This window comes from candidate division KSB1 bacterium (genome assembly GCA_034506335.1).
Lineage (GTDB): Bacteria > Zhuqueibacterota > Zhuqueibacteria > JANLFK01 > Oleimicrobiaceae > Oleimicrobium.
The window spans coordinates 1-44,316 of record JAPDPR010000027.1 but is presented as its reverse complement, the minus strand read 5'-3'; the positions used below and the strand labels follow the sequence as shown (position 1 = coordinate 44,316).

The window sequence follows — 44,316 nt, the reverse complement described above, 5'->3', positions numbered from 1 at the left end:
GGAGGCGGAGGCACAACGAGTGGCCTTTCAGCGGGAGCTGGAGCAGGCGCGACAGGCATCGCAGGAGGCGGCCACGCGCATTGCCCAGGAGACCGAAAAGATGCGCGAAAGCATTTTGGCCGAAGCGCGCCGAGAGGCAGAGGAGATCCGCCAGCAAGCACGGGAGCAGGTGGAACTGGAAAGGCAGCGAGTGTTGGCCGAGCTGCACCGGCAGGTGGTGGATTTGGCGGTGGAGCTGACACGCAAAACGCTGCGTCAGACGGTCGCGGTGGACGAAAAGGCCCAGCGCCGCCTCATCCGCGACTTTCTTCAGCAAAGCGGGGGACTTGCGTGAGGAGCAGGAGCGGAGCACGAGGCAAGGCGCTGGCGGCCAGCTATGCCGGCGCTGCACACGCTCACATCACCCAAGAGTGGGTGGCGCACCTGCGCAGCGTGTGGAACAGGCTTTCGGCGGACAGGGAATGCATGGCCGAGCTCAGCGATGTGGGTAAGGCATTTGAGGAGCGACGTCAGCAGTTGGACCAACTGCTCCCTGCGAGCATTTCTCGCGAGGCGCGTAACATGCTCTACGTGATGCTCCGCGAAGGACACCTGCCGCTTTTGGGTGAGGTGGTCGAACAACTTGCCCACTCCCTGGCCGGTGCAGGTCGGAATGACGTCGCCGAGGTAATCACCGCCGTGCCGCCGACGGCAGCGGAACGTCAAGCCCTCCAGGCAGAAGTGGCAAAGCGCTTTGGCGAGAACCTTGCCGTACACTTTCACGTGGACCCCGACATTCTCGGCGGCGTAGTCATCAAGGTGGGCGACAAAGTGCTCAACGGGAGCCTGGCTGGACGACTTGCGGCCTTGCACGACAAGCTAAGGGACAGCCGGTAGGTGGACGAGGGACTCACCATGCCGATACATGCCGAAGATATCACCGCGCGCATCCGTCGCGAAATCGAGGCCTTCGAAGCGCCGCTGCGCACCACCACCATCGGGCACGTCATCGAGGTGGGCGACGGTATTGCCCGCGTCAGCGGCCTCTCTGAGGTCATGGCCTCCGAGCTGGTGCAATTCCCCGGCGGCGTGATGGGGATTGTGCTGAACTTGGAGGCAGACAGCGTGGGGGTTATCATCATGGGCGACTATGCCCACATCGAGGAAGGCGACGAGGTGCGCGGCACAGGGCGGATCGCCTCGGTGCCAGTGGGCGAGGAGCTCATCGGGCGCGTGGTCAACGCCCTGGGCCAGCCCGTGGATGGCAAGGGACCGATCCGCACCGAACGGTTCCGCCCAGTGGAGCGCATCGCCCCGGGAGTGGTCTACCGACAGAACGTGGATACACCCGTACAGACGGGCATCAAGGCCATCGATTCGATGATCCCCATTGGCCGCGGGCAACGCGAACTCATCATCGGTGACCGGCAGACGGGCAAGACGGCCTTGGCCATCGACACCATCATCAATCAGAAGGACAAGGACCTCATCTGTGTGTACGTGGCCATCGGGCAGAAGCGCGCCCAGGTGGCGCAGGTGGTGGCAACTCTGGAGCGGTACGGCGCCATGGGGCATACCATTGTGGTGGTGGCCAGCGCCTCGGAGCCGGCTGCGCTCCAGTACCTTGCCCCTTACGCTGGGTGCGCTATGGGCGAAGAGTTCATGGAGCAAGGGCGCGACGCCTTGGTGGTGTACGATGATCTGACCAAACATGCCTGGGCCTATCGCCAGATTTCCTTGTTGCTGCGGCGGCCGCCTGGCCGCGAGGCCTACCCGGGCGACGTGTTCTATCTCCACTCGCGCCTTTTGGAACGGGCGGCGCGCATGCATAATGACTATGGCGGCGGCTCACTCACGGCACTCCCCATCATCGAGACGCAGGCGGGCGACGTGAGCGCCTACATCCCCACCAACGTGATCTCCATCACCGACGGGCAGATCTACTTGGAGAGTGATCTGTTCTATGCGGGCATCAGACCGGCGGTCAATGCCGGGCTTTCGGTCTCACGCGTGGGCGGCGATGCCCAGACCAAAGCAATGAAGAAAGTGGCGGGCAAACTTCGCCTGGAGCTCGCCTCCTATCGGGCATTGGCCGCGTTTGCCCAGTTTGGCTCGGAGTTGGATAAGGTCACTCGTGATCAATTGGAACGCGGACAGCGGTTGACGGAACTCCTCAAGCAGCCGCAATACGCTCCGGTGCCATTGGACGAGCAGGTGATGGCGATCTACGCAGTGACCAATGGCTATGCCGACGACGTACCGGTAGACAAGATCCGGGCCTTTGAGGAAGGGCTCTTGCAATTCATGCGCACTGTGCATCCGGACATTGGCGCGACCATTATGCGGGACAAAGACTTGAGTGACGAGACCCGCGCGAAGTTGGACCAGGCGATCAAGGAGTACAAAGAGACGGCCCGTTTCTGAGCCTTTGGCGGAAGGGAAGCGTGCATGGCAACGGTTCGCGAGCTTCGTCGGCGCATCAAGGGGATCGCCAGCATCGCGCAGGTGACGCGTGCTATGCAGATGGTGGCTGCCAGCAAGATGCGCCACGCCCAGGAAGAAGCCCTTGCCACGCGCCCTTATGCGGCGAAGGCGTGGGAGGTCATTAGCCACCTCGCAGCCCAACCCGGACACGAACAGCTGCATCCACTACTTGACGAAAGAGACCCGCCGCGCGTAGTGGGGATGGTACTCATTACCTCGGACAAGGGACTATGCGGAGGCTACAATGCGAACGTCTTGCGCCTCGCTCTCCAGTTTCTTCGCGAGGCCACGGCGCCCGTACGGGTCTGCGCGGTGGGCCGGAAAGGGCGAGATTTCATGATACGCTACGGCGCGCAGGTGGTGGCGGAGTTCTCGCTTGGCCCGCGTCACCCAGGCTTGTTGGAGATCACGCCCATCGCCCGCACCGTGATTGAGGACTATACCGCAGGGGTCTGTGATCAGGTGTGGCTCGTTTACACCGAATTCATCAACACGATGACGCAGCGCCCGGCGGTGCGTCCCCTCCTGCCCATCACGCCCGGCAGATTACGGGGTTCGGTGCTGGACAGGTTTTTGGTGGATTTGCCGCCGCGCGCGGCCATGGAGTACATTTACGAGCCAAGCCCTGGGCAGCTCCTCGGTGTGATACTCCCTCGCTTCGTTGAGCTGCAGATTTACCAGGCGATCCTGGAGGCGCAGGCGAGCGAGCACAGCGCGCGCATGGTGGCAATGCGCAATGCCACCGATAGCGCCAACGAGCTCGTGGATGCGCTGACCCTTCAGTACTACCGCGCGCGACAGGAGGCCATCACCAAGGAGATGCTCGACATTGCTGGCGGCGCCGAGGCGTTGCAGCACTGAGGTGACAAATCGGAGTGTGCATTAGGATGGCAGAAGGAACTGTGGGCCACATCGTGCAAGTGCTGGGGGCGGTGGTAGACGTCGCCTTCCCCACGGGGCAGCTCCCGGAAATCTACCACGCGCTTGAAGTGGCCCGTGACGGGCAAGAGCCGTTAGTGCTGGAGGTCCAACAGCACCTGGGGGACGACTGGGTGCGGTGCGTGGCCATGGACACCACCGATGGCCTGCGCCGCGGCATGAGGGTCAGGGATACGGGCGGCCCCATCAAGGTCCCAGTGGGTCCAAAGACCCTAGGACGGATTTTCAACGTGCTGGGCAAGCCTATTGACAATGCAGGACCAGTGGAGGCCGAGGACTATTACCCCATCCATCGTCCGGCTCCTGCCTTTGAAGAGCAGGTCACCCAGGCGGAACTGTTCGAAACCGGATTGAAAGTCATCGACCTCATTGCGCCCTTTACCAAGGGCGGCAAAACCGGGGTGTTCGGTGGTGCCGGCGTAGGCAAGACAGTGATCATCGCCGAGCTCATGTTCAGCTTGGCCAAAGAGCACGGTGGCTTTTCCGTGTTCGCGGGAGTCGGCGAGCGGACACGCGAGGGCACTCAGTTCTGGCACGAGATGAAGGAGATGGGGGTTCTCGACAAGACGGTGATGGTCTTTGGCCAGATGAACGAGCCGCCTGGGGTTCGTCTCCGCGTGGCCCTCACCGGGCTGACCATGGCCGAGTACTTTCGCGACCAGGGGCGCGATGTGCTGCTCTTCATAGACAACATCTACCGCTTCGTGATGAGCGGCTCGGAAGTGTCTGCTCTCCTCGGGCGCTTGCCCAGCGCAGTTGGGTATCAGCCCACGCTGGGCACGGAGATGGGCGAGCTTCAGGAACGCATCACTTCCACCAAACGGGGCTCCATCACCTCCATGCAAGCGGTGTACGTGCCGGCCGACGATTACACTGACCCGGCGCCGGTGACGACCTTCGCCCACCTCGATGCCACCATCTCCCTGGAGCGATCCATCGCCGAGCAAGGGCTCTACCCAGCCGTCGATCCCCTGGCCTCCACCAGTCGGATTCTGGACCCCCGCATTGTGGGCGAGGAGCACTATCGGGTTGCCCGAGGCGTCCAGCAGGTGCTGCAGCGCTACAAGGACTTGCAGGACATCATAGCCATCCTGGGCATCGACGAGCTGAGTGAAGAGGACAAGCTGGTCGTCTCCAGGGCGCGGAAGATGCAGCGCTTTTTCTCTCAGCCCATGTTCGTGGCCTCGCAATTCACTGGGCGTGAGGGGCGCTACGTGCCGGTCCGCGAGACGGTGCGCGGGTTCAAGATGATACTCGAAGGGGAGTTGGATTCCCTGCCCGAACAGGCCTTTTTCATGGTCGGCACCATCGACGAAGCCATTGAGGCGGGAAGGAAGATGAGGGCGTAGCGGGCAGTGCCGGTGCGTGTGAACATCATCACCCAGGAGCGCGTGGCCTACTCCGGGGATGTAGACATGGTGATCGCGCCGGGTGCGGACGGGGTACTGGGCATTCTCCCCCACCATGCGCCGCTCATGACAGCCTTGGTGCCGGGCGAATTGCGTCTCAAACGCGGCGCCGAAGAAGAGATCTTTGCCATTGGCGGGGGGTTCATGGAGGTGCTGCCGGACCGTGTGACGGTGTTGGCCGATAGTGCTGAACGGGCTGAGGAGATCGACATCGCGCGGGCAGAGGCAGCGAGGCGGCGGGCTGAGGCGCGCCTGCACGGCAGAACAGAGGAACAGGTGGACTTTGCGCGTGCCGAGGCTTCGCTGCGGCGGGCCATGGTGCGCCTGAAGGTCGCAGAGGCAGGCCGTCGCCGCCGGCGTGGAGCAGCCACAGAAGGCGGCCTTCCCCCAGATGAGGGCCTCTGACCCACTCGTGCCTTTTCCCTTCGCTCCGGCGCATTTTTCTCCGAAGATGCGTAGGCGCATTGCCCGCGTGCCAACTAACGGGTGCCCCATATGACCAGATCGCCGCAACAGCCCGCGCGCCTGCCGGCTCATTTTTGGCTAGGCCTGGGTCTGGTGGCTGTCGTATGGCCTGTCAATTGGGCCCTGCCCGGGATGCGAACGCACCTTCTTTTCTTTCCCTTGTGGCTCGGGTATTGCCTGGTCCTCGATGGTCTGGTGGCAGCGCTGCGCGGCACCTCGCCACTCACGCGAGGCAGGTGGGCCTACGTCTGGCTCTACGTGCTGTCGGTCCCTGGCTGGTGGTTGTTCGAGCTCATCGACCTCCGCACCCAAAACTGGTTCTACGTGGGTCGAGAGCACGTGTCGGACATCGTCTATGTCCTGCTGGCCTCGCTGAGTTTCTCCACGGTGATGCCGGCGGTGTTCACCAGCGCCGAGCTGGTGGGCTGCCTCCTGCCGTCCGGAGGACCCGCCAGGACAGACCGCAGGATCTCGCACCCTGCACTGCTTGGAGCGCTGGCCGCGGGAGTGGTTATGCTGATCCTTGTGATAGCGCTGCCTGGCGTCTTCTTCCCCTTGGTGTGGGTCTCGCTGTTCTTCATATTTGACCCGCTCAATGCCCTGCGTGAGAAGCCGTCCTTGCTCGTTGCAACCTCCCGCGGGCAATGGCGCACCGTCTGGGCTCTCTGGGGCGGCGTAATGCTGTGTGCCTTCTTCTGGGAGATGTGGAACTTTTACTCTTACCCAAAATGGATTTATCGCGTGCCGTTCGTCGGCCAGGTGCGCTTGTTTGAGATGCCCGTGCTCGGGTACCTGGGTTACCTGCCCTTCGCGCTGGAGCTGTACGCGCTGTTCCATCTATTGACCAGCGCCGGACCGGCTCGTGCTGCGTCGCGGGTCATCGACCTCTGAGGGCGCTGCAAAAAGAACAAGCACGGAGGTGCAGGGAACCTGGCGACGCCTGAACCATGAAAGTCCGCTCTGGCTGGACAGGTAGGGCGGAGTCGACGTACCAGCGTCGGGAGCCGGAGGCCTTGGTGGCTATGACACCAAGAGCGAAGTTCCGTGCGACGGGCGCTGGAGCGGAGACTTGCTCCAGGTGGCCGGCAGGCTAACCCGAAAGGTTCCTGACGCGTGAGTCTTTCCCAAGACCACGATTTTCGCTGATTCAGAGGTGCGCGCTCGTGGAGATCCCGAATCTGGACTATCAGTGCTATCGTGAGGCCGTAGCCGCGCAGGCCACTTACCAAGAGGAGTGGTTGCAGGTGGGCTACGCGCCAAAAGGTTTCTACCTGAAAGACCACTGCGTGATCAAGGCCGCGGGATTGTACCACCTCTTTCACATTGCAGGCACGCCGAATGTCAGTTGCTGCCTACCTGGCAACGAGCTCTGGATCGGCCACGCCACTACTGCTGATTTCGTCCTGTGGGAGACACACGAGCCTTGCTTCTACGTCCGCCCAGGAAGCTGGGACGGCGGCCACGTGATAGCCCCTTTTGTGCTGGAGCACGGCGGACGCTTCTGGATGTTCTATGCAGGATGCACGGTGGACAACACGCAGCGTATCGGGCTGGCGGTCTCTGATGATCTCTTCAACTGGGAACGCGTTGGGGACGGCCCCATCATCCGGCCTGAGGAGTACGGCTGGGCCTTCTGTCCTACCAGCGGCGGAGCTTCTTGCCGCGATCCCCATGTGTTGCGCCTGGGTGACCGGTTTCTTCTCTACTACACGGCCATTACCAACCAAGGGCGCGCGTGTGTAGCGTTGGCCGAATCCAGAGATTTGCTTGCATGGGAAGACCGTGGCCCGTGCTATGTGGCAGAGGACCTCACGCCATGTGAGTCAAGCAACGTGCAGGAAATGGACGGCCGTTACTACCTCTTTTTCGGCGGGCATGTGCAGCACTGGTCCTATGTCGTCTCGGACAACCCTTGGCACTGGCCAGCGCAACAGCCTCGCCCCGTGGGGAAAGGGTTGACAGGCATGGAGGTCGTGTGCCGTCGCGATCCGCACTGGTTGGTCTCCTTCTTCCGGCTAGGCAAAGGACACTGCTCGGCCGGCTTTCGCTTGTTCTTAGGCGTTCTTGATTGGTCTGCCCCCTTGCCCTGGATCGATCAGGTGGTCAGCCCGGAGCAGCTCCGCCGCTTTCTGAGTTGATGGAGAGATAGGCAGTTTTCGACCTTCACGCACTTCATTTCTGGAGGAGGCATGATCGACTTTAAGGAACACCTGTATGAGGACGACCCGGCGCAAGGTCATCCCGACGTGCGCACCAGGCTGCAGGACGGCTACTACTTTTTCCTGGGGAACGGACGGATACAGGCGGCAGTCCAGATTGCACCGGCCGGGGAGGGGACTCCTGTCGGCCTGCTGCTCATGGATCCGGAGCGGCTGGCCAAGAAGCGCGAGGTTCTCAGTTTCGACCCCCAGACCGGACTGGAGGCGACCATGCTGCGGGTGGAATGGGGGGAGCAGGTGTGGACTCCTCCAGGGAAGGAGGTGAAGGCGCATTGGTCCGAGCGCCAAGGGGTGCCGGCGGTGGAAGTGACCTGGCACGCGGGCGGGGCTGCGGTCACAGAGATTTTTTGTTGCCCACACCCGGATCGCGCCGTGCTCCTGCGTGAAGTCACCATTCGCACGCCGAGCAACAAGAAAGTTGGTTTGAGCACCGGCCTTGGCGATCAGTGGCTGAGCGTGCAGCTGACCCCATCCGCCCAAGGCGAAGTGACGCATGCGTTCTGGTACACGCTGGAAGATGGGCGTGCGCATTGTGGGCAAGGCGCCCCAGAGTCTCTGTCCCCGGAGTCAGGGGGCCGCAAAACGCCGCAGGGGACTCGCGTGCTTTTTCACCACGAGCCATTAGACCGGTACTTTGATGCTGCCCGAGTGCAGCTACCGGCGGCCATCTCTGCTTCTGGGCGAATGGATGGCAGCATTTGGCAGTACAACCGGGAGTGGGTGCGCGACCAAGCCATGGTGGTGCATGGCCTGCTGCTCACAGGACAGCATCAGCTGGCCCGCACCATGCTCGAGCGGCTCTTCACCGAGTTTGTCACTGAAGAGGGTGATACTGTTGACTCCAGCGTTCGGCGTGGCCCAGAGGAGGTTGAGTTGGACCAAGGCGGGGTTCTGCTCACCGCGCTCACTTCATACTGGCACTGGACAGGAGACTTGAGCTTAGCCCGTCGTCTATGGCCGCGCGTTGTGGCAGTGGCTGAGTTCCCGCTGCGGCCGGTGTTCCGAGACCCGAAGTCTGGTCTGCTGACGAATACCCGCGAGTACTGGGAGCGCCACCGTCTCTACGGCATTCAGCCCGGCATTGAACTCACTCACCAGCTCTACGCGTCGCTTGGGTTGCGCGCCGCGGCCGAGCTGGGCAAGGCGCTGGGCCGGGAATCGGAGGTGGCTCGATGGAACAGGGATGCGGAGGAGCTCTGGCACACGGCGCTCCATCATCCCACCCACAGCCTGGTGGAGGGAGGTAGGATCATCAAAAGGCGAGGGTTAGACGGCGAGGTCCAGGAGCACATCACGCCTATGGCGGAGGCCCAGCTCCACCCCTCCGTCCCTCTTGCCGGACCTGGGCCGCATCTCCTGAACCCGGACACTTCATGCGTACTGCCTGTGGTTGTGGGCAAGGTGAACCCCGGCTCGCCACTTGCCCGGGCCACACTGGCCAGCATGGAGGAGCTGTGGAATCAGAGGTGGGACATCGGCGGCTATGGTCGCTACCACGTCTCCTCCGAGCCCGATTCCCCGGGGCCGTGGCCCTTTGCCTCGCTTTTTGTGGCCCGCGCCTATGCCGAGGCAGGTGACGGGGAAAAGGTGTGGCGAGTCCTGCGCTGGCTGGACTCGGTGCCGGGTGGCAAGTCGGGTGCCTGGTTCGAGTTTTATGGACCAAGGCCTTCTCCGCCGTGTCCCCAGGTTGGGGTCATCCCGTGGACGTGGGCGGAGATGCTATTGCTGCTAGTCCACCACGTGGTAGGTTTCCGACCTGGTGCCGAGGGCATTACCCTCCGTCCTCACCTGCTTCCGGGAATAGACTACATCGAGGGCACATTTGTGGTGCGGGGCGCGCGTGTACACGTCGCGGTCCGCAGGGCAGAATCGCCGGCGCAGTGTGCATTCCGCACCGATGGTCGGCTGCTGCAGGCCGGTCCTGGGGAGGCGTCCGTCGCGTATGAAAACAGAGACCTGCATGTGGAGGCCATTGTCCTCTGAAGCGAGCCGATACCTGGCCATGGAGGTATACAGGATATGACCAGCAGGGAGCGAGTGCGAGCGGCACTGGCCCATCGCGAGCCCGACAAGGTGCCCATCGATTTTGGCGGCACTGGAGTCACCGGCATGCACGTGACCTGTGTAGCGGCCCTGCGCGACTACTATGGTCTGGAGCGCCGCCCGGTAAAGGTACACGAGCCTTACCAGATGCTGGGATGGATAGACCAAGACCTCCAGGATGTTTTGGGCATCGACGTGAACGGTCTATATGCCCGCACCACCATGTTTGGCTTCCCCAACGAGAACTGGCGGGAGTTCCGGCTCCCCTGGGGCCAGGTGGTCTTGGTCTCGGAGCATTTTCGCACAACCGTGGACGCGAACGGTGACCTGCTGATCTACCCTGAAGGTGACACCACGGCGCCACCCAGCGGGCGCATGCCTGTCGCGGGGTTTTTCTTTGACACCATCGTCCGCCAACCCCCCATTGAGGAGGAGCGCCTTGATCCGGCAGACAACACCGAAGAGTTCAAGCCGTTGAACGACCAGGACCTGGCCCACTATCGGGCAGAAGTGGAGCGTTTGGCCGATTCCCCACGGGCGATAGTGGCCAGCTTCGGAGGCACAGCCTTTGGGGATATCGCTTTGGTGCCGGCTCCCTTTCTCAAGTACCCGAAGGGCATCCGGGACATTGCCGAGTGGTACATCTCCACCGTGACCCGCCAGGAGTACCTACACCGGGTCTATGCCAAACAGACAGAGGTGGCCCTGGCCAACCTGGAGAAAATTCACTCCATCGTGGGCGACCTGGTGGATGTAGTGTTTGTCTGTGGCACCGACTTTGGCACCCAAACATCGACCTTTTGCTCCGTAGAAACATTCCGCTCACTCTACGCGCCCTACTACCGAAAGGTCAATGACTGGATTCACCGACACACGTGCTGGAAAACTTTCAAGCATTCGTGCGGAGCAGTGGAGCCATTTATGGGAGCATTCATCGAGGTGGGCTTTGACGTCATCAATCCGGTACAGTGTTCGGCCGCGGGCATGGACCCGCGGCGCTTGAAGGACACGTATGGCGATCAGCTGGTGTTCTGGGGGGGCGGGGTTGACACGCAGAAGACGCTGCCTTTTGGCACACCTGCCCAGGTGCGTGAAGAAGTGCTGCGGCGGTGCGAGATCTTTGCCCGGAACGGTGGCTTTGTGTTCAACGCGGTGCACAATGTTCAGGCTAACACCCCGGTGGAGAATCTTGTTGCCATGTTTGACGCGGTGAAAGAGTTCAACGGCGAGACCTAACGTTAGCCCCGTGCACAGTGCGGGCGTTGTCAAAGTGAACCGTGCAAGGAGGTGCGCAATGAGGAGTTGCAAAGCGCTGGCGGGAATCATCCTGTGCCTGCTACCAGCGGGCGTGCTGGGCCAGCAGCTGCCCATGCTCTACGGAAGCTATGACGACCTGCTCCCTGCCTCTCCTGGTGCGCTCGGCAACGGATTGCTGGGTTTTGTCAACCCTGCAGTCCTTCCACATGTGCATGGTCCCGACCTAAGAGCGGCATTTGTTAGCCAGCAGGAGGACCTGGTGCGTTGGGGCCTCTTTGCGGCTGTGCCGAACGTCGGGTTCGGAATGGTGGAAGAGCGCCTCCCGGGCGAGGCTGTGCGTCACTATCGCTTGGCCATGGCGGTCGGCGATGGCGGCCTATCAATCGGGGCGGGCTATGGCTGGTCGCGCGGTGGGCCGGCGGCAATCTGGTACGGAGGAGTGCTCGCGCGCCCGCTTCGGTTTGTCTCCGTAGGCGCGGCTGGTTGGCATGCCCCTCGCCTGAACCGGCAGGAGCTCATGGCCGAATTGGGGCTCAGGCCACTGGGGACTGATTTCCTGACACTCTTTGCCGACCTCAGCGTCCATGATCGTCAGCATCTTGCCGATGGCCGCTGGAGCGCAGGCGCAGCGGTCCAGGCGTTCCCTGGCCTGTACCTGGTGGGACGCTATTTTCGCGGCGAGGCGTTTTCCCTCGGGGTGAACATCAGCCTCGGCAGAATGGGGGCGGGTGTGCAGCGGCGAACGCCTGAGGGAGGTGGTCCAGCACTGACCACGTACAGCGTGCGCGTGGGCAAAGGCACCCCTAACGTGCTCGATTCTTACCTCTTGCGCCAGAAATGCTCGGTGCAGCTGGAGCTCAAAGGGCAAGTGCTCTACCAGCGCAACCGGTTCATTGACCTGCCGGGCCGCACGTTGAGCGAGCTGCTCTTCACGTTGAAGGACGCTGCTGAGGACCCGCGCGTCGCCGTTGTGGCACTAAACCTTTCCGGCCTGGCGGTGACGCCCCAGCTGGCTTGGGAGATCCGCACCCAGCTTGCCCAACTCCGTCGCGCAGGCAAGAAGGTGCTCGTCTACATCGATCGTGGCAGCATGACCGAGTACCACCTGGCAAGTGTCGCAGACCGCGTGGTGCTGGACCCCGAGGGGATGCTCACCCTGCAGGGCTATGTGGCCGGCCGCACGTTCTTGAAGGGCACCCTCGAAAAACTGGGCCTCGGGTGGGAGGAATGGCGTTACTTCAAGTACAAATCCGCGGCCGAGGTGTATTCGCGCGAGCAGATGTCAGAAGCCGATCGCGAACAGAGGCAGGCGTGGCTGAACGACCAGTACGAACTTGTGCGCAGCGAGGTGTGCGCCAGTCGCGGCATGTCCTCGGCTCAGTTCGACTCGCTCATCAATAACGTGGTGCTGTTCCTGCCTGAAGAGGCCGTGCATGCCCACCTGGTGGACACCCTGGCGCGCTGGAAGGACATTGGTCGGCTCTTGAAGGATTTCGCTGGTACAAAAAGGAAGCTCACCCCTGGGCAACTGGCCAAGCGTGAGTACCTCCCACGCGAATGGGGCCGCAGACCGCAGGTGGCTGTGGTCTATGCCATCGGTGAATGTGACCTGGACCGGGGGATCAGGGCGCGGGCGCTGGAAAGGGTTCTCTTGCGCGTGGCAGAAAAGAAGCGCATCAAGGCGGTGGTGCTGCGCGTGGATTCGCCCGGAGGGGATGCTCTTGCCTCAGACTTGGTTGCCGAAGCCGTGAGAAAGTGTCGAGAGAAAAAGCCGGTCATCGTCAGCCAAGGGAGCGTGGCCGGCTCCGGCGGCTACTGGCTTTCGATGTATGGCGATAGCATTGTTTCCACCCCTGCCACCATCACCGGTTCCATAGGCGTGATCGGCGGCTGGCTATGGAACAAAGGGCTGGGCGACCGGCTGGGAATGTCGAGCGACCATGTGCAGGTGGGCGAGCACGCCGACTTGGGCTTTGGCATCACGCTGCCCATTCTCGGGGTGCAGATTCCTGACCGAAACTTGACGCACGAAGAGAAGGCGCGGGTGGAAGCGGTGATTCGTCAGTTCTATCGCGTTTTTGTCCACAAGGTGGCGCAAGGGCGAGGCATGGCGCCGGAAGCGGTGGAAGAGATCGCCCAAGGGCGCATTTGGTCCGGTGTTGCGGCAAAAGCGCGGGGGCTGGTGGACGAAGTGGGTGGACTCTCACAAGCCGTTGACATGGCAAGGGCCCGTGCTGGCATCCGGCCCGGCGCAGAAGTGGAGGTGGTGGAACTGCCACGGCCGGGACTGATCAATGTGGAGGCTCTCATGCCAGGTGCACCATCGGTGCGGGGCGGTAGTCCTTTATCCGACGTGGAGCAAGGGTACCTGCGCCTTTTGGCCCGTTACCCTGCACAGCCGCTTCTTCTGATGCCGCTGGAGCTGCAGTTGGCGTGGAGAACCTCAGGAGCGATGTCCTGGTATGGGCCGCGCTGAAACGTTGTTGGTTATCCCGAAGGAGTAACAAACTGCCGCGACGCATATTTCTCTTGACATTAAGCCGCGAATTGCTATATTATGTCATGCCTGGACACCCCATCCCGAAGCCCCGAAAGGAGGTGATCGCAGTGGCGGACAAGGCGTTTTGCGTCAAGTGCAGGAAGATGGTGGACATCGCCGACGCCAAGCGCGTGACGATGAAGAACGGTCGACCCGCACTGAAGGGGAAGTGCCCAGCGTGCGGTACCGGAGTCTACAAGATTCTGCCAACCAAGTAGTTCGAACCTCCCAGGGGCGTGGGCCTTTGGGCAGCTGACAAACAAAGCGATAAGCAGGGCGGATCCCACGGTCCGCCCTTTTGCGTGGTGGGATGCCCGGCATTATCTCGATGTAGGTTAGCACACTTCACCAAGAGCGTTCGCCTCAGCTGCAGATGCGCCCTGAAAGACTCCCCTCTCGCCAAGAGTGATGGCGGTCTCAGTATGGAAATCTCCCCTGGCCTTTTGATCCTCAAGTGACATTCCCTTGACATAATGCACTCTATTCGCTATATTTCCCTAGAATCGCAGTCTAAGAATCTCCGCAGGGGAAGCACCTTCGAGTACGGCGCCACTGATAAGCCGAAACTGTCTGACCGGGCACGCCATTTTCTTCGCGATTGAGACTTTGGGTGGAGTTCTCTTTGCAGGCAGACCCGAGCACGATCATCATCTACACTCCTGGTTCAGGCAAGGCTAGGCCGAAGATGAGAACTCCGGGGAGGGCCTCTTGTCTTGCGTCGGGGTTGGGCCACATCTCGTTCAGTCTCATCTAGGAGAGCCATTTGGTGCGCACCCTGCAAGAATTTTCGTTTTTGAAAAGCGACGGCGCATTCACATTACGTCACCAGACATGTCCCAGAGTACTCCAAAAGGCGCCGGGTCATGCTATGCTTGCACAAGCGAAAGGGAGGGAACGCCATGCCAATCGCACTCCAGCGTGACAGCCGCATGGTCAAGATGGTGAAAGAACCGTTCAAGGACGAAGGTGAATTGAAGGCATGCCTTGAGCGTTGTCCGTACCTTGTCCTGAAGGAATCGGAACCGGCCGTCGCCACGGTTCAAACGGAAGTTGCCCTTCCAGCGGCGGGCAGCCTTGATCTTCTCCTTGTGGACAAAGAGGGCCTACCTGTGGCTGTCGAGGTCAAACTCGCCCGCAATGCGCAATCCCGGCGGGAGGTTGTGGCTCAGGCGTTCGACTATGTCGCCGACCTGTCGAATTTGACCTTTGATGAACTCGACGAGATTGTTGACGGTGCCTTAGGCGTAGCGCTCCTGGAACTTGTCGGCGCGGAGCAGAGCACCCTCATCCGAAGGCAGTGCGCTACCAACCTTCGCGCTGGGCGCATTCGTCTTGTCATTGCGGTGGATTCGGCGCCTGAAGACCTCATCCGCATTGTCCGGTTTATCACTGAGCACAGCGACATTGACGTTCGCCTTGTCTGCATTAGCAAGTTCGACGACGGCAGAATACTCGTGCCACGGATTCTGGTGTCGCGGGCCAGTGACGTTGCTTCTCGAACCCTCCAGAAAAGGGAAAAGACTGAGCTCGACCCAGCCTTCTCTGCGGTGACCGACGCATATGACCGGATCGCGGATGAGGAATGGCGAACTCGCGGCCACGCAAGAAATTATCGTCAGGTCCGCGCAGACGAGTGGCCCGGAGGTCTCCATTACGAGTTCGTCAATCGTGCAGACGAGATCGGGGTTGAGCTCCATCTTGAATCTGATGCGGTCGCTTTGCTCGCACCGCACCTCGCGGCTCTGGATGGGCAGGAGCTCACATCGGGGCTCTTGCTGGAATGGGACCCTCGTTGGTGTCGAGGTCGCGGACGCCTCATGGCCAAGATTGCCAAGACGGAGAAGCCAGAGGTGGCAGTCAAAGCCATGCAGGCGCTCATGGCACGGACGCAGGCCCTTGTCGAAGAGCATGTGAAGAGATAGGAGTGTGCTTTGGTGGACTCCCAGGGCCAGGAGGATTGGGCATGCGCCTCAAAGGCTGCGGCAGGCACCGAGGGGAGCAGGGACCAGTGTCACCGGTGTGGGATGGGCCCGCGGCATGTCTGGGCGGAACGATTGCCGTTGACTGACGCACAACTGCTGGTGTCGGTTTGGCGAGTTCTCGTGCTGGTAGGACCACCAGGGCACCGGAGTCGGAAGGAGCTTGTGAACTGTGAGATTTCTAATCACGCTTGGCAGCTTACTACTGGTCGCTGTCATCCCGAGTTGTGCACAGGAGTTTGAACAGAGAAGTTTCGTCGTCGAGGTCCAAGGTTCTGGCCCGCCCATGATTCTCGTGCCCGGGCTGACTTCGCCTGGACAGGTGTGGGCGCGTACGGTGGAGCACTACAAGGACCGCTATACCCTGCACGTAGTGACGCTCGCGGGCTTCGCAGGGATCCCGCCCATCCCGGAACCTTCGACCACGCGTGTGCGCGATGATTTGATCCACTACATCGACAGCCACAAGCTTAGACGCGTCATTGTTGTGGGACACAGTTTGGGCGGGTTTATCGCCTACCGAGTTGCTGCTGCGGCTCCGGATCGCGTTGCCGCAGTGGTCTCCGTGGAAGGAGCGACGTATCTTCCTGCCCTGTTCGACCCCGGCGCCACCCCGGACGTGTGGACGCCCCGCGCGGAGGCGATGCGGCGCTCCATCAGCGCTGCGACTCCGGAGAGTTTCCGGCAACAGAGTGACGCCCAGTTGCGTGTGCAGGTCTCCGACTCCCCTGGCGTGGTTGGCGCCGGTGGCGGCTCAATCAGACCCCCAGACAACGGCACAGTTCATGTACGAGCTCTACACCACGGACATTAGGCAGGAGGTGCAGAAAATCACTGCGCCTGTCCTCCTTGTGGTTGGAACAGCCGCCGTCCCACCCGTGTGGCGGGAGGCGTACCTGGCCGCAGCGCGGAAGCAAGTCGAGACCATCCCTAAGGTGGAGATGCAAGAAGTGCCAGGTGCCCGTCATTTCGTCCAGCTTGACGATCCCGCAACTCTACATAAGATCATGGACGACTTTCTGGCTCGGGCGATAACCGAGAGGAACCGCTGAAGAGACTCCAGCGTCCTCGCCATTGTGTCAAGGGAACAGAACGAAGGACGATCGATCAAGCTTGTCCTTCTTGCAGTGATGCTACCGGGGGGTGCGCGACAAGCAAATCAGCCGACTACTGTTGCAGGTTTTGGCGACCCCTACCTGCAGCCATCGTTGAAAAAAGCGGTGGAAGCCACTCCAGATCGGCACAGATTTGCAGTGCACGAAGGTGCTCGGGTCGCAGTGACATCCGACGGGATGAGTCCTCATCTGGTGTAGACTCGATTTTGCCAAGGCGCAACTTTGCCTGGTTGTCCTTACCCTTCACAGGCATGCGAGCTGGGCCTTCGACGAACTCTCTGGCAACCATGTGCCGAGCAGCGTGGCTATGGTGTCATTGCCCTGTAATGGTCGTGTAGCACTGGTGAAGTCATATGGCTACCATTTCCCATGCTGGAGGCCGGGCAAATGATCTTCCACCCAATGTTGACATCCTCAACGGACGGTGTGGGCAGCAACCGTGCAAAGAGGTGCACTGAGTGATGTAATGCGGCGAACAGCATTGCATGTGCTTGATAAACTGAACGGCGGGCAGGAAGACAGAGTGGGCCAACAGGGCGGCTCAAAGGGTGGTCGGCGAGCTCGCCGAACGTGGTCGCCACTCACAAAGATGGACACTCTTGCGTGCTTCTGATGAAAATCATCTTCAGCCGCAAAGGATTTGATTCCTCGGCGGGCGGCATACCGAGTCCCATCATGCCAGATGGGACGATGTTCTCCCTGCCCATCCCCAGGCCTTCTCGCACAGCATACCAGGACCTTGCCGTTGAGGGTCATTCCCTCGGTAAGGTGGTCGAAGACCTCAGCAAAGGGAGGATCCGGCGCAGCGACACCTGCCACCTTGATCCTGACCTGCGTGAAGACATGTTGCCAAGGATGCGCGGATGGAGGCCGGTATTCGGCCAGAGGGGCGCTCCGGCGAGACACCTGAGCCGGCACGGGATTTCCCCCGGTGACATCTTTCTTTTCTTCGGATGGTTCCGACGTGTGGAGGTTGAGTACGGCAGTTACCGCTACGTTCCTGGTGCGCCACATCTGCATGTCCTTTTCGGGTGGCTCCAGGTGGGCGAAGTGTATAGGCAACAGGATATGCCCCCACCATGGGCGAGATACCACCCGCATTTCCAAGAAACGAGCGGGGTTGACAATGTCGTCTTCATCTCCAGCCAAGTCCTGCACCTTGGCCGGCACAGTACCGGGCTCCCGGGAGCAGGTTTCTTCCGGCGATATGACCAGCGACTATGCCTCAGTGCACAGGGCTGTGCGCGTTCGTACTGGAGTCTTCCTGCGTGGTTGTATCCTGCACAGGGGAGGGAAGCTCTCTCTTTCCACGGGAATCGGTCCCGCTGGAGTTTGCAGGGGGACCGCGTGATTCTTCGCACAGCCGCCCGCGGCCAACAGTTCGTTCTGGACGCGGGTCAATACCCGGAAGTGCTGCCCTGGATTACCACGCTAATTAAAGCTGCCGGATAAGCAGTTCCCCGAATCTAGGCAAAAGGTCAAAGGGATCCCTCCACGGATCAGTCCGCAAAATGCGCCAAGGCAAGAACTCTGTCAGTCGAACTTTGACCTCCAAGCGCTCGCGGAGAGTTGGTCGGACACTGCTGGGCAGACGAAGGTGAGAGTCGGGTTTTGGTCGAAGCCACCGAGGCAGGGGGCTCAAAAGACCAAGCCGTCCTTTCTACGTCCTAGTGGAGGCAATAACGCGTACAAAAGTGGAGCTCTGAACTCATAGCGTGCCTACCGGCTTTTTGCGCTTGACAATGAGCATATTTTTCTGTATATTTGACCCCGGCGATGAAAAAGGACAAGGACACGAAGAAGCACACGGCGCAGGCACGACGCCAGGGAATTGCCCTGACGAAGACTAACTATGTCCTGGCCGCCATCGGGCTGGTGGTTATCGTGGTGGGCTATATCTGCTTGGCGCAGCCGCCGGTGAACGGTTTCTTGACCATGACCGTGGCGCCGATCTTGTTGGTAGCGGGTTATTGCGTTATCATGCCCCTTGCGATACTGTGGAGAGGCAAAAAGCCAGGGGATCAACGTACGGGAATGACTTCGTCGCCCTCTTGATACATGGGAGACGGGCGGTTAGCTCAGGTGGTTCAGAGCGCCTGCCTTACAAGCAGGAGGTCACTGGTTCGAGTCCAGTATCGCCCACGAAGGATAGGGGTCGTGGTGCAGCTGGTTAGCACACTGGCCTGTCAAGCCAGAGGTCGCGGGTTCGAGTCCCGTCGGCCCCGCCAAGAGACACAGCGGCGCGATTCAGTCCCCTTGTGGGCGTACGCTTTGTTGTATCCACCTCTCATCCACACAGTTGCAAGGTACACGGGGCGCTGATTCGCGCTTTTTTACCTCCTTTCTTTGCTCCCCTTCCGATCCACATGGCTCTCATTCGTGTCGCAGGCTCCCTTCACCTCTCGTGTCCATTTGTCACTCCACACGTGCTGAGTGCCCAGTGAAGGAGCCCCCACACGTCGTTCTGCCGCAGGGCAGCTCAATGCGCCTACTCAGGGGGTCTGCTCGATGCCGAGCCGTTTGCGCGTAAAGGGGATCAGACCGCCGGCCTGGAAGATGCCAATAACCTCTGGAGGCAGAGGAGGAAACCGGAATGAGGCCTTGCCGACGCGCAGCGTGCCTTGTTCCAGGTCAATTTCCACCGTTTGCCCGTGCTCGATGGCCTCGACCGCCTCCGGACACTGAATCACGGGGAGCCCGGCATTGATGCAGTTACGGAAGTAGAGGCGCGAGAAGGACTTTGCGACTACGGCGCCCACGCCGGCGTACTTCAGGCAGAAGGCGGCCTGCTCACGTGAGCTGCCGCACCCAAAGTTCTTTCCCCCGACCACCACATCGCCGGGCTGGACCTCTCGGGCAAACCGCGGGTCCAGGTCCTCCATAGCCACCTTTGCCATCTCCGCAGGGTCGGTCACTGTGTAGGTATACTTGCCGGGGAAAATGACGTCGGTATTGACATCGTCGCCATACTTCCACGCTTTTCCTTTGATGGTACTCATAGAACCATGCTCCCGAGGTTACATGAGCTCGCGAAAGTCGGTAATGACGCCGGTGAGGGCGGTGGCCGCTGCCGTGAGGGGACTAGCAAGGTAGATTTCGGCGTCTTTGCACCCGAAGCGCCCTTTGAAGTTGCGGTTGGAAGTGCTCAACGTCACTTCGCCTGGGGCGAGTATCCCCTCATGGTTGCCCATGCAGGGCCCGCACCCAGGGTTCACGAGCACTGCCCCAGCCTCCACCAGGTCTGCGATGTAGCCTGCCGCCAGGGCCTCTTTAAGCACTTGCTGCGAGGCGGGAATTACTACCATGCGCGTGGAGGGATGGATGCGCCTGCCACGCAACAGGCGCGCCACCTCGGCAAAGTCCTCGAGCCTGCCGTTTGTGCACGAGCCGAAAAAAACCTGGTCCACTTTCACCCCCTTCACTTCGCGCACGGGCTTGACGTTATCCACCGTATGCGGGCAGGCCACCATCGGCTCCAGGTTGCTCACATCGAAGACGTGCTCCTCCTCGATGTGCGCATCCGGGTCGGATGTTACCACTTGAAATGGATGCCGCGCGCGGCCTTCCAGCCAGGATAGGGTGGTGTCGTCTGGCTCCACGTAGCCGATCTTGGCGCCCATCTCTACGGCCATGTTGGCCAGCACCATCCTTCCGGCGATGCTCATCTGTCGCACCACTGGTCCCGCGAACTCCACCGCCTTGTAAAGCGCCCCGTCGGCAGTCAACGTGCCGATAATGTGCAAAATGACATCTTTCGCGGAGATTCCCTCCGGCAGGGTGCCGGTGATGACCACGCGCATCGTCTCGGGGACCCGGAGCCAGATTTTGCCCGTGGCAAAAATGACCGCCATCTCGCTCCGGCCAATGCCTGTGGCAAACGCACCAAAGGCGCCGTATGTGGTGGAGTGTGAGTCGCTGCCGACGATCAGCTCCCCGGGGAGGGCAAACCCCTCCTCCGGCAGCACCTGGTGGCAAATGCCCCGATGGATGTCGTAGAAGTGTTCTATGCCTTGTTTCGCCACGAACTCACGCACCTCTTTGTGATTCTGGGCGAACTTTTCATTGGCTGCAGGCACACAGTGGTCGAGGATGACCACATGCATGTCGGGATTGAAGACTTTGTCCACGCCGATACTGTAAAAGGTCTTGGCAATGGCTGCGGTGTTATCGTGGCTCATGGCGACATCGGGACTTACTTCCACGATCTCGCCGGCCTCTACCTCCTTGCCGGCCTTCTTGCTAAGAATCTTCTCTGCAAAGGTCTTACCCATGTACCTCCTCTCCTTCCTTCCTCAACTCGTCTCCTCTTGCCAGGCTTGGCGCAGCCGGGCGAGAAACACTGCTCGCCGGTCCGTGCTGCCGCGCAGCTCTTCCTTGAGCTTTTTCCACGCGCTCGGACAGCTCTTGTAGGGCACACCGACCAGCTTGTGCAACAGTTGGTCCACCTGACGTTTGTTCGCGGCGTCGACCTTGATTCCGGCCTCCGCCAGCTCATTGCTGAGGTGTCGCAGGTAACAGGACATCTGTTCCTCCGCTGCTTTAGTCTGACGCCGGGAATGCCTCCCAAGCGCCTTTTAGCTCAAGAGGTAGGCCGTGTTCCAAGGCCCTCCTGGTGAGCACGCGGTACGCCGGCTTGTGGGTGCGCCGGTACTGCTCTGAATGGTGAAGAGGAACAGGACCATGCTGTCGAATAAGCTCGTCCAAGACTTCAACGTCAGCCTCTGAAAAGGGCAGTTCCCCGGCGCGTACGGCGGCGCGGAACTCGGACCACAAGGAGTGCAAAAGCTCTGGGTTGTCAACCATGCTCCTTGCAGTTTCTACAATGGCTTCCCATAGAGGGTGGATGGAGGGGCACCGCGCCTTGTACGGACGGAGGTTCAAACGTACCACGGTCCAATCCGGTGCGAGAGGCTCAACCAAGGGTTCTCCGATGGCGGGGGATAACTGCTCAAATTCCCGCTGGAGGCTGCGTAACGCTCCTTCTGGGTCGGCCAGGAGGTGCTTGGGGCCAAAAGCCGCCTGGTAGAACATCTTGTAGACATCCTGGACGCCAAGAGCCGAGTAGTGCACAAGGTGCCAGCGTACCAACTGGTGTAGGGACAGCCCCGCCAGTTTAGCATCCGCAGGGATGTTTGTGGTCAATTTCTTTGTGGTGGTCATGGCAGCCCTTGGCATGTTGGGCACAGGATGGCGCGCCGTCGCCCGCAAAGGGCACGGGCCAGTGAGGTGCCGCACACAGGGCATGTGCGGCGGTGTTCACCCCACCCTACGGGCTCGAACGTGCCTTTTCGCCCCTCAAGGTCCAAAAACCCTGTGGCGGCTGAGCCACCTCGCTGCAGCACTTGGCGGAGCACGGTGCATATGGCCTCAAAGAGCCCGCGCGCTTGCTGCGGGGTGAGGCGTCCGGATGGCGTGCAGGGGTGCAGTCTGGCCCGAAGAAGGATCTCGTCGGCAAGCCAAGCGTCAAGCCCCGCGATCTTGCGTTGGTCGAGAAGCAGGGAACGGAGCGGGCGGCTCCGGGCTCGCGCCAGAGTAGCATTGAGAGCCTGTAGGCTAAACTCTGCGGACAGCACATCTGGGCCCAGCTTCTTGACGGCGGGCAGAACCGGGAACCGCTGCGCAGGCACCAAGGCAACAGCTTCGGTCATCGGCAGTGCGGCCAACAGGGTTCTGCCGTGTGCAAAATGCACCCGGAGGAGGTGTTCGTCTCCGCCGTCACTCGCCTCCTCACGCCAGGCCAGAGCGCCCCCTTGAGCCAAGGCGAGCACGAGCGAAAGGCCAGTATCCAGATCCAATGCGAGCCAGGTGGCGATGCGTCGGACGCCGGCTCCACGTGAACCTTGCAGCAGGGCTTCAGGTCGGGGTGGAAGATGCTTCAGAAATCGCTCCGGCACATGGATGGTGGCCACCGTCTTGCCCAAGATCCGGCGTTGCAGCTGGTCGCGCAGGATTTCCACCTCTGGCGCCGAAAGGCTCTGAGGGCGGGTGTTCAGGGCAACTACGGCCCGCTCACCTCCTCCCATCGTTTGTGATTTGTCTATGGCAATGAGCGCCCCAGTCTTCAACTTGTGCTCCTGGCACTTGCGATGCTCGACACGGAGTCAAGGTCCGTATTCGGCCCTCTCACCAAACCCCAACCCCGGAAAGGGCCTCTTGTACCTCAGCAAAATACTCCTCAGAAAGAAACCGCATCAGCCCGTGACGGCGGTAGATCGACACCACCTTGTGGGCGTAGTTCATCCTGTCCACCAGTACTTCATCCACCAGCCCTTGGAGCAGGCTTGCCAGCCGATGAGGGTTCATGGGCAACGCCGGCCCCACGAAGGCATAGGTGGTCAGGCCAGCCTTCTTGAGCCTGCTGAGAGCGTTAAGACGCGCAACAATGTTTGGAGCGCGCGGCTCGAACAGCCTGCGCACCTGCTCATGCTCGTCATCGGTCGTGATGGTGAGCCCCACCTCGCATTCTTCGATGGAGCGTAGCACGTCGATGTCGCGGGTGACCAAAGGGGACTTGGTGAGGATGGACACCTGAAAGGGCCACCGCGCAAGGATCTCGAGGCAGGCGCGAGTAAGGCGGTAGCGCGCCTCCAGGGGCTGGTATGGGTCGGTCACGGTGCTCAGAGATACCACCCCCGGCTTGGTACGTTCCAGCTCCTTGGCCAATTTCTGCGGAGCATTTACGCGCACGTCCACAAAGGTGCCCCAGGCCTCGCTGTGCCCGGTGAAGCGACGCATAAAATCCGCGTAGCAGTAGCGGCAGCCATGCGCGCATCCCACGTAGGGGTTCAGTGCATAATCGATGCCCGGGATGCGCGATGGGGTCAGCGCTGATTTGCAGCAGAGCTCCCGCACCGCGATGGGTGAAGGCGTCAGAATTCTGGGCCTCCCTCCGGCTGTCATGTTTCTTCCTCAGGTGGCTTGGGGTGCTTCTGCTTCCGGGAGTACTTCCGCCGATCTCTGTGCACCACCGTAGGCTTTGGCGTCGGTTTCCGGAGCGACTTGTATAGCTCGTCCAGGTCAATGCGGGTCGGAGTCGTCTTCTTGCTCTTGCCGCCGGCGAGGTTTATGGCGCAGTCCTGCCCGCCGGCGTTCTGCAAGACATTGGCGCCCGCGGTGCACGGTGCCGCTTGGTTGGCGATGAGTGCCTCCTTCGCTGCCCGGGAAAGGCGCTTGATTGCTTGCTCTCGTTTCCGTGCTTGTCGCAATGTGGCGTATTCCTCTAAAAAGACCAATACCACAGGCCTGCGCGTGCGCGTATAGCGTGCTCCTCCCGGCAATTCACCATTGTGGCGGCGCAGGCGCGCCTGGAGGTCCTTGGTACAGCCGGTGTAGAAGGAGCCATCGCTGCACCGCACAATGTACACATAGTGCCGGAGGGTGGGAGGATTTTGTCCTTGCCGGCTCAGCGCTCCATCTGCTCCAAAAAATGGTATTTTGTCACCTTTGCCACCACGCCGGACAGCAGAAGCAGGCCAATCAAATTAGGGAACGCCATAATCGCATTGGCCGTATCGCCCACGTACCAGACGATGTTCAAGTATTTGCCGGTCATGAGGGCCCCAAGGAAGAGGAGCACGATGTACACGAGCCTATAGGGGGTAGTAGACTTGAGGCCCCAGATGTACTCGATGCACTGCTCACCGTAGTAGGCCCAGCCGATGAGCGTGGTGTAGCCAAAGAGAAACGAGCCGAGGGCGACAATCCATCCACCGAAGGGGATGACCGAATTGAAGGCGGTAGTGGTGAGGGCGGTGCTGGACAGCCCGCCGTTGGCCAGATCGTAGCCGATGCGCCCGGCCAGCTCCCTGGCGGTGTGGGGCAGCGCAGCAACCAGGTCTGGCGTCAAACGCGTGCCCTCACGCAGGAGCTCCACCCCTGCAGCTGGCGTGAGCATCCACACGCCGGTGACCACGATCGTCAGGGTGGTCAGGGTGTTGACCAACAAGGTGTCGATGAACACGCCCGTCATGGCGACCAAGCCGTTGTAGGTTGGGTCAGGGGACTTGGCCGCAGCCTGGGCGATGGCCGCAGACCCCAAACCTGCCTCGTTGGACAGGACACCGCGCCGCACACCGAGGCTGATCGCTTTCTGCAGCGTGGTGCCGATCAATGCGCCCCCCGCTGCGCGGAGAGAGAAGGCCGAGCGGAATATGAGAGCGAAGGCATCATCGATGGCCGACGCTTTGGCAATCAGGATGATAGCCGCACCCGCCAGATAGAACAGAATCATCGTAGGCACCAGGCGTTCCGCCACTGCCCCGATGCGTTTGATGCCGCCCAGGATGACCAAGCCCACGAGAACGGTGATGACCACCGCGCTCACAAGTGTCGGCACATGGAACTGGGTCTTGAACGCCAGCGCCATCGAGTTGGACTGCATCATGTTGCCGGTGCCAAAGAGCGCCGTAAAGGCCCCGCAGACGGCGAACACCATGCCCAACACCTTCGCCAGTGGCTGCCACTTAATGCCATAGCGGCAGTAGTACATAGGCCCACCGGCCATGGAGCCATCTTCGGCGACCTTGCGGTACTTGACCCCCAGAAAGCCTTCTGCGTATTTCGTGGCCATCCCGAATAGAGCCGAGACCCACATCCAAAAGGGTGCACCGGGTCCGCCGGTGGCAATTGCCGTCGCCACGCCGGCGATGTTCCCATTACCAACCGTAGCTGCAAGGGCAGTCATCAGTGCCGCAAAAGGCGAGATGTCGCCCTGCTTGGCGTGGACGTCACTCTTTTTGGAGGCCCCACTCAGAGCGAACTTTAGCGATAAAAAGAACTTGCGTACCTGGATGCCGCGCGTCATCACCGTCAGCAGCACGCCGGTGCCCACCAAGAGCGCGATCATCCAGTTGCCCCACATAAAGTCCGCCAGGGTCTGCGAGCCGTGTAAGAGCCCTTCAAGAAAGGAGGTCATCCCGGAGTCCCTTTCGCAAGTGGATGCGCCGTTTTGTGACCTTTATGATAAGAAAAAATGCCGGCATTGTCAACACCTATTTGCGGTGCGCCGCTTTTCTCCTTGAATTTGATGAGGCGTTGTCGTAGACTTTATGGCAGGAGAGGTCAATCGAGGAGGAACCAAGGCGATGGATGCGGCCTGTCGCATCGAGCGCACGCTCCGAGAGGTGAGGTTGAGCGAAATTGACCTGGAGGACGGTTTCTACCGGGTGAGCTGGGGGCCTGCCCTTTCTGGACTCGCGATGTCGTTGGGCGAAATAGGGTTGGTGAATCCCCCGACGCTCCAACGTCGCGCAGATGGGATGTGGCGGATCGTATGCGGATTTCGTCGCTGCGAGCTGCTTGCGCGGCTGGGCTGCCAGCAGGTGCAGGCCTGGTGTGTCGACAAAAATGCTCCGCCCTTAGCGCTCTTTGTACAAGCGCTTTGCGACAACGTGGGCGGCCGTGTGCTGAATGCCGTGGAGTGTGCGACGGCTCTGGCGAAATTGCACGCGCAGTTCGGCGTGGGACAAGAGGAGATCGTCCAGCGTTACCTGCCCCTGCTCGGTCTTCCCCGCAGCACTGAGGTCTTTCAACGCTATGTAGCAATGGCCCGATTGGGCGAGCCGATGCGGCGGTGGTTGGCTGAAGATCGCCTCTCTCATGAGGTGGCCGTGCGGCTTGCGGCAAAGCCGGAAGGGGAGGCCAACGCTATTTTCCATGTGATATCGGAGTTGCGCCTGGGCAAGAACCAGCAACGCATCCTGCTGCGTCTGCTGGAGGACCTGGCCCGTCAGCGGTCGTGCACTATGGAGGCGATCGTGACTTCTCCGGAGTCGAAGGGGGTTCTCCAGTCCGCAGACTTGACCCCAACACAAAGGGCAGAGCGCTTGTTCGCGTGGCTGCGGGCGCAACGCTTCCCGCACCTGGCTGCAGCGGAGAGGAAGGCACAGGAGCTGGTGAGGCAAATGAATCTCCCTCCAAATGTGCGTATGACACCTCCCCCTCATTTTGAGGGTGAAGACTGGCAGTGCACCATGCACTTCAGTTCTGTGGAGGCTCTCCGTGAGGCTGCACGCAAATTGGCGCAAGTGGCCGAGTGCCCAGTCCTGCAGGAAGCGCTCGCTCTTCCGTGACGCTGCAGAGGAAGTGCGCACCGTGGAGCATCGACCGTTCATCCCACATACAATCCTCATAGAAGCAGCCGTCGAGCACGCTCCATTGACGCGGCGTGTGCTGGAACGGCTGCCGCAGGCCTCAAGGGTCGTGGTCCCGGAGGCCAGGCCTCTTTTGGAGCCTGAAGGTGGGCAACATGGGCAAGGTCTCCTTGTGCTGGCGGAGCAGCGCGGGCGTTTTCTTAAGCCGTGCCCCGGCACGAAAGATTACATCTGCTGCGGCTACCTTAACCTGAACGTGGCCACCGGGTGCACCATCGGCTGCGACTACTGCATTCTCCAGAGCTACTTAGGATGGCTCAACCTCACCGTCTTTGCAAACACCGAGCAACTCTGGCGTGAGCTCGATGAGTTCTTCACTGTGCAGAACCGCAAGGCGGTGCGCATTGGAACGGGGGAGCTGACAGATAGCCTGGTTTTCGAGCATCTGGTTGGATTGAATGAAGAGCTCATAAGGTATTTTGCCGACAAGAAGAACGCCCTATTGGAGCTCAAGACCAAGAGTGGTCAGGTGGAGGGTCTTCTTGCGCTCAACCACGGGCGGCGCACGGTGCTCTCCTGGTCGCTGAATAGTGAAGAGGTAGCATCTCTCCATGAACCCGGCAGTGCTCCCGTGGCCAGACGACTGGAAGCGGCGCGCCTGGCGCAAGAGGCCGGCTATCGCTTGGGTTTTCACTTCGACCCGCTCGTTTGGTACAAGGGGTGGCAAGAGGGCTACGCTGGAGTGGTCGATCAGGTCTTCTCAGTTATCCGGCCAAAGAACATCGCTTGGATAAGCCTGGGCGCATTGCGCTATCCGCCGGCTCTGGACGAACTGATCCGTGCCCGCCATCCACACTGCGATCTGCCTCTGGGTGAACTTCTCCCCGGCAGAGACGGGAAGTTCCGCTACTTCCGCCCACTGCGGGAAGAAATGTACCGTTTCGTGTACAACCGCATCAGGCGCTTGGCACCAGACGTGCTGGTTTACCTTTGCATGGAAAGCGACGTGGTCTGGCGCCGCGCTTTGGGCTGGTCACCTGGCAACAGTGCCGGGCTTGCGCGGCTGTTGGATGAACGTGTCTTCCTCCCCTAACTCCCCATTGGTCCAATAGCATAAGGATGCCTTTTCTTAAGATCTTCCTCATAGCCTATCCCCGGTGGACGAAAACATGGGAGCGGAGTGAGCGGGTCTTGAACTTATCGCGTTTTTGAAAGATCGGAAGTCGTTTTGGAAGAGGGCAGAGTCGGGGGACAAGGAGAAGAGTCTTTTGATCCCTGTCGCTTGCTTCGCATGGATGGCGACTAATTGCGGGCAGAAGAGAGTGGAGGGTAGCCGAGTCGACCGCGAGACCCGCACTGGCGGTGTGGGGGAAGAGTGGGAAGGTCTGCCGTTGTTCCACAGTGAGCGGTTGAGGCTCCTGGCTGCGGTGGCGAATGACTCCACTCACCTGGACGTTGTGTTCCGCTTCCACGATGGACAGCTGGCGCGGCACATTCATTTTGCCGGCCTAACCCTATGGGTCGATCCGAAGTGCAAAGAAGAGAAAGAGCGCATCCGTCTTAGCGGACGCTTGGGCCGAGGTCCTCTTGGCAAGATGTCGGAGCGGCAGCCACGGCGGGACGTGAGTCGTGAAGGAGGAGCCACTGCTCAAAGAAATGCCCCTCGCGAAGTACCTGCTCTCGGAGTGTGGTTAATCCCCGGCTACCAAGCAGAGAGAGGGGAAGAGCAACCCCTTCATGGGCCCGCCCGATGGGGTGCAGACTCCAGGGCGGACCCAAGCGGTGGTAGGCTCTGGCACCTCACCGTGGAAGGAGATCTGTTTGGCAAACCGCTATCAGAGTTGACGGAATAAGCAGAGCCTGACTCGGCAACCTATCCCGGGGTCAAGGGACGTGGCCCAGCCTCCTGATGGGCCGCCATTCCTCGCCTCCATGGTCGACAACGTTCACCTTAGGGAGAAAGCGTCAAGTTCCTGGTGGGTTTCTTTTCTGTCTTTATGCTCGTGGCTTCCCGTGTGTCCTTCGGGAGTCGCCAACCTGGAGTATGGTGCGCCCCCTGTAGTGCTCGGCGGATGGGTTCATTGCCTTACGCACCCTTCCTATTTTGCACTGGAGCGTTGTGCGTGGGATCTTGAGTAGGCGAGCCGCGCGGCTTATGTTGTTGTCGCTGAGCCGGAGGGCTTTGCTGATCAGTTGGTTCTCCTGCTCCCTTAAGAACTCTTTAAGGGATGGAAACTCCTGGGGCCCTTCCAGTTGGGAAATTGAGCTCTCCGCTGGGGGCTCCGCGGGTGTGGTATGAGCAAGCTCTAGGAAGTCTACCCCCACAGGCAGAGCCAACATCCGTTGTACCACGTTCTCCAATTCGCGCACATTGCCAGGCCAGTCGTGGGTCATCAACTGCTTAAGCTGGGCAGGGGCGAGGGTGAGTTCTCGTTTGCCCTGACCGTACTTCTTGGCAAAGTGATCGATGAGAAGAGGAATGTCCTCTCGATGATCGCGTAGTGGCGGCATGGTGACGGTGATGACGTTAAGGCGATAGAAGAGGTCCTCGCGGAAGGAGCCGGCTTCCACCAACCCCCTGAGATCGGTCTTGCTTGCGCACACCAGTCTAAAGTCCACAGGAACAGGATGATCTCCGCCGAGGCGTTGGACCTCTCGCTCCTGCAGCACGCGAAGAAGCTTTACCTGCAGGCGCAAGGGCAAGTCGTCTACGTCGTCAATGAAGAGCGTCCCACTGCGAGACCGCTCGATATAGCCAAGGTGGCGCCGTAGCGCGCCGGTAAAGGCGCCCTTTTCGTAACCAAACAGCTCGCTTTCCAGCAGACTCTCCGGTAGGGCTGCACAGTTGACGGCAATAAATGGTCCCTGGCGCCTTTCGCTGCAGCGATGCAGGAAACGTGCTGCGAGTTCCTTGCCGGTCCCGCTCTCCCCCTGGATAAGAACTGTGTAGTCAGTGGCGGCCACGGACTCAAGGATCTCTAACACTCGCCGCATTGGGGCTGAGTTACCGATAATCTCCCTCTCCTGATAGCTTTCCACCCACCTCTTCAGCTGGATGTTTTCGTGGAGCAGTTCATGGAATTGACGAATGTTCCTAAGCATGGTGAGAAGCTTGTCTGTTGAGAACGGCTTAGTCACATAATCGTACGCGCCAAGCTTGAGGGCCTCCACGGCCGTTTCCACCGTTCCATAGGCCGTGACGACGATGACGGCACAATCCTTGTGCTTTTCCTTCGCTGCCCTAAGAATCTCCAAGCCCGTCATGTCCGGCAAGCGAAGGTCTGTAATCACGGCCTGAAAGTGGTCTTCTTCTATCCATTCTAGTCCTTCGTGGCCTTTTTCGCACGCCACAACTTGATAGCCCGCGTTCTGGAGTGCGTCTCTCAGAGCAATTCGCGACACCTTCTCGTCTTCAACGAGCAGCACTTTCATTGCTTACCTCCGATCGGAAGAGTGACCCGGAAGGTAGAGCCAACCCCAACTTGACTACTCACCTGGATGCTGCCACCGTGGGCCTCGACGATTCCCAGGCTCACCGACAAGCCAAGCCCCGTACCCTTTCCCTCCGCTTTTGTGGTGAAAAACGGGTCAAAGATCTTGTCCAGGTGCTCCTCGGCGATACCAGAGCCAGTGTCTGAGATCACCATGTAGACATGTTCACTGTCGCCGCGGCTGGTGCTTATGCGGATCTCTCCGCCGTCTGGCATGCTGTCGTAACTGTTGATAAGCATGTTCATCACCACTTGCCCAATGAGCTGCGGGTCAGCGTAGATCGTGGGCAACGAAGGATCCAGCTGCTTCACGAGGGAAACCTTAGCCTTATCCACTCGGTATTCAAACAACGCGAGGGCCTTCTCGATTGTCTCATTCAGGTTCATCTCCGACCGTTCTTGGGCCCCCTGTCTGGAAAAGTTCAGCAGTTTTTCGACTACGCCGCTGATGCGTTCCACAGCTTCATCGGCAAGGGATAGGTATTTTCCCATGTCTTCTGACTGGCCCCTCTGGTGCCTCATCGCAAACAGGCAGCTCTTCAGGCCATGGAGGGGGTTGTTGATCTCGTGCGCCACGCCTGCCGCTAGCCGCCCTATGGACGCTAGCTTTTCCGCTTGATAGAGTTGCCGCTGCGCGTCCAAGAGTTGTCTGCGTGACTGGGCTAAACGGCTTTTCAACATCTCAAAGTTTTGCACTAGCATTCCCACTTCGTCCTCTCCGGGAGTAAGTGGTGAGGGTTCGATCCGTTCCAGGTCCAACCGGCCCATCTCCGCCACAAGGTGGCGCAAAGAGCGTGTGAGGCGATCCACAATTAGGTAAGTGGCGGCCAGGAGGATGAGGACAAAGCAGAAACCTAGGCCATAGAAGAGGCAAAAGAGAACCCTCATTTGCTCCCTTGCGGGCTCAGCATCGAAGGCCATGCGCAACCAACCCCATTGCCTGTTGTGGATTCGGAGGAGAAGAGTGGTCTCGATGATCCACCCCAAGCTCCTTGATCGGTATATCCGCGCCACCGGCCCTTTGATCTGCGGGCGCAGCGGGGTGTCCCCAGAAGGGAGAGAATCATCCCACCGGCTGCAAAAAATGGGGACCCCCTGTTCGTCATAAAGCACCAGGTTCTTAATGTAAGGATTTCTGGAGAGAAACCTGTGGATGTGATTGGCCAAAAACTCGGCATCGCGCATTTGCCGATTTTCCTGGTAGATGATGGCATCCAAGAGAGAAGTGGAAAATGTCTGCGCCACGGCCAGGGCTCTTTCCCGGTGCGTGTTAAGGATAAGCGCCCGCCAACGCAGGAGGACGCTCACGAACACCACTGCTAGCATGACCGTAGTCAGCCCTCCCAGGAACAGGAGGATGCGCACTTTTAAGCTCTTACGGGGGTTCATAGGTCGTCCCCGGGCACTGTCAACAACGTATCTGCGTAGTCGTAGTCGTTGTCTTCCGCCACAGCAAAGCCATAAACGAACTCGGCATCCCAATTGCTGACCAATTGTTGATACTCCTGCTTGCGAGTGTCAACGCTCAACAATGCCTGGCGGATCGCCTGCACGAAGCTAGTGTCCAGGTCTTTGCGGACGATCAAAGGGGACCCAGGTATGGGAGGAGAAGCAAGCACGATTCGTATTCCCTTGTCCGAAAACTCCTCTGCGACCCGGTCTTTTACCACGCCGGCGTCGTATCGGCCACTTAGCACCTCGTATACAACGGTGTGGTGAAAATCAAAGTGCCGCACCTCGGCGAGGGCACTGCTTTGTACTCCGTGGCGTGGAAGCTCGGCGCGAAGTATCCAATTTGCAGAGAACGACATCGGCGACGGCACTGCAAGGCGCTTCGCCCGTAGATCCGTTACGCTCTGAATTGGACTGTCAGTGCGGGTGATAAGAACCGAACGAAAGCAAGGCTGATGCTGACGGTTCAGGGGCCGGAGGATACACCGTATGGGGTAGTGCCCTCTGGCCTTCAGGTACACAAAAGTACCCACAAAGGCTAACTGCACCTCGCCACGAACTAGCTGCTGGATCGTCTCTTCGTAAGAGTTGCTCAGTTTCAGGATGAAGAAGTATGGTGTGCGCTCGGTCAAATAGTCCACGATGGGCTGGTAGCCTTCGTAGATTAGGTTGGGAGCAAAGCGCGAAACAACGCCCACATAGACCGTGTCCTCTTTGCTGAGAGGGATTCCGGAGGCTGTTGTCGTATCGGGGGTGTTTGGGGGGGTGCTGATGTTCATAACGACCAGATAGAGCGCCAGCGAGATGCTACCCCAAAGAATGAGGCCGACCCCTGCGAAGAGAAGCCTACGCGTCATCGCGCCTCCCAGATAGACTGGGACCCATGAAAAACGGAACTTGGAAAATCTCTGTTTGCCACCGGTATTCCGCGGACAACAGCCGCACGCGGAAGTCACGCGCCAGATGCACCCTGAACTGGCAGCTTGCTGGCCATAGGTCGGGTCATTGCGCGTGGCACCCCTCGGCGTAGCAGACCGGAGCGCGCCTCTAATATAGCGCTCCGTGTGGGGAAAAGCAAGAACTTTTGTCGAAATATCGGCATCGGAGTCGTCGAGAAGCCAGCAAATGTTGAAATCTCGACATCTCGTTTGTAGCTAAAGGGCTGATTTTCCATTGGATGGCCTTGGCACAAGGATTGCGGTTTCCAAATTGCCTGCGGCTCTAACACGGCACCACAAGGTCCTCCTCGCCCGGGTTGACTTGCCGGGTGGAGAGGGAACGTGAGCAGGTTCGTGTGTACAAGGCTGCACAACCAGCAGGTTTCCAACAGCCCAGGAGGCGGAGTACTACTGGAGGAGACGATATGCCAGAAGTGAGGCCAAGGTTTGAGTTTCGAGCATTCGCGCAGAGCTTTGGGCTTGTCGAGGAGAAGATGCGAACCCTGAGCCGGGTGGAACAGATTCGCGAGAGCCTTGAAATATATATCGTCTCTGCACAGAACAACGACAACAATACCAAGATCCGCGACCAGTTGATGGACATCAAGGTTCTGGTGCAAAAGAAACAAGGCCTCGAGCAGTGGAACCCCCGCATGAAGGGGCAATTCCCCATGTCGGCGGAGATGATTCGCGACCAGGTTTTTCCTGCCTTTGGCGTGCCGAGCCCAGCTTTCGCGCGGCCTTCCTACACTCTGAGCCAGTTCTTGGAAGAGCTGATCCTCCCCCACCCGTCGCTGGTGGCGGTGCACGTATTCAAACGACGGTTTGGCTTCACCATTAATGGGTGCATCGCGGAGCTGGCAGAGGTGTATATCAACGGTGCGAAGATCCTGACCGCCAGTATAGAGTCTGAGGATGTGGGTGCGATTCTGCAAGCGAAGGAAATGGTAGGGCTGACACCCTACGAGAACGTCAACTATCTTCTGGCAATCAAGCGGGTCATCGGTCTGGAACCGTTACCCGCCACCTCTGTATATCGTGCCGCCCTCTGAAAAAAGGCATCCAAGGGAAAGGGTCGAAGCATGGGAAAAGAAATTGAGCGCAAGTTCTTGGTAAAAGGCCCATTCAAGCATTTGGCGGTGAGGAAATCGCGCATCGTGCAAGGGTACCTCTCATCGGTCCCGGAGCGGACTGTTCGCGTACGGATCAAAGGGGACAAAGGCTATCTTACCATCAAGGGCATCGGAGGCGCCTCCGGCGCCAGCCGCTTCGAGTGGGAACAGGAGATTCCCCTCAGCGTAGCTGAGGAGCTGCTGAAGATCTGCGAACCTGGTGTCATCGACAAGTGTCGGTACGAAGTGAGAGTTGGGAACAAAACTTTCGAGGTCGACGAGTTCTATGGGGACAATGAGGGACTGATACTGGCCGAGGTAGAACTGGACTCTGAGGATGAAGAGTTCACCAGACCAGAATGGTTAGGGCAGGAGGTGACGGGGGATGAGCGGTACTACAACGCGATGCTCATGAAAACCCCTTACAAGAGCTGGAAACATGCCGCCGAGTGATCCCCTTGACATGCGCAACTACCGGATCGACCGGCTGCCGAAGAGAGAAAAGACTTCGCTGGAACGCTGGTTGGCACTGATCACTCCGTTCGCGGCCGTGGGAGCCTTTGTGTGCTTCGGCTACCTAGTGAGGCTGCCTTTCCTTCAGAGTATTGACGTCACACAACTGGTTTCTAATTCGGCCAAAAATGCGTTCCAAAAGCTGGGTCCAGAGGCTTTCGCCCGGAGCAATCATCTGATGTTGGGAATCTTCGTGGCTGGCATTTTGCTCTGGGCAACCGACGCCATCCCCAACTACCTGACGTCGCTCATTCTTATTGTCGCGCTGGTCTTGACTAAGGTGCTGCCCGAAAAGGAAGCGTACGCGCAGCTCGGGCACGAGGTCATGTGGCTCAACATCATGTCCTTTGTCCTGGCCAGCATGCTGGTGTCCACCGGCGTGGCAAAACGCTTTGCGCTCTGGTTCATCCTTCGCTTTGGCCGCAAGCCGAGCTATATCTTTCTAAGCTTCTTGGTCATCAATCTGCTCCTCTCGGCGTTGGTGTCTGCCACTACAGCGAAGGCGGCCATCTTGTTGCCAATTTTCATGGTGATCGCAGCAATCTATGGTGCCAGAGGCGGGAAGAATCGGAACAACTTTGGGCGCAGCATCGTCCTCCAGAATCTCTTCCAGAATTGCGTGGGCGCCGGGGCCTTTATGACGGGGTCGGCCGCGAACCTCTTAGCAGTAGCCATAATCAGTGGCGCCACGGGCGAAAAGATATTCTACGCTGACTGGTTGGTAGCGATGTTGCCGGTCACGCTGGTAATTCTCCTGGCGGGCTTTGTGCTGGCCACGAAGGTCTTTTTCCCGCTCTCGCCCGAGGAGCGTCGCCCGCAAGTAGCCGGTGGTATGGAGCGTCTCCGCGAAGAGTACCGCAGCCTTGGCCCGGTCACGGGACGCGAGGTCAGGGCGGTGATACTCCTGACGGCAATTTTGGGCATGTGGGCCACGGACCGCTTTCATGGCATCAGCGCCACAGCGGTGGCCTTTCTGGGCGGGATTGTTGCCCTCCTTCCTGGTATCGGCATCGTCAAGTGGAATGATGTCGATATCCCCTGGCATCTGATGCTCTTTTCTGCAGGGGCCTATGCGCTCGGGGCGGGGCTTGCGGTTACCGATCTGCCTTCAATACTCGTCAATGCCTTTTTTGACCATCTCGGCGTCAGGGAAGGCACCCCTTATTGGCTCCTGTACCTTTTGCTCACCAGCGTCATGCTCTTTAGTGCGCTCCTCTTTCAGTCCAAGACTATGCGCGCGATGATCTTCGTGCCTTTGGCAATCGGCACCGCCTCCAGGTTTGGCTACCCCATAGTCAGCCTGGCTCTCCCCGTCGCTTTCCTTATCGAGCACGTGTATGTTCTGCCGTTCAACAGCAAACCGGCACTCCTCCTTTATGAGACCGACCACTACAGCCTTGGGGAGGCGTTCCGTTTTGGCTTCACCATGCTGGTGGTGACGTGGATTGTCACTCTAATTGCCAGCGAGACCTGGTTTCGGTTTCTGGGGATCACCCCTCACGGTGTGTTTGGCTTCTTTTAGCGGAGAAGACGAATACTTATGGGAATTCTCTTCCGGCGCAGCAAGCGGCTCGAGGTGCAGATCGATGAGTACCTGGACCTCATCGTAAAAGGCGGGCTGGTTTTCAAAGAGGGGGTCAAATTCTATCTGCGACACCAGCACGCCGATTTTGAGTCGCACCTGGAGCAGTTGTCCGACATTGAGGACCAGGGTGACAGGCTCCGGCGCGAGATCGAGACCAGTCTTTACTCACATACGCTCATTCCGGAGTCACGGGGCGACGTTCTTGGCCTTTTGGAAAATGCGGACAGAGTTCTCAATAGAATGGCGGAAACTCTCATGCAGTTTTCCGTGGAGACTCCCGAGGTCTGCGAGGAGTTCGTCAGCTTTTTCGCAGACTTGGCGGACTTTTCTATCACTGCCGCCGAGGGGATGGTGAGGGCAATTCGTGCCTATTTTACTGACCTCAATTCTGTCCGCGACTACGTGAATCAGGTGCAATTCTATCGCAAAGAGACGAACAAGATGGCGGAGAAGTTGAAGCGTGAGGTCTTCTCTCGCCAGTTGCGATTGAGTCACAAGATCCATTTGCGCTACTTTGCCTACCACGTGGAGCTAATCGCCGAAGAGGCAGAAGACGTGTGCGATAGGCTCGCCATTGCTACGATCAAGCGGTACGTGTGAGCGCAAGGTGATGACCTGGTTTTACCTCCTAAGTGGTCTTTTTCTGGGCTGGTCCCTGGGAGCCAATGACGCGGCCAACGTATTTGGCACGGCGGTCGGCGCGAGGATGGTTCGTTTCAAGACCGCCGCGCTCGTCTCAAGTGCCTTCGTTATTTTGGGGGCGGTGCTCGGTGGGGCGGGAACTACTGATACGCTGGTGGCGCTTGGGGGCGTGAATGCTCCCGCTGCCTCCTTTACGCTAGCTTTAGTGGCGGGGCTGACGGTGTTATGGATGACGCGCGCAGCCCTGCCGGTCTCGACGACCCAAGCCATTGTGGGAGCAATTGTGGGTTGGAACCTCTTCACCCATTCACCCACTGACCCTAAGATATTGACCAAAATCATGGCAACATGGGTTCTATCCCCGGTTCTGGCGGGTGTGTTTGGGGTGGCACTGTACTTCCTCTCCAAGGCGGTTCTCAACAGGACGCGCATCCACTTGCTGCGTCTGGATGCGTACACCAGGGCCGGATTGATTGTGGTGGGGGCCCTTGGTGCCTATAGCTTGGGAGCCAACAACATCGCCAACGTGGTTGGGGTGTTCGTGAGGGCGGCGCCTTTTCCCGACGTCGCTATCGCCGGCCCGCTGCACCTGAGCGGTGCCCAACAGCTATTTCTGCTGGGAGGCATAGCAATCTCCGTGGGCATCTGCAGCTACTCATTCCGCGTTATGGCGGCGGTGGGCAACGAGATCGTCAAACTGACGCCCATCTTAGCCATGATCGCCGTCCTGGCGCATTCCCTGGTTCTCCTCCTCTTTGCCTCACAGGGGCTGAGGAATGTGCTGACGAGCATAGGCCTGCCGGCTCTACCTCTTGTGCCTGTTTCCAGTTCCCAGGCCATTGTCGGCGCCATTTCCGGGATCGGTTTGGTAAAGAGCAGTCGCGTGGTCAACTACCGCTACCTTGGCAAGATAGCCGTTGGTTGGGTGCTCACGCCCATTATGGCCGCCCTCATGAGCTTTGTGGCACTCTTTTTCGTGCAGAACGTCTTTCAGCAACCGGTAGTCCAGTAGGCAAGGAGCACGGGCGGACTAGAGGCTGTCGCAAGGATAGAATTATGGGAGGCTCGGCGCGAGAAACACCCGACCGGCATAACGAGGGAAGGGCCCGAACTGAGGTTCGGGGCGAAATCACGGACGCAAACAGGAGGAAAACGCTATGAAGCGGCAACTGGTAGCTGGACTAATGGTGCTGCTGTGCACGGTGATTGCCTGTGGTCTGGCAGCGCAGACCAGTGGTAAGGAGTACTCAATGCCACTGGCCTCAGAGGCGCGGAATGGAAGGATGGTCTTCCAGACGGCAGACGGGTCCTTCCGCTGGTGGTTCGACATCCGCCTGCAGCTGGACGGAGCCTTCTACTTCGGCAGCAAGAACCCCATGAGTAACGGCACTGTCTTCCGTAGGCTGACCTTTGCCACCAAGACCAGGCTGTGGAAAGACTGGGAAACGGAGCTCGACGTGGATTTTGCCGAGGCCTTACTGGACTTGCGCGACATGTGGGTCAAATACACGGTGCCCGGCACGCACCTGTCTCTGCAAGTGGGTAATTTCAAAGAGCCGTTTGGGGTGGAAAGGCTCACAAGTTCGCAGCTGCTTACGTTCTTAGAGCGAGCTTCCGTGTCCAACGCGTTTCCCTTGGGGCGGAGAATGGGTGCTGCGGCGCGGTACTGGACCAAATACGGCCAGATCACGGGTGCGATCATGGGGCACGAGGCGGGCACTCGCATTGACAAGGGGACACGCGATGAGGGGTACTCCACCAACGTGCGCGTTACCCTTGCCCCCATCAATCAACACGGGAGGAATCTCCATATAGGCGGGGCGTTTGCCTACAAGACCCCGGATGCGGTGCCGGACTTGGCCGAGAACACCATCGAGATCAAGGCCAGGCACGAAACTTATGTGTCCGACCCCAAGCTTCTGCATACCGGCGACATTCGGGATGTCAACTACTACCTTCGCTCGGGCACCGAACTGCTTTGGGTGTACGGGCCCTGGTTCTTTCAGTCTGAGGCGATGTGGACCACGGTGGAGCGTTGGTATGGCAAGCCCCGCGTGGACATGAAGGGCGGGTATGCCTTTCTGACCTGGATGGTGACCGGCGAGACGCGCGATTACTACGTGGACCAGGGCGAACCAGGGCCTGTGGAAGCACCCAGGCATTCCTGGGGGGCATTGGAACTGGCAGCCCGTGCCAGTTTCTTGGACCTTAATGACCTGGGAGCGGGAATTCAGGGGGGATCTTCCAAGCAGTTGATGCTCGGGGTCAACTACTACCCGAATATGAACATCAAGCTGCAATTCAACTATTCGGTAGTGGACCTGGACCAGTACGCTACCAGGAAGGGCAACATGATCGGCGATGACGACCACTGGTTTATCCAGTTCCGCGTCCAGGCCGTGTTCTAGGGAGGAGGTGTAACATGAAAAGACTGCCAGAGGTTTTTCTTACCGGCCTCGTTGCTGCCGTGCTGCTCGGAGCGTGCTCACGTGAGGCGCCGCCCATTCAAGGGCCCGAGCCCCCGCCGCCCGAGGCGACCTATGCGTTGATGAACGAGATTTACTCACGTGGTACCGCGGAGGCCCCTGATTGGATTGAGCTCTACAATCCTTTCAACTCGGCGGTGAACATCGGGGGATACAGGATCTACGACATCGGCGGGAAGAACGGCACTAAACCTAAGAAGGTGATTCCTGCAGGCACAGTCGTTTCTGCCAAGGGATTCTGCGTGATTGTCACCGACAATACCGGCGACCCCTCCGACTTTGGCCTGTCAAGTGCTGGGGAGGAGGTGTGGCTGGAAGACAGCACGGGCACGGTCATCGACTATGTAGCCTTCCCTGCTATGGAGGTGACGCAGTCGTACTCGCGCATACCCGACGGAAGTACGAATTGGCAGCTTGCCACTATTACTCGTGGCGGCCCAAATCAGCCGTGAGGCAATGTGCAGCTGCGGGTATCGGAGACGGGACTGGCCGAGGATTTGTCGGCGGTGGTCGGCGTGATGCGTTGGTCGTTGATCCATATCCTGCTCCTGGTGATGGCGATTGTCGGCTGTGGGCGGCGGGAGCCCACAGCCGTACGACCACAGGCAGACATACCGACGCTGCAGCCAGTGGCCACCTTCGCGATCACTCAGTCGATTGCGGAGGCTTCTGGGTTATGCTACCATAACACCCGCGGCACCCTCCTTGTGGTCTCCGATGACCGGCCGGACATATTCGAAATGGACCTCACCGGCAGAGTGTTGGAGTCGATATCTACCAGCTGCACGGATCTTGAGGGCGTGGCATTGAGCCGAGGGGGCGACACAATCTACGTTGTCCAGGAAAGGGCACAGCTCGTGACCGCGTTAACGTGGCAAGGCACAGAGCTTTTTTCCTTCCCTGTGCGCGTGGCCACGCTCGAGAACCACGCTCTCGAAGGGGTAGCCGTGGGCGACGATGGCGATCTTTTCGTGTTGAACGAAAAGGACCCGCGCATGCTCCTGCGCTATCGCGGAAGGACAGAGGTGGCGCGCAGGGAAATCCAAGAGGCCTTCGACGACCTAGCGGACATCTGCTACGATAAGGATGAAGACTGTCTGTGGATCATCAGCGATGAATCCCTCAAGGTGGGCAAGCTAAGCAAAGAGGGTGCGCTCTTGGGCGAGTGGTTCATCCCGTTCTCAAAGGGCGAAGGAATTGCCGTGGTTGGCAACAATCTATACGTGGTCCGTGACGGGGAGCCCAAGCTGTATGTGTTTGCAAAACCATGAAGGGGTGGGTTGGAGGGACGCATCCCCCTTTCGCAGCGCGAGGATTCGGCGAGAACCAATGTAACCTGAGGAGGTAGCAATGAAGAAAGGATGGCTTTGCGTAGCGGGCCTTCTAACCGCAGGCTTGCTGGTAGGTGCCATTTACGCGCAGTCAAACATCCTGCTCAACGAGGTCTATTCTCGTGGCACCACTGAAGATCCCGATTGGATTGAACTCTATAACATGAGTTCACAGCCCGTGGACATCAGCGGTTTCAAGATCTATGACAATGGAGGCAAAGCGGGCACCAAGCCGAAGAAGGAATTCCCAGCAGGGACGGTGGTTCCGCCTCTGGGTGTGCTCGTGGTTGTCACTGAAGACGGGTCGGCAAGCGCCTTTGGTCTCTCCAGTAGTGGGGAGATTGTTTGGCTTGAAGATGCCACAGGGGCAGTAATCGATACCGTGGCCTTCCCTGCGCTGGCGACCACGGAATCGTATGCCAGGTATCCTGACGGTGGAGAGTGGCGCATCGTGAAGCGGGTCACCCGCGGCTCGCTTAACGGCCTGGTCCGCATGAATGAGATCTACTCGCGCGGCACCACCACCGACCCCGACTGGATCGAGATTTACAACGACTCCCCCGATACGGTAGATATCAGTGGTTACAAGATCTACGACAATGGTGGTCAGTCTGGGAGCAAGCCCAAGAAAGTGCTCCCCGCGGGCGCAGTTGTTCCACCAAAGGGGTTCTGGGTCGTCGTCACCGACAACACCGGAGATGCTGCCGACTTTGGACTTTCAAGCAGTGGCGAGAAGGTATGGCTGGAAGACACTTCAGGCGTGGTAATCGACTCGGTGGCATTCCCGGCGATGGACGTAACGCAATCCTACGCGCGGGTTCCGGATGGCGGGCCGTGGGGCTTGGTGCCCACCATTACGCGGGGATCAAGCAACGGAGGGGCTGTGGGGGTGGAAGTGCGGTCGAGCGCTCCAGAGACCTATCGCCTCACGCAGAACTATCCTAATCCTTTCAATCCTCGCACGCAGATCGAGCTGGACCTTCCCACTACCGCACACGTGACTCTGACGATCTGCAACGTGATGGGTCAAAAGGTCAAAGAGGTCTTTGACGGGATGATGGTTGCTGGAAATCATCGCATCGTGATCGACTGCGGTGACTTGCCTTCCGGTGTCTACTTGTATGAACTCCGGGCAGGAGGGTTTTCGGCGTCGCGTCGCATGGTGCTCCTCAAGTAGCGCAAGGGCCACCTCCAGCCCTTAGCGCATTGGGCACCACTTTTGACGAAGGCCGCGTGCTGGCATGGCGCGTGGCCTTTTTGCTTGTTAGAGACCCTTGCGTGATGCGCATCTTGAGGCCTTATGTCAGGTCATGGTCGGTTCATGGGGATGCCCCAGCTGCGACGCAACCAGGCGAGTGCTTCGCTCGGCCAGCGCGGGCCCACTCCCATTGTGGGTACCGGTCCAGCAAAAGAGGGACGTCGAAGCGGACGCCGCGCACACATGTTCGTCGCTCACGAGCCGAGCGGCCGCAACGGGCGTACGACCTCTTCCTCCTCGGACCGTGCGTGATCTCCCCTGGCTCCAAGGCGAGGATGCATTGGCGGGGAGGAGAGTCGCCTTCGCGCGGGCATCATCGGGTTTCTACTTCGGGTACCCCACAGGATGGTTGAGCACCACATGTTGCGAATCCTTGAGGCGCAACAGGTGTTATATCTTCTCCCTGTCTATGCTCGCGCGGGGCCTCGTTTTGAGGCCAGTGGCCGCGCAAAACAGCGAAATGTTTTGGGATATAATCCCCGCATCAATGGCCCCCATTCCCGCCTGAGCTCGGGAGACCCCACCTTAAACCGCTCCGAGTCCGAAACAAGCACGATCTGAATGGGTGGGTTGGAGGGAAGTGGCGGTGGAGGAGCATTGGCAACCTCCTTGCCGAGGGCCACTTCTGGGCCAGGGGGACCTTGGGGTAGTCGCGGTGGCCTGGGCATCATCACGGACGAGCGATAGTCGCCGCTGAGCACAGGGGGTCAACTGATGGTTGCGAAAATCGTACACGTAGATGCCGCGCTTGGTGAACAGGTAGATGTCCACATCGTGTGCGTTCTGTGCCGATGAAGCGGTCGTTTTATCTTCCTCCGGTCTATTGAGCCCGCTGGCTGCCCAGAGCAAATCTGACAAGTCTTGGAGGCTCAATTCCTTCTCCGACCACTCTCTTGCAGAGGCCTTCACCGCCAGCGTCTCCATCAAAGGGAGACCCCGCTTCTTGCCAGGTGGGTTTAGCTTGATGGGGCGCAGTTCCTGAGCCACCGACGCGCGTGACGCGGAGAGCAAAGTGAAAACAATGCTCAGTGCGATCAAAGCTTTTCCCGTGCCAGCCTTCCAACTTAGAGTTCCTGCTCAGAGACCTCAAAGGTTGCCTTCATGGAGGCAGGTCGAGCGTCTAACGCAGAGTGGAGAATGCTCGCGCCGTTGGATAGGTCTCAACAAAGCATGTCTTTGACCGGTGTCGCGGATGGGCAAGGGAGCCACGTAGCTTGGAAAAGCCAGCGCAAAGGCGTGGAGCAAACAAGGCTTGTAGAGGCCGCGCATGAGCTATAGACGTGTCTCCACCCCTTCGCCTCGAGGTGCGTGAACATGCCGCAGGGTCCGTTCTCCTAAGAAAATAGCTACGGCTGCTGCACCCAAATGGCGAAAGGAGGATTCGCCGTTTGGCCTTTTCGGCAGAATCGGGACGAGCTGCCGCCGCGCTGGACAAACCCTAGGCGGCACGCCCGCCCCGAAACGCCATCGACTAGGAGCCTCTGACCAACGTCCCCAAGACCAAAAGAATCAGCCCCACTACCACCAGCCAAAAACTGAGAGTTGTGATGATCCCGATCGTCACGAGCTTGCCCAAGATTCCCAGCACTCCGAGAATCACGGCAATCCACCAGGTAGTGACTTTGGGTGCAGTCAGTTTCATGGTTGTTGTCTCCTTATCTTGTTTTGTCGCCCACCTCACCTTGCCCCGTGGTCAATGGACCGCTCCGGGAGACGGCCTGACCAGAGGATTCGTTGGCCTTTGCCGTGCGCGGAGAGGAGGGGAGTCGGAAGGGTCTCGCTCTCTGCGCGTGCATTGCAGCAGCAACTCTGCCAGCCACCTTTTCAATGCGCGGAGGAGGACTTGCTTAGTGCCTGCTTGATGAGCCCAATGATCGCCACGAGGACGCCGCCGCCCACGCCACCGCCTAATACACTGGAAATGACGGAACCAAGGTCCAGGCCACCCGTGCTTGTGCCGGCGCCAAGCGCCGCAAGCAACTGGCAACCAAGACCACCGCCGACAATGCCGAGAATTGAGTTCAAGACCGGACCAAGACTTTGCTTTTTCAGCACCGCACCGGCAATATTACCCCCGGCCGCGCCGCTGAGCAGTTGCAAGATGAGGGCTCCAGCGTTCATTGTTTCCTCCCTTTGTGCTGGGTCAACGCCTGTGAGGCGCGAAACACACGCCAGCTGATGATGATCCCTTGTCCCTCCTCTGTTTGTTCAACGACATACTTGCTCGCGCCACGGTCACGAAGGCCTCCACCACAAAGCCCAATGCCGAGGGTACAGAAGAGTGTATCAACACTTTGATTGAGCCCTTCTTGAGGGTGCGGTGCGAGGATAGGTGACCACTTTCCGCTGTGCTCCAGCCCGCTGTAAGACATACCTATTCACCCACCGCGTGTCGGAGCAGGGCACATGGTAACATGACGGAAAGCCCTCGGGTTTGGGTGGGGTCGCGGTTTGCCTTATTATACTACCCCTGCGGTTTAAAGTCAAGCGTTTTTTCGATTCTCCATGGTGCGGCGCCTGTCGGCGGACACCCCTTGCTGCCACGCTCCCCCATTCGCTCGCGGGACAGAAAAAGACTTTTGCAGATTCGGAAAAATAGTGTTATCTTATTCTACACCAGGCGGAGCAGACTGTGAAGCGCACCGCCAACGTAGCAAGGTGAGGGTACAAGGGACGATTCTTAGGCAGGACAACGCGCGTAGTCTTTGTATGCACAGTGCGGGTGTAATGACATTACTTTGCTGTGCCGCTACGCTGGCATCTGCTCCCCAGCGGCCGTTGCACATGGTCGCAAGGGGCCAGAATTTTTGTCTTCTCCAATGGACCGCACCCGCGCTCCGATTTGAGCGCCTGCAAGACAACGGTCAGGAAGTACATATTCCCGTACTCGGGGATCTCCCTCTGGATCTTGACCACGGATCTCTGGCTCTTCCGACCACAGGCATTGCAATCGAAATCCCTACGGGCGCCAAAGTCACGTTGCTCATCG

At 59.4% G+C, this 44,316-nt stretch carries 41 protein-coding genes, 2 tRNA genes and 1 pseudogene; 30 read left to right on the top strand and 14 right to left on the bottom strand.

The features are described from left to right. From ONB25_09255 to ONB25_09165, 19 genes are all read left to right on the top strand, one after another. The coding region (locus tag ONB25_09255; GenBank protein MDZ7393063.1) for a hypothetical protein at nucleotides 1–334 on the top strand (334 nt) is incomplete at its 5' end. Then, complete coding sequence (gene atpH / locus ONB25_09250; protein ID MDZ7393062.1) at nucleotides 331–876, top strand: ATP synthase F1 subunit delta; 546 nt, start codon at nucleotides 331–333, stop codon at nucleotides 874–876. The genes ONB25_09255 and atpH, both read left to right, overlap by 4 nt. A gap of 18 nt (nucleotides 877–894) precedes the next feature. Next, on the top strand, nucleotides 895–2,403 hold the full coding sequence (gene atpA, locus ONB25_09245) for a F0F1 ATP synthase subunit alpha (GenBank protein ID MDZ7393061.1): 1,509 nt from the start codon (nucleotides 895–897) through the stop codon (nucleotides 2,401–2,403). A 24-nt stretch (nucleotides 2,404–2,427) separates the two neighbouring features. Beyond that, complete coding sequence (atpG, locus tag ONB25_09240) at nucleotides 2,428–3,324, top strand: ATP synthase F1 subunit gamma (GenBank protein ID MDZ7393060.1); 897 nt, start codon at nucleotides 2,428–2,430, stop codon at nucleotides 3,322–3,324. A 26-nt stretch (nucleotides 3,325–3,350) separates the two neighbouring features. Continuing rightward, complete coding sequence (gene atpD, locus ONB25_09235) at nucleotides 3,351–4,751, top strand: F0F1 ATP synthase subunit beta (protein ID MDZ7393059.1); 1,401 nt, start codon at nucleotides 3,351–3,353, stop codon at nucleotides 4,749–4,751. A gap of 6 nt (nucleotides 4,752–4,757) precedes the next feature. After that, nucleotides 4,758–5,216: a F0F1 ATP synthase subunit epsilon gene (locus ONB25_09230; GenBank protein ID MDZ7393058.1), complete on the top strand. Its 459-nt coding sequence runs from the start codon at nucleotides 4,758–4,760 to the stop codon at nucleotides 5,214–5,216. Between the two features lie 90 nt (nucleotides 5,217–5,306). Further along, complete coding sequence (locus ONB25_09225) at nucleotides 5,307–6,167, top strand: hypothetical protein (GenBank protein ID MDZ7393057.1); 861 nt, start codon at nucleotides 5,307–5,309, stop codon at nucleotides 6,165–6,167. Nucleotides 6,168–6,439: 272 nt separating this feature from the next. Continuing rightward, on the top strand, nucleotides 6,440–7,414 hold the full coding sequence (locus tag ONB25_09220) for a hypothetical protein (protein MDZ7393056.1): 975 nt from the start codon (nucleotides 6,440–6,442) through the stop codon (nucleotides 7,412–7,414). 51 nt (nucleotides 7,415–7,465) lie between these two features. Continuing rightward, nucleotides 7,466–9,478, top strand: a complete 2,013-nt coding sequence (locus tag ONB25_09215; GenBank protein ID MDZ7393055.1) for a hypothetical protein — start codon at nucleotides 7,466–7,468, stop codon at nucleotides 9,476–9,478. A gap of 36 nt (nucleotides 9,479–9,514) precedes the next feature. Next, a complete protein-coding gene (locus tag ONB25_09210) occupies nucleotides 9,515–10,774 on the top strand; it encodes a methyltransferase (GenBank protein MDZ7393054.1) in 1,260 nt (419 codons plus the stop codon). A gap of 58 nt (nucleotides 10,775–10,832) precedes the next feature. Further along, entirely contained in the window at nucleotides 10,833–13,271 is a 2,439-nt protein-coding gene (locus tag ONB25_09205) for a S49 family peptidase (protein MDZ7393053.1), read from the top strand. Nucleotides 13,272–13,402: 131 nt separating this feature from the next. After that, the gene (locus ONB25_09200; protein ID MDZ7393052.1) at nucleotides 13,403–13,552 is read left to right on the top strand and encodes a DUF5679 domain-containing protein; all 150 of its coding nucleotides are present in this window, start codon (nucleotides 13,403–13,405) and stop codon (nucleotides 13,550–13,552) included. 681 nt (nucleotides 13,553–14,233) lie between these two features. After that, nucleotides 14,234–15,256, top strand: a complete 1,023-nt coding sequence (locus ONB25_09195) for a hypothetical protein (GenBank protein ID MDZ7393051.1) — start codon at nucleotides 14,234–14,236, stop codon at nucleotides 15,254–15,256. Between the two features lie 229 nt (nucleotides 15,257–15,485). Continuing rightward, nucleotides 15,486–16,127 carry an alpha/beta hydrolase gene (locus ONB25_09190; protein MDZ7393050.1) on the top strand — a complete coding sequence of 214 codons (642 nt, stop codon included), beginning with the start codon at nucleotides 15,486–15,488 and terminating at the stop codon, nucleotides 16,125–16,127. Next, nucleotides 16,099–16,365: an alpha/beta hydrolase gene (locus tag ONB25_09185; GenBank protein MDZ7393049.1), complete on the top strand. Its 267-nt coding sequence runs from the start codon at nucleotides 16,099–16,101 to the stop codon at nucleotides 16,363–16,365. Before ONB25_09190 ends, ONB25_09185 begins: the two co-directional genes overlap by 29 nt. A gap of 675 nt (nucleotides 16,366–17,040) precedes the next feature. Further along, nucleotides 17,041–17,880 (top strand): hypothetical protein, encoded by an 840-nt coding sequence (locus tag ONB25_09180; protein ID MDZ7393048.1) that lies wholly within the window; start codon nucleotides 17,041–17,043, stop codon nucleotides 17,878–17,880. A 324-nt stretch (nucleotides 17,881–18,204) separates the two neighbouring features. Continuing rightward, on the top strand, nucleotides 18,205–18,483 hold the full coding sequence (locus tag ONB25_09175) for a DUF3098 domain-containing protein (protein ID MDZ7393047.1): 279 nt from the start codon (nucleotides 18,205–18,207) through the stop codon (nucleotides 18,481–18,483). Between the two features lie 12 nt (nucleotides 18,484–18,495). Beyond that, nucleotides 18,496–18,570 (top strand) — tRNA-Val (locus ONB25_09170). 9 nt (nucleotides 18,571–18,579) lie between these two features. Then, nucleotides 18,580–18,656 (top strand) — tRNA-Asp (locus tag ONB25_09165). A 264-nt stretch (nucleotides 18,657–18,920) separates the two neighbouring features. Here ONB25_09165 and ONB25_09160 read toward each other — a convergent pair. From ONB25_09160 to ONB25_09125, 8 genes and pseudogenes are all read right to left on the bottom strand, one after another. After that, complete coding sequence (locus tag ONB25_09160) at nucleotides 18,921–19,427, bottom strand: 3-isopropylmalate dehydratase small subunit (protein MDZ7393046.1); 507 nt, start codon at nucleotides 19,425–19,427, stop codon at nucleotides 18,921–18,923. Nucleotides 19,428–19,445: 18 nt separating this feature from the next. Beyond that, a complete protein-coding gene (locus tag ONB25_09155; protein MDZ7393045.1) occupies nucleotides 19,446–20,699 on the bottom strand; it encodes a 3-isopropylmalate dehydratase large subunit in 1,254 nt (417 codons plus the stop codon). A 21-nt stretch (nucleotides 20,700–20,720) separates the two neighbouring features. After that, on the bottom strand, nucleotides 20,721–20,951 hold the full coding sequence (locus ONB25_09150) for a hypothetical protein (protein MDZ7393044.1): 231 nt from the start codon (nucleotides 20,949–20,951) through the stop codon (nucleotides 20,721–20,723). A 16-nt stretch (nucleotides 20,952–20,967) separates the two neighbouring features. Next, the gene (locus ONB25_09145) at nucleotides 20,968–21,588 is read right to left on the bottom strand and encodes a hypothetical protein (GenBank protein MDZ7393043.1); all 621 of its coding nucleotides are present in this window, start codon (nucleotides 21,586–21,588) and stop codon (nucleotides 20,968–20,970) included. Then, nucleotides 21,585–22,493: a hypothetical protein gene (locus ONB25_09140; GenBank protein MDZ7393042.1), complete on the bottom strand. Its 909-nt coding sequence runs from the start codon at nucleotides 22,491–22,493 to the stop codon at nucleotides 21,585–21,587. Before ONB25_09140 ends, ONB25_09145 begins: the two co-directional genes overlap by 4 nt. A gap of 58 nt (nucleotides 22,494–22,551) precedes the next feature. Then, a complete protein-coding gene (locus ONB25_09135; GenBank protein ID MDZ7393041.1) occupies nucleotides 22,552–23,328 on the bottom strand; it encodes a radical SAM protein in 777 nt (258 codons plus the stop codon). Nucleotides 23,329–23,561: 233 nt separating this feature from the next. After that, a pseudogene (locus ONB25_09130) lies at nucleotides 23,562–23,834 on the bottom strand (GIY-YIG nuclease family protein). Then, a complete protein-coding gene (locus tag ONB25_09125) occupies nucleotides 23,831–25,342 on the bottom strand; it encodes an amino acid carrier protein (protein ID MDZ7393040.1) in 1,512 nt (503 codons plus the stop codon). Before ONB25_09125 ends, ONB25_09130 begins: the two are co-directional and overlap by 4 nt. Nucleotides 25,343–25,511: 169 nt before the next feature. On the opposite strand from ONB25_09125, the gene ONB25_09120 reads away from it, so the two are divergent. Further along, on the top strand, nucleotides 25,512–26,498 hold the full coding sequence (locus ONB25_09120) for a hypothetical protein (protein MDZ7393039.1): 987 nt from the start codon (nucleotides 25,512–25,514) through the stop codon (nucleotides 26,496–26,498). Next, a complete protein-coding gene (locus tag ONB25_09115; protein MDZ7393038.1) occupies nucleotides 26,428–27,612 on the top strand; it encodes a DNA photolyase in 1,185 nt (394 codons plus the stop codon). The genes ONB25_09120 and ONB25_09115 overlap by 71 nt, the downstream gene beginning before the upstream one ends. Before the next feature lie 902 nt (nucleotides 27,613–28,514). On the opposite strand, the gene ONB25_09110 is transcribed toward ONB25_09115, so the two are convergent. Genes ONB25_09110 through ONB25_09100 form a run of 3 tightly spaced genes read right to left on the bottom strand, consistent with a single transcriptional unit; the run spans nucleotide 28,515 to nucleotide 32,319 of the window. Further along, complete coding sequence (locus ONB25_09110) at nucleotides 28,515–29,951, bottom strand: sigma-54 dependent transcriptional regulator (GenBank protein ID MDZ7393037.1); 1,437 nt, start codon at nucleotides 29,949–29,951, stop codon at nucleotides 28,515–28,517. Next, nucleotides 29,948–31,399 (bottom strand): ATP-binding protein, encoded by a 1,452-nt coding sequence (locus ONB25_09105; GenBank protein ID MDZ7393036.1) that lies wholly within the window; start codon nucleotides 31,397–31,399, stop codon nucleotides 29,948–29,950. The genes ONB25_09110 and ONB25_09105 overlap by 4 nt, the downstream gene beginning before the upstream one ends. Beyond that, complete coding sequence (locus tag ONB25_09100) at nucleotides 31,396–32,319, bottom strand: PhnD/SsuA/transferrin family substrate-binding protein (protein MDZ7393035.1); 924 nt, start codon at nucleotides 32,317–32,319, stop codon at nucleotides 31,396–31,398. The genes ONB25_09105 and ONB25_09100 overlap by 4 nt, the downstream gene beginning before the upstream one ends. A gap of 506 nt (nucleotides 32,320–32,825) precedes the next feature. On the opposite strand from ONB25_09100, the gene ONB25_09095 reads away from it, so the two are divergent. The 9 genes from ONB25_09095 to ONB25_09055 all read left to right on the top strand — a co-directional run bounded on the left by ONB25_09095 (nucleotide 32,826) and on the right by ONB25_09055 (nucleotide 41,246). Beyond that, complete coding sequence (locus ONB25_09095; protein MDZ7393034.1) at nucleotides 32,826–33,452, top strand: hypothetical protein; 627 nt, start codon at nucleotides 32,826–32,828, stop codon at nucleotides 33,450–33,452. A gap of 30 nt (nucleotides 33,453–33,482) precedes the next feature. Continuing rightward, a complete protein-coding gene (locus tag ONB25_09090) occupies nucleotides 33,483–33,965 on the top strand; it encodes a CYTH domain-containing protein (GenBank protein MDZ7393033.1) in 483 nt (160 codons plus the stop codon). After that, the gene (locus tag ONB25_09085; protein MDZ7393032.1) at nucleotides 33,952–35,547 is read left to right on the top strand and encodes a DASS family sodium-coupled anion symporter; all 1,596 of its coding nucleotides are present in this window, start codon (nucleotides 33,952–33,954) and stop codon (nucleotides 35,545–35,547) included. Before ONB25_09090 ends, ONB25_09085 begins: the two co-directional genes overlap by 14 nt. Before the next feature lie 18 nt (nucleotides 35,548–35,565). Then, the gene (locus ONB25_09080; protein ID MDZ7393031.1) at nucleotides 35,566–36,210 is read left to right on the top strand and encodes a DUF47 family protein; all 645 of its coding nucleotides are present in this window, start codon (nucleotides 35,566–35,568) and stop codon (nucleotides 36,208–36,210) included. Between the two features lie 10 nt (nucleotides 36,211–36,220). Then, nucleotides 36,221–37,264 (top strand): inorganic phosphate transporter, encoded by a 1,044-nt coding sequence (locus tag ONB25_09075; GenBank protein MDZ7393030.1) that lies wholly within the window; start codon nucleotides 36,221–36,223, stop codon nucleotides 37,262–37,264. Nucleotides 37,265–37,409: 145 nt separating this feature from the next. Next, the gene (locus ONB25_09070; GenBank protein MDZ7393029.1) at nucleotides 37,410–38,660 is read left to right on the top strand and encodes a porin; all 1,251 of its coding nucleotides are present in this window, start codon (nucleotides 37,410–37,412) and stop codon (nucleotides 38,658–38,660) included. Nucleotides 38,661–38,674: 14 nt separating this feature from the next. After that, nucleotides 38,675–39,190, top strand: coding sequence for a lamin tail domain-containing protein (locus tag ONB25_09065; protein MDZ7393028.1), 516 nt, complete (start codon nucleotides 38,675–38,677; stop codon nucleotides 39,188–39,190). 6 nt (nucleotides 39,191–39,196) lie between these two features. Continuing rightward, nucleotides 39,197–40,009 (top strand): SdiA-regulated domain-containing protein, encoded by an 813-nt coding sequence (locus ONB25_09060; protein ID MDZ7393027.1) that lies wholly within the window; start codon nucleotides 39,197–39,199, stop codon nucleotides 40,007–40,009. Nucleotides 40,010–40,088: 79 nt separating this feature from the next. Then, nucleotides 40,089–41,246: a lamin tail domain-containing protein gene (locus ONB25_09055; GenBank protein MDZ7393026.1), complete on the top strand. Its 1,158-nt coding sequence runs from the start codon at nucleotides 40,089–40,091 to the stop codon at nucleotides 41,244–41,246. Between the two features lie 1,552 nt (nucleotides 41,247–42,798). Here the strand turns inward: ONB25_09055 and ONB25_09050 are convergent. The 3 genes from ONB25_09050 to ONB25_09040 all read right to left on the bottom strand — a co-directional run. After that, complete coding sequence (locus tag ONB25_09050) at nucleotides 42,799–42,969, bottom strand: hypothetical protein (protein MDZ7393025.1); 171 nt, start codon at nucleotides 42,967–42,969, stop codon at nucleotides 42,799–42,801. A gap of 182 nt (nucleotides 42,970–43,151) precedes the next feature. Continuing rightward, on the bottom strand, nucleotides 43,152–43,448 hold the full coding sequence (locus ONB25_09045) for a hypothetical protein (protein ID MDZ7393024.1): 297 nt from the start codon (nucleotides 43,446–43,448) through the stop codon (nucleotides 43,152–43,154). Nucleotides 43,449–44,060: 612 nt separating this feature from the next. Continuing rightward, the coding region (locus ONB25_09040; GenBank protein MDZ7393023.1) for a hypothetical protein at nucleotides 44,061–44,316 on the bottom strand (256 nt) is incomplete at its 5' end.

Excerpts from the sequence above, each read along its gene's own strand:
- atpA (MDZ7393061.1), top strand. The coding sequence starts at position 895 with ATGCCGATACATGCCGAAGATATCACCGCGCGCATCCGTCGCGAAATC.
- atpG (MDZ7393060.1), top strand. The coding sequence starts at position 2,428 with ATGGCAACGGTTCGCGAGCTTCGTCGGCGCATCAAGGGGATCGCCAGC.
- atpD (MDZ7393059.1), top strand. The coding sequence starts at position 3,351 with ATGGCAGAAGGAACTGTGGGCCACATCGTGCAAGTGCTGGGGGCGGTG.
- ONB25_09225 (MDZ7393057.1), top strand. The coding sequence starts at position 5,307 with ATGACCAGATCGCCGCAACAGCCCGCGCGCCTGCCGGCTCATTTTTGG.
- ONB25_09215 (MDZ7393055.1), top strand. The coding sequence starts at position 7,466 with ATGATCGACTTTAAGGAACACCTGTATGAGGACGACCCGGCGCAAGGT.
- ONB25_09210 (MDZ7393054.1), top strand. The coding sequence starts at position 9,515 with ATGACCAGCAGGGAGCGAGTGCGAGCGGCACTGGCCCATCGCGAGCCC.
- ONB25_09205 (MDZ7393053.1), top strand. The coding sequence starts at position 10,833 with ATGAGGAGTTGCAAAGCGCTGGCGGGAATCATCCTGTGCCTGCTACCA.
- ONB25_09195 (MDZ7393051.1), top strand. The coding sequence starts at position 14,234 with ATGCCAATCGCACTCCAGCGTGACAGCCGCATGGTCAAGATGGTGAAA.
- ONB25_09185 (MDZ7393049.1), top strand. The coding sequence starts at position 16,099 with ATGTACGAGCTCTACACCACGGACATTAGGCAGGAGGTGCAGAAAATC.
- ONB25_09180 (MDZ7393048.1), top strand. The coding sequence starts at position 17,041 with ATGAAAATCATCTTCAGCCGCAAAGGATTTGATTCCTCGGCGGGCGGC.
- ONB25_09175 (MDZ7393047.1), top strand. The coding sequence starts at position 18,205 with ATGAAAAAGGACAAGGACACGAAGAAGCACACGGCGCAGGCACGACGC.
- ONB25_09160 (MDZ7393046.1), bottom strand. The coding sequence starts at position 19,427 with ATGAGTACCATCAAAGGAAAAGCGTGGAAGTATGGCGACGATGTCAAT.
- ONB25_09155 (MDZ7393045.1), bottom strand. The coding sequence starts at position 20,699 with ATGGGTAAGACCTTTGCAGAGAAGATTCTTAGCAAGAAGGCCGGCAAG.
- ONB25_09150 (MDZ7393044.1), bottom strand. The coding sequence starts at position 20,951 with ATGTCCTGTTACCTGCGACACCTCAGCAATGAGCTGGCGGAGGCCGGA.
- ONB25_09145 (MDZ7393043.1), bottom strand. The coding sequence starts at position 21,588 with ATGACCACCACAAAGAAATTGACCACAAACATCCCTGCGGATGCTAAA.
- ONB25_09135 (MDZ7393041.1), bottom strand. The coding sequence starts at position 23,328 with ATGACAGCCGGAGGGAGGCCCAGAATTCTGACGCCTTCACCCATCGCG.
- ONB25_09125 (MDZ7393040.1), bottom strand. The coding sequence starts at position 25,342 with ATGACCTCCTTTCTTGAAGGGCTCTTACACGGCTCGCAGACCCTGGCG.
- ONB25_09120 (MDZ7393039.1), top strand. The coding sequence starts at position 25,512 with ATGGATGCGGCCTGTCGCATCGAGCGCACGCTCCGAGAGGTGAGGTTG.
- ONB25_09110 (MDZ7393037.1), bottom strand. The coding sequence starts at position 29,951 with ATGAAAGTGCTGCTCGTTGAAGACGAGAAGGTGTCGCGAATTGCTCTG.
- ONB25_09105 (MDZ7393036.1), bottom strand. The coding sequence starts at position 31,399 with ATGAACCCCCGTAAGAGCTTAAAAGTGCGCATCCTCCTGTTCCTGGGA.
- ONB25_09100 (MDZ7393035.1), bottom strand. The coding sequence starts at position 32,319 with ATGACGCGTAGGCTTCTCTTCGCAGGGGTCGGCCTCATTCTTTGGGGT.
- ONB25_09095 (MDZ7393034.1), top strand. The coding sequence starts at position 32,826 with ATGCCAGAAGTGAGGCCAAGGTTTGAGTTTCGAGCATTCGCGCAGAGC.
- ONB25_09090 (MDZ7393033.1), top strand. The coding sequence starts at position 33,483 with ATGGGAAAAGAAATTGAGCGCAAGTTCTTGGTAAAAGGCCCATTCAAG.
- ONB25_09085 (MDZ7393032.1), top strand. The coding sequence starts at position 33,952 with ATGCCGCCGAGTGATCCCCTTGACATGCGCAACTACCGGATCGACCGG.
- ONB25_09080 (MDZ7393031.1), top strand. The coding sequence starts at position 35,566 with ATGGGAATTCTCTTCCGGCGCAGCAAGCGGCTCGAGGTGCAGATCGAT.
- ONB25_09075 (MDZ7393030.1), top strand. The coding sequence starts at position 36,221 with ATGACCTGGTTTTACCTCCTAAGTGGTCTTTTTCTGGGCTGGTCCCTG.
- ONB25_09070 (MDZ7393029.1), top strand. The coding sequence starts at position 37,410 with ATGAAGCGGCAACTGGTAGCTGGACTAATGGTGCTGCTGTGCACGGTG.
- ONB25_09065 (MDZ7393028.1), top strand. The coding sequence starts at position 38,675 with ATGAAAAGACTGCCAGAGGTTTTTCTTACCGGCCTCGTTGCTGCCGTG.
- ONB25_09055 (MDZ7393026.1), top strand. The coding sequence starts at position 40,089 with ATGAAGAAAGGATGGCTTTGCGTAGCGGGCCTTCTAACCGCAGGCTTG.
- ONB25_09050 (MDZ7393025.1), bottom strand. The coding sequence starts at position 42,969 with ATGAAACTGACTGCACCCAAAGTCACTACCTGGTGGATTGCCGTGATT.
- ONB25_09045 (MDZ7393024.1), bottom strand. The coding sequence starts at position 43,448 with ATGAACGCTGGAGCCCTCATCTTGCAACTGCTCAGCGGCGCGGCCGGG.